Consider the following 57,671-nt stretch of genomic DNA (forward strand, 5'->3'; position numbering starts at 1 on the left):
AGCGCTAAAGCAGTTCGATGACTATTTACCAACTATACTAGAAAAACTTGGTACCAATGACTTGTTGATAATTACAGCTGACCATGGTTGTGATCCAACGGCACCAGGCACTGATCATACTCGCGAATATGTGCCAGTATTGGCTTATGCTAAAGGTATGAATAATACTCCGTTAGGAGAAAGACAAAGTTTTGCAGACATAGGTCAAACACTTGCCCAGTGGTTTAATTTATCTGCGCTTGAGTATGGTGATGGCTTTATGGCCTCACTTAACAAAGCATAAAGAAGGAAATAGGTGATGAGCACTCCTCATATTAACGCAAATAGTGGTGATTTTGCTGAAACGGTATTAATGCCAGGTGATCCACTTCGCGCTAAGTACATTGCAGAGCACTTTTTAGAAGATGCGCGCCAGGTGACTGGTGTTCGTAACATGTTTGGTTTTACAGGGACATATAATGGTAAACCTGTGAGCATCATGGGCTCAGGCATGGGGATCCCGTCGATGTCAATTTATGCGCGTGAGCTTATTGTGAGTTACGGTGTAAAAAACCTTATTAGAATAGGTACTTGTGGCGGAATTAGTCAGGATATAAAAATCCGTGATGTGATATTTGCACAAGGTGCTAGCACGGATTCTAACGTAAACCGTACTCGTGTACGAGGTTATGATTTTGCTGCAATTGCTGACTTTGGATTACTGGAAAATGGTATTAATTCAGCTCGAAAATTGGGTATTGAAGCGAAAGTTGGTAACGTCTTTACGACTGACACGTTTTATCAGGCTGATGACTCATTTTATCAAGAGTTAGATAAGCTTGGTATTATGGCTGTCGATATGGAAACGGCTGGTATGTATGGTGTAGCAGCTGAATATGGTGCTAAAGCGATGGCTTTATTTACGGTAAGTGACCATGTCATTACTGGTGAAGCAACGCCAGCCGAAGAGCGTCAAAGTACTTTCAATGAAATGGTAAAAATCGCTTTAGAATCTGTATAAAAAAATTTAGCTTAGTAAGATAACTTATTAAGCAAAACCGTTCCTTGGTAACGTAATCGCAGAGTTTTGGAGACACGCCTAAAACAAAGCGAATCACACCCAAAAGCCGCACCTAGTGCGGTTTTTTTTCGACTAAATATCATTTGTCACACTTTATGAATAATAATGTAAAAGGGTATATTCATATTGTATTCATTCGAGTCTATTATTGTCTGACCACCATAATACTCAGGTGTAGGCATGACAATTACGTCAGTGGCTTTGTCAACATTGTTGATGCTGCCCATTTCAATTACTGAACTTAATGATTTCAAACGCCTAGCGGTTAATAACCCCAAACATGCATTGGTTGAATTTCCCCGTTTGCTGATGCACTATCAAGGTGAAACGAGTAATCGGATAGCTTTGTTATACTATAGTGCGTTAACCGCAGCGACTCGCGCTGACGACTGGCCTATGTTCTTAAACATTATTGAAAAAATGCGTGCGCCAGCTTTAAGAGCTTACTCAGATGGGAATAAGTTACAATTACTTTCTAGTATTGGCGTTGCATATCGCCTCAATGGACAGCTAGAACAAGCCAAAATACATTATCAATGTGCTTTTAAATTTGCATCTAATGATATTGAACTTGCGCAATTAAAAGTGAATCAGTCGATTGTATATCGTTTATCATATCAGCCTGCTTTGGCTTTTCAGCTTATCGAGAGCGTTAACAGTAACCAATTGTCAGACAAAGTAAAAGCGGGATACAGTGTTGTTCATGGCAACATTCAGCAATCGATAGGTAATTTTCAAACTGCTTTACATAGTTATGAGCAAGCCCATGAACTGTATATTAAAATGGGAGATAAAGTATCTAAAACGGGTGTCACAGGTAACATATTAGGTGCTGCGTTAGCGGTAAAAAATCTCACTGTTTTCAATCGTTATAGAGGTGATTTAGACAAGGCGGCTCGTATATATTACCCACGAATTTTGGATTATTTACAGTGGCTTGACATTATCGCACATACCTTGGAATCTCAGACATTAATTACTGAGCACCAGCAATGGATAGAAAACCATGTAGTCAAGTTTGTTGAACTAGGGTTTGAAGACGTGATAAAAGCCCATCTACTTTTGATTAAGGCAAGAGATCTTTATCCGAAAGGCACAAGCATGAAGTTTAAATCGTATAGCTTACCAGAGAAGCTTGGTAAACCTTGGTGTGGATCGTTTTGACTTTGATTTTATTTATGCCATGGTTATGAATGTAAATATGATATGTGGGGATGACAATGGCACAATGGGTTACGGGGAAAATAGTTGAGTTTAACTGGTGGACACCGAGTCTTTTTAGCATCAAGGTAGCAGCAGGCATAAAGCCATTTATTGCGGGCCAATTTACAAAGTTGGCATTAAATGTTGAGGGGAGACGTGTTGCTAGGGCCTATTCATTTGTAAACTCCCCCAACGACCCTTTATTAGAGTTTTACTTAATAGAAGTACCTGATGGTCGATTATCATCACATTTAGCGACGTTAGATATTGGTGACACAGTTGAAGTTGAAGCGGTTGCTCATGGGTTTTTTACGTTAGAAGAGACGCCAAAAGCAGAGGTTTTATGGATGCTTAGTACAGGTACAGCTATTGGACCATTCCTATCTATCATTGCAGATGGAAAATTGTGGGAGCGGTACGAACGTGTGATTTTGGTACATGGGGTCAGGCATAATACCGACTTAACTTACCAAGACAGTATTTTAGCCACTGCGTCATTGTTTAAACAGTTTACTTACGTACCGGCAATTACACGAGAAAAGCCAGAGCATGGTTTACAAGGACGCGTAACTGATTTACTTAGTTCTGGTGCGTTAATAAAGCATTGCGGAATGAATCAACTCAATAAGAACAGCCATTTTATGATTTGTGGGAACCCTCAAATGGTCAAAGATACGACTCAATTGTTGCTTGATAAAGGCTTCAAACGACATCGTAGAGCAGAATCTGGACATATAACAGTCGAACAGTATTGGTAGGCTTTAAAATTTTTTATATGTCTGTTATGTTAACAAAAGTTTGTACCTTACTTGATTATCATGAAATACATTATTAGTCTCTTTTTTGTTCTATTTACGTTTTTATGTAGTGCTAATCCCGCATTAGAAAATGATACGAGGCCTCTTCAGTCAGTCATGACAGAGCAAGAGCGCGGAGCATCACAAGTTGTTGATAAATTGATCTTGGCCTACAATGATAGGAATATTGAAGCCTTCCTTGATTTGTACGCAGAGGATGTTGCGTTTTATATGTATCCACAAACGTTAATGTTTACTGGAAAAAAGAAATTGATTGAACGCTACGGTCTTATGTTTAAAAAAACGAAATGCCTCAAATCTACATCACTTAAGCGTATCATCCACGGAAATATTGTTATTGACCATGAATCGTCCCAGGTATGTTTTAATGATGCAGGAAAGGTTGATAAGTATTCAGAGTTTGTAACCAGTTATCAGATTGACGATGGAAAAATACGTAAAGTCGTATTTTTTAAATAGCAAGTAATATGATTATGCAAGGTATGTTGTTATGAGTCAGGATAAAAGATTAAGTTTATTGTATCGGGTGGAACCAGGGTGTTTGGGGCCAACTGGTATCGACTTTGTGGAAGGCTTTTGTGAGTTTGCACAAAAAAAAATAAAGGCACCGGTTTATGCACAGTTTGGCTTTGTCCCTCGGTATGACAAAGCACTACCGGAAAGAGAATATAAAATTGGTAATAAAAATTTATCGGATGCGCAAGTAATGGCTTTTCTTGATAAGTTTGATAAAGATAAAAGTGATTTTGAAGAACAGATTGATGAGTTATTGTCACATGCTATTGATGCTTATCTAGACCGGTTATGATAACGACTCGGCTAGCAGCGTCTTGTACTAGCCGATTTAGATATACTGTGTAGCTCAGAGAGAATTAACCCTTTCCTTAGTATCGCTTAATCATTATTTATACACGTCTTTTATATACTCAAATTTTTGAAGTCATCATTATCATGTAGGCTGGTGAAAGCAGCTTCATTTGATAGCTCATTCTTTAGGTTTGGTGCATACTCTAAAGCCATACGTATATCGGCTAGGGCATCACTATGTTGATGTAGCATTGCATAAGCACACGCACGTTGCCAAAATGCATATCCGTAGTCATTATCTAACTCTAATGCTTGATTACATAGTTGAATTGCAACACCCGTCTGGCCAAGTTCTAATAGCGCATCAGCCTTATAAGCGATCGCTTCTACTTCATCAGGTTTTCTTTTTAGTATTTCGTCATATATTTCTATTTTGGAACTCATATCACTTTCAAGATTGGCTCTCATCCATAAAGAGTGAACCTCATTGGTTATGGTAATCTTCTTGTGGTTACTCAGTATTTCTTCTGAACGTGCTTTTAACTTATCTTCAAGTACTTGTAAGCGTTGCTCATATTCATCGGTGATATCGCCAACACGTCGATTGACGATGTCTTCCACTTTACTTTTTATGTCTCTTAAAGAGTTCCAACCAACCAACATCAAAATAGATGCCGTGGCAGTTATAATAAATAAAATATTGTTTACTGTGTCAGTTGTGTATGTAAGCGCTCTGTCTGCGGCATCTAATTGTGAATGCGTCACTTGTTTTGTGACATCTTCTCGTAATTGCTGTTGATCTTGGCGTACTGATTTGAGTTCGTCTAAGATATAACGCTCAATTAGGGGTTGATACATGGGCTGTTGAACTTGTTTAAGGTTATTGTCATGCGATGCCCTATTTGTATCTTGTTGTGCTAAACAGAGGTTACAAAATAAAAGTAAAGTGGCAAAGATATATTTCATCATAAAGTTAGCCAGAGTATGCAAGGTTTGTGTATGGTGCATGACTTATATGTAAATTGCAAAGAAGTGAATTAGCGAGATATGCTCTTTGCATTAATGGTTATTAAAGCCCATAATTAGTAAGAACTTTGTGTGAGTATCGGTGTAATGCTAAGAATAGTATTGATTGGGTTATGTTGTTTTTTTGCCAATGCAAATGAAGTTCAATTACAGGTCGTTACTGAAGAGTGGGTTCCGTATAATTTCACCAACGCAAAAGGCGAAATAGATGGACGTGCCACACACAAAGTACGTGAAATCTTAGCAGATGCAAATATAAGTTACGAAATAAGAAGTTACCCATGGGCCCGGTCCATGAAGCTGGCAAAAACGAAAAAAAACACCATGATTTACTCTATATACCGGACACCGGAAAGGGAACCGTCTTTTTTATGGGCATGCCCACTATTACAGCCAGTGAAAGAGTATCTCTTCAAACTCAAAACTCGTAAAGATATTCAGTTAAACTCATTGGATGATGCGAAAAAACACCTAATTTCTGTGGTAAGGGGCAGTGTATCTAATGAGTTTTTAATAAAAAATGGGTTTGAAAATGGCAAGAATATTGATATTACTGCGGACCCAAGTTCAAGCCCAAGAAAGTTATTAGCGGGTTACACAGACTTAATTATGACGACGGAGTATACGGCTTTTGAAAGCATGAAAAAATTGGGGGTGTCATTTGATCAAATAGAGATTGCTTTGGAAGTGACAAACACAAATAATAATCGAGCATGCCTCGCGTTTAGCCCAAGTTCTGATATGGAATTAGTTGATCAAATAAGGGCCGCACTGGCGCGACACAATTTACGCAGTATTGGGCCATAAGACTCCATTAACTAGTTGATTGTGGTGCAGTTATTATTATAGTTTGGCCGCTTGCTCTATCACAATGGCGTGACGTTTAGCTAACCTAAGATGATCTCTGTCGTAGCCTCCACCGATAACTGTACTGACAGGGATCCCTGCTTGTTGGCATGTTTTCAAAACTAAGGCATCACGTTTTTCCAGTCCTTGCCAGCTAATATCTAATTTTCCTAGTCCATCATGCTCCCATACATCAACACCGGCATCATATAATACGATATCTGGGTTGATATCGGTAATTAGTCCATCCAAGGTCTCTTTAACAATGTTTAAGTAAGCGCTATCAGTTAAGTTATTGACGAGCCCGACATCTAGGTCGCTGGGATGTTTGCGAAATGGAAAGTTTTTTTCACAGTGGATAGAGCAGGTAAATACATATGGGTTATGTTTTAGCAATGCTGCTGTACCATCTCCTTGATGTACATCTAAATCGAAAATCAGTACATTATTGACCTGCTTATTATTGATAAGGGTAGTTGCTGTGAAAGCGAGGTCATTCACCATACAAAATCCAGAACCGAAATCATAATGTGCGTGATGTGTCCCCCCAGCCAAATGACACGCGATGCCACTTTCAAGCGCAAGTTCTGCTGCTTTTAATGTGCCTAAAGGTGCAGTGAATGTTCTGTTCATTAATGCCTCAGACCAGGGTAACCCAATTCGGCGCATCGACTTTTCGCATAGTTGATTGTGCCAGAGATCCCAAAGATATAATTCGCAATGAACTAATTCTAATGCACTGGGGGTACCAATATCAGGCTTATATAGATTATTGTTAATTAAGCCTTGCTGATAAATATATTGATATAAGTTAGCAAATTTGCTCATAACAAAGCGGTGCTTTGGATCGAAACTGAATGAATAGTTTGGATGATAAACCAAAGGTAAGTTGGGATTTAAGGTCATGGTATTTTGAGCTAAGAAGCCGTTATTTCAATAAAAATAATAAACAAATATTAGGGGCTGTTGACCTTTGCTGTTCTATTTTTGTTCTCTTTGAGCATGCTTTTATCGCGGCGCTTAATATGTGGCCTAGTAATCTAAGCGAATATTAAGCAACAAAGAGAAAGGAGTACTTAACAGAACCGGTAGGCAGCGCTTGATTGGCTTTTCTACTGTGTTATCGGCTGACTCACATGGAATAACCATGCTACGCAGCCTCTGCCTTGTGCGAAATCCAATCAAACTGCTGCAAAAATGAACCTGAAAGATCAACAGCCCCTAACCAGTGCCGTTATCATAACGTTTTTTCAAAAGAAGCACGAGAATATCCTTATTCAAACCCTCATTACGTGAGGTCCCGCCATTTGTGTTAGTGATACGAGCATTTTGTATTTAGGGAAAATGCTATTTTTAACTCGGTAAATGGCCGGTTTTAACAAAAATCACTGTGTCTTCTTCAACAAAAGGTTGGTGTTGAGAAAAGTGTGGGTTTCTTATCCAGGTACCTATAGGGTAACTGCCGTGTTCATCTTTTAATTGCCCGCTTAATACCAGTATTTCTTCACCACCATAGTGTTTATGAAGTACAAACATTTCATTCGCTGGCCATTTAACTAACGCGGTATGTGAGGTCTCAAAAGAGTGTAAAGGCAGTACTTGTAAATTCCCTTGTCCAGGGTGCCATCGTTTAGCGTTGCTATTTATACGCAATGATTGGGTATCGTGTTTGCAAAATTGATTTAACTTAACAAAAAGAGTACAGCCGTTTTTACTAAATGGTGTATGTTTACTGCCTGGTGGGTTGCGAAGGTAGCTGCCAGCGGGGTAATCACCATGTTCATCAGAAAAGGTCCCTTCAAGTACCAATATTTCTTCACCAAAAGGGTGCACATGTTCTGTAAATGACGCACCTGCCTTGTAGCGTACAATACTGGTGATATGGCCTGACTCTGCATGTTCTCTTGCTAACGGTTTTCGTTCAACACCGTTTAAAGGACTTGGAAGCCAAGGTTGCTGTGCAGTATTAATGGTAACTCGTTTTGAAAAGTCGAGGTTTAAGTTGCTCGTATTTGGATACATGGTACTTCCTAATTTCTGCCGGCCATAACTCCGCCATCTATGTTGAGTATAGTGCCTGTTACCCAGTCACTTTGTTGTGAAAGAAGGTACGTGACACTATTGGCGATATCTTCAGGTGTACCAATTCGACCTAATGGATGGAAGTTATCAAAGCTGGCAAGCGTGGTGCTTAATTGTTCAGGTTTAATAAAATGATTATAAATAGGGGTTTTCACAACAGCAGGTGCGACTGCATTGACGCGTATATTATGTTCAGCAAGTTCGATGGCTAGATGCTGTGTTAGGGAATGAAGCCCTGCTTTTGCCATGGAATAAGCGGAAGAAGGGGTTGCTTTTATGGCTTGATGTGCCCACATTGAACCAATATTAACGATGGCACCTCTGCGTGCCTGTTTCATTCGAGAGACCGCAGCTTGAGTGATAAAAAATATGCTTTTATTGAGTGTCATATAGTGCTCATAATCTTCTTCTGAATGCTCAACAAATGGTTTGGGGTTAAAGTAACCCGCCGAATTGACGAGGTATGATACGGCGTCTTCATGGTTGTTAATATATTTTTCAACTCTGTTCCTATCTGCTTTTTTGCAAAGGTCTGCGACGAGCCCCTCGGCTTTTGGTGAGTTGAGTAATGCAATAGCATCGTTCACCTTCTCTGCGTTTTTACCTATGATAACCACCCGAACATGGTTGTTAATAAGCTGCTGCGCTGTTGCTAGTCCAATTCCACTGCTTCCACCCACAATCATTGCGAAACCTGATTTTGAAAATAACATATCAACTCCGATTAAAATATCTGCGCGACAATCGCGCCGTTTCAACGATAGAATACGGGGGCATGATATTTGAAAACAGTAAGCACATTTAGGTGACCTAGGCACTTGTTGGTACATATTTATGATTAATAAAGAGAAAAAAATTGAACGAATTATTGGGCCGCAGCAATCTGCACGTATGGTTGAAACGATTGTTGGTTGTAAGTGGTCCTTGACGGTATATCAATTACTGGCTTTGGGTGTTAATCGCCCTGGAGAAATGGTGAGAGTGACTGATGGGCTTTCAACCAAAGTACTGAATCAATGTCTCAAGCGCAATATTGAGTTTGGGTTGTTGCAGAAAATAAGTTATCCCGAGATCCCGCCTAGGGTTGAGTATAAGGTGACTGAACTAGGGCATAAGTTTTTACCTATACTCGATTCGTTAACCCAGTTGCAAGGGGAGATCGATAAATTAGGATAGTGTATTTAATCTATTGCATACGTATTCAATAGGATATATGTAGTTCTTGCTCTACATTGTTATCGGTTTGTAAATAAATAAACGACAACAAAAGAGCCTATTATGACAACATTACTAAAAACGGTCTTACCTAATAGTATTCGATTAAAAGCCGCGCAGTGGTTACTTATCAGTGGTGCAACACTGATGAGTTTGACCGCTACTGTGAATGCCCAACCAACAACCTTTGTTCATTTATTTGAATGGTCATGGCCAGACATAGCTCAGGAGTGTGAAACATTTTTAGGCCCGAAAGGGTTTGCCGCCGTACAAGTTTCTCCACCGAATGAGCATATAATTGGTGAACAATGGTGGACGCGTTATCAACCCGTGAGCTATCAGCTACAGAGCCGAGGAGGAAGCGAACAACAATTTAAAGACATGGTGCAACGTTGTAAACAAGCTGGCGTTGATATTTATGTGGACACTGTGATCAATCATATGGCCGCAGGAAGTGGGCAGGGCGTTGCGGGTTCAACATTCTCTTATAAGAACTTTCCAACTTACAGTCCGCAAGATTTCCATACTACCTGTGCAATTAATGGAGAGGATTATGCTAATAATGCATGGCGAGTGCAAAACTGTGAATTGGTCAGTTTGACTGACTTGGATACTGACTCGTCTTATGTACAGTCACAATTGTCTGGTTATCTGAATAGCCTCGTTGAGGCGGGTGTCGCTGGGTTTAGATTAGATGCAAGTAAACATATGCCGGCACAAGACATTGCAACTATATTAGCCCAAGTTACGGGCGAACCGCTTGTTTTCCAAGAAGTGATTGATCAAGAAGGGGAAGCGGTCAGTGCCAGTGAGTACTTTAACAATGGACTTGTTACAGAGTTTAAATATTCGACTAAATTGGGAGATACTTTCAGAAATGGCAAATTGGCATGGCTGAGTAACTTTGGCGAAGCGTGGGGGATGATGCCAAGTTATAAAGCCGTGGTATTCGTCGACAATCATGACAATCAACGCGGTCATGGTGGAGCCGGAAATGTTGTCACATTTGCAGATGGTAAGTTATATGAGTTGGCAAATGTGTTTATGCTTACATACCCCTACGGGTACCCAAAAGTTATGTCGAGTTTCGAATTTTATGGAGACACTGATGCAGGCGGTCCTAATGTACCAGTGCATCAAGGTACGCAGTTGAATTGTTTCGCGCAGCAATGGCAGTGTGAGCACAGAAAAACATTGATTTCTGGAGCCGTAAATTTTAGAAACAATACAACAGGTGCATGGCAAGTTAATAACTGGTGGGATAACGGTAACAATCAAATTGCTTTCTCACGAGGTGCTGAAGGGTTTGTTGCGATTAACAAAGAGACAAATTTATTACAGCAAACATTACAAACAGGTTTAAGTAAAGGTGTTTATTGTGATGTATTAACGGGTATGCTCAGCGCTGATAAAAGCAGCTGTACCGGTAAGTCTCTGGTGGTTAACGAACAAGGTATGAGCGTTATTTCAGTCTCATCTATGGATGCAGTTGCAGTGCATCATCATAGTAAAATTGTTAATGGACCTACCTCTTCACCAATGCAACGCACTGTTGTTTTTATTAAAGCACAGACCACCACAGGTCAAGATGTATTTATTCGAGGCGGTATTGACCATACGTATGGCAAGAGTATTGGGCGAGACTGTGATGTTGAGCCATTTAAGTGTGCATTGCCAATGACACATAATAATTTACGTAATACCACCACACAAATCTGGAAGGTTGGTGATAGTTACTTGGATTGGCATGGTGCGCAATCAGGGCAAAATACCAGTGCTGCGGGGACCGCTTTAGATTGGACAACCAATAAATGGCCAAATAATTGGGGTGTTAAGCGTACAGTTGAAGTAGATGGGTACGGTGAAAGTGTGTTGAATGGCTATGGCCCGCATTATTGGATGTTGGATGTTCAAATGGACTGCTCGTTTTCGGTAAATGGTTGGTTTGAAGTGAAAGCATACATAAATAATGGGCAAGGTTGGGAGGGAGACATTAACCAAGCAGGCGCTCCTTATATGAGTAATAATCACTTTGCTCAGTGTGGTCAAATAAATGTGTTCGAGTTTGGCAATAGTTCAGCTATCCACGCCGATTTTTAAAAGATTAGACATGGTGTATTAGATTATGACTCACAGGATATATGTAAGTAACCTCAGCTTTGGATAAGCGAATTTGCCTAATAAAGCTATTTTTCTCACTCTCAGCGTTGCTTTTATGCAGTAATAGCCCGCTATTACTGCATAAAAGCGCCTTGATATTGAAAAAAATATCATCATTGGATTGTACGTAAGTTTGTTTTCAAAACATTTTCTATTCCAAAACCCTTATCCAAACCTGAGGTTAAGTAGACTGGTGATCGCTTACTTGCATATATTTTTGCGTGACATGACTGCGCTAAAACACCTCTTTAACGCAACCCAAGTAAAGAAGGTTAATGCTTACATAGCTGGTCCAGTAAACTATCAGGGACCGGCTTTAATTTTACTGCATTGAGATCCATTTTCGCATAAGGTGCAACGTGTTCTGTAACCCAAGGTACATCGATAATTTCCAAATACTTTTGTAACGAGTCTTTTAAACCATATGGATATAAGAAAATGGCTCTCTCTAGCGCATAAGCCACGCGTGAAAATTGCACTTCACTGGGGAGCATTTTGGCGGTAACGACCGCCTCCATGATTAAGTAATGGTAGAAATAGTGAAAGTTCTCTTTTTTTAAGTCAAAAATAGCTTGTTTTACCGAGTTATGGTAGCGCCAAAATTGCTGATACTTCCTTTGTAAAACAAGGCTATCAAGCAGGTTCAGGCCAGCTCTAACAGCATTTTCTGGTGTGCCTCTTAAGCTGTCGTCTCTAAATAGTTGAATAAAATAGCGTTGCGCTAATTCATACTGACCTGCATCTAAATGTAAACTGGCTTTTTTTTGCTTGATACGTTGTTTATCGCGGTGTGCACTGGCCATTGACTCAGCCTGTTTAAGTGATGATAGAGCTTCGTCATGCATGCCGAGTTTTAACTGAGATGAATACATGTTGAGCAGTATTTTAACTTGTTCATTTGGGTTATTTACAGCGAAATCTAAACCGCATTGATAAGCGAGTAGTGCTTTGCTGTAGAAGCGATTTTTTCTGTATAAAATCCCTAAATTGTTGAGTAAGTGGTATGGCTTATTTTCGGGAAATTCTTGCCATTCAGGTTGACTTAAACGCTTGCTAACCTTCACTGCGATGTCTGGAACGTTGTGTTTCACAGCGGCAATTAATATATTTTTATAGAATGTAAATGCACCTAGACTGGGGGGCAAGGCGTTGTATTTAGCAAATTGAGTTGAGATATAAAGTGGGTCTTTGTCGGTACGTTCTTTAAACCCGTTGATGTTGGGTAAATCGGAAGCGGTATTCAAAGCAGCAACAAAAAACAAAGATGAAATGAGTACCACGACAAGCTCCTAAAGCGCTGCATTTCGCTATATTGTGCAATAGTATTCTATAACTGGCAAGTAAAGGAATATATTAAATACCTTTAATAAACAATATATAATATTGATAATATATATTTACTGAAAGTATATCCTAAAGAGGGCGAGTATAGAATATGTGGATAAAAAACCAACCACTAGAAGGCACGTATGTACAATTAGTTCCAATTGAGTTGCAACATTGCGAGGCGTTAAAGCAAGCAGTAAGGGACGGTGAGCATTGGCGGCTTTGGTATGCGAACGTACCGCATCCAGATGATATGGGAAAGTATGTAATGGATGCGCTGGAGCAGGCTAAGCAGGGAAATATAGCTTATGTGGTGGTAGATAAACGAACAAATATAATTGTAGGAACTACCCGTTATTATGAGGTGGATAAAAATAATAAGCGGGCTGCTATCGGATATACTTGGTATGCAGATTCAGCCAGGCGCAGTCCCGTAAATACAGAAACTAAGTTGTTATTATTGAAAAATTTATTTGAACAACATAATGCCATTGCAATTGAATTTAAAACCCACTTTTTGAATCACCGTTCACGTACTGCGATTGAGCGTTTAGGCGCGAAATTGGATGGTGTGTTACGTGCTCATAAAATAATGAAAGATGGCTCACTCAGAGACACCGCAGTGTACTCCGTTATTGCCAGTGAATGGCCTGCTGTGCGAAATAACCTTGAATATAAGCTGGCTAGCCAACCAATCAATTTATTTAGCAAATTATAACGATTGCTCCACAGACAGGTAGGCTCAATGCAGCCCCTGAAATGATGGAAATCAGTGGGCAGAGTGATGATAAAAAGTAAACGTATATCTGGGCCTGATTGAGCGCGTTATTTGGTATGATTTTAGGGAACTATAAGAGGGCTGTACATGCTGAAACAGGCAATAGATGATTGTTGGCCTCGGGTGTATTTTGTGTGTTTATTGTTGTAATGACGCTTGAGTAGACGAAGTATTCTAAAGTTGACCCTTTTGACGTTTTTTAGAAAATAACATCTTAACTTTATGGGAACTAAACCGAATATTGGTCAGTCTATGTTTGCTCTGTATGAAGGATAATGAGCATAGAGGTTATATGAAGTATTTTGTAGTTCCCGTGATGTTGTTGATACAAATAATATCTACATCTGCTATTGCCAGTGCAGTGGATAAGCATCAATTGGTTAATGAACTGAAAAAGCACATAGAAGAGTTTTACGTTTTGCAGCAGAATATTCCCGCAATAATGAGTCATTTAACACACTTTACACAGTCGGAGGACTTTACAAAGGCAAAGAGTGCATCAGAATTGCTGCCGATACTTAATACTCGATTGCAAGCGTTTGATAAACATCTTGGTGTGTCTTATAAACCGAATACACAGGATGCCATGGAAGCAAAAAAAGCGCCATATGAGTCTTGGTTTACGCAATTAGAACGCAAAAATTTTGGATTCAATCGGATTGAAATTCTACCAGGGAATGTCGGTGTTATGGCATTTTGGGGCTTTGCAAATGTAACGCAGGAAAGTAAACGAAAAGTACATGCCATTATGACACTGTTGAGTGATGTAGATAGTTTGATAATTGATTTACGTGAAAATGGTGGCGGAGATGCTGCAATGGTTCAACAAATAAGTAGTTATTTTCTTGATAAAAAAACGCATTTAAACAGCTTTTACTCTCGTGACACAGACCAAACTAGTGAATATTGGACGGTTGCTATTGAAGGAAAAAAACGCCCTTCTTTGCCTATTTATATCTTAACGAGCAATGCGACATTTTCTGCTGCTGAGGAGTTTGCATACAATTTCAAACATTTAGGGCGTGCCATAATCATTGGCGAGAGTACGAAGGGCGGTGCAAATCCATGGCGATTTGTTGATATTGGCGATGATATACGTGTAGCTATGCCCGTTGCTATGGCAATTAACCCAATAACAAATACAAACTGGGAAGGTAAAGGGGTGCAGCCAGATCACAGTATAACTGCTGATAAGGCGTTAGAGTATGCATATAAAAAAGCGCTAGAACAACTCGCGTTGACACAAAAAAATCCACATGAAATGAGTGATATTAAGTCTGCACTTAAGCAAACAAGTTTTAAAATAACAGGAGAGAATGATGTTTCCAGTTGAGATTGTGTCAGCTTATTCCATCGCTTGTTTGTTGCTTGTTTGCTCACCTGGGCCTGATAATTTATTAGCAATAGGACGGGGGCTCAGTCAAGGAAAGCGGGCTGCCGTTGTCTCTGGTATTGCGTCGGGTACTGGCATACTTTTTCATGTCTGTACGGCCACATTAGGATTAACGCTGCTACTGCAAACGTCTATCGTGGCTTTTTATATCGTGAAATTGGTAGGTGCGAGCTATCTTATTTGGTTGGGTGTAAAAGTGTTACGTCATCGACATTTATTTAACTTTGACCCTGTAGCCAAACAATCCTTGCGCTCGATATTCTGGACTGGGTTCTTATCGGCTGCACTGAACCCAAAACCAGGATTATTTGTGCTGGCTTTTATACCTCAATTTGTCAACCCAGATTTGGGGTCTGTAACAGGCCAAATGATGGGATATGGGCTTTGGTTTGCGCTATTGACTACGGTTGGATTTAGTCTTATGGGTATGAGTGCATCGCGATTGCGTTATTGGTTACAGAAAAGTCCCACTATTATGTCAGGACTAAATATGGGGGCTGGGGTGGTATTTTTGGTGTCAGGGCTAGCTGTTGCATTGATGCGTCAAAGGTAGAGAGCAGACGTTTACTTGAATTTGTAAAATTTGCCACTATTAATAGGGTCTATGCTTTGATGCACTTGGCTTACAAAAAAAATGGATAGTGAGCTTTGGCCCGATAACTCTATTTAATTAAGGTAGTTTAATGAACCCAATTATTGCGATTTTGAAAGAACACAATATTAGTGATGAAAAAATAAGCGAACTATTTCAAACCCTGACAGAAAATCCGTTGATGGCGATGGGGGTTGTATCACAGCTTGGGATCCCACCGGAAAAGCTGCAGCAGCTCATGGGGTTGGTTATGCAAAATCCAGCGCTTATCAAAGAAGCGGTTGATGAACTCGGTTTAGATTTTTCGAAAGTTGAAGAAGCAAAAGCAAAGCTTAATCAATAAGTTAACTAAATTTAAGAGCGGTGGAAAAATCCATCGCTCGTTTACCTATTCGCGTTACTGTTGCCCTTACACATAAAGCTGCTCACGTTACTTTTCTCAGCCTCCGTATTGTATTTAATCGTATGTTATTCGCGATTCAACGTTAACCATAAACGTACATCACGCTACTTAATACAATTGTGTTGGCGTGATTGTGCAGCTTTTTTAGTGGTACAGCTAGTAGATTAACGTAACAGACTCCGTGCGTTTCTGGTTGTTCATGAATTGAGAACATTTAGAGGTTAACGAATAGCTGTGCTGATAAGTGATAAAAAAGCCAGCAATTGAGCTGGCTTTTAACGCATCTATAAGATGTGTATGTATTAAAAGAGGTGTTTATTGCGCCTCATAATTAGGCTCAGTAATATGAGTAATAATAGGTTAAATGAGCCTGATGACTTTTTTGCCTTCTCAGGCTGTGCATCGGGTGTTGGTTTTGTCGGTGTCTCAGTGGGGCTGAGTGTGACGGTCACAATAACGTCCCCGTTGGCTGTGGCACCGGCGTTATCAGAAATTGTATATAAGATCGTGGCATTTCCCGCAAAACCTTTGGTAGGCACAAAACTCAGTGTATTACCTGAGGTTATACGCACAGAGCCTTCATCAACACTTGCCGCTGTGACTGTTAGAGTATCTCCGTCAACATCATGGTCATTGGCGAGTACATCAATTTCCAGTGTTTGATTGTCTTTGGTGCTCGCTGTGTCTCGCGTTGCTATCGGTGCACTGTTCATCACGATGGTGATACTGGCATGACCGGTTGCAGACCCTCCTTGCGTGTCTCCAATCATGTACGTTAGTTGTGCAAGCCCTGCAAAGTTATTGGGTGGCGTAAAGTATATGTCGTTGCCATTGAGCTCAACCGTACCAATATCGCTAGTGACATTAACAATAGATAATACATCACCATCAGCATCGTTATCATTGCTGAGTACATCTAGCTGAGTGCGCTTACCTGCAGTGATTGTGAAGGTGTCTTCGGTGGTAACGGGCAATGAATTGCCATTGAGTACGATAGCCATGCCGCTTGGATCAACCACTGATTTATTCGCGAGGCCATCATCATCGTTAGGACCACCATCGACAATTTGTAGTTTAATACACCAGTGACCAGGGTTAAGTCCTTCATGCCATTGGCTACTGCTTGCTGCAGGACAATAGCCTGATTCGCCTTGAGCTGACATCACCGTGTTTCCGTCACCGAGCGTGAAGTTGACCCATTCGCCATTTTTGTATTTGCGATAGATAGCATTTAAAGGCACCTGCTCATATTGAGGCAGCACAATGGTAAATACATCACCAGCATTCATTAGACCAGAGGCAATAAAGTCATATAAACCACCGACATTTTGTGCCGTATCGTCACTGGGTAATTCTGAGCTTAATAGTTGCGCGCCACCGGAACTATTTTGCGCAACAGATGTGCCTTTACGCAAAGATGTACCAGGTTGAGCTTCAATCAAATGGGCAGTTGAATTACCAGCACTGCCTTGTAACACATTCGGTTGTGAAATCGCATCTAGATAATCAGGGATCCCGTCGCCATCAGAATCGGCATAGCCTTCTTCGTTATCTGGGATCATATCACCATCGCTGTCTTGCGATGTTAGCGCAGCCAGTTGTGCAATGATTTCAAAATAGACATCTTGAGAAGTTGTCAGTGCTGGCGTTGCGTTATCTGTCACGCTTGCAGTAATAGTATAATTACCCGCAGGTAGCTTTGCTGGCGAGAAGGTAAACTCTTTATCTGTCCCACTGGTATTGTGAAGACGAGGGTCTGTACTTGCCCATGATATTTGTAATACATCATCGGCATTAGCATCAGACACAGTTGCTAAGAGTGAGACTTCACCCTGATCAGCTGCGACGAGGGTACGGTTTTCGCCTTGTTGCGAGATTTTTGTGGTGATTTGCGGGGCGATATTTCCTTCTTCGATAGATATAGTGGCTGTATTACTTGATGAATTCGCATTCACTTCATTACCTAACGTAATAATAATTGCTTCGCCTTTTTCTTGCAGATCGTCCTGAATAACATCGAATGTGATTATGCCTGAGCGTCCAGAAGCAATAACGATTTCACCATTTTCTAAGGTGTGATCTGCGGCAGATGCAGAGCCTGAGACTGTATACGGTATGGTGACTGGGTAGCTAGGGGCATCACCATTTAGCTGAACACTTATGGTATTACTGCTGCCTTCACTGACGGTAAAACCCTGATCAATAGATACAATTGGGTTTACCATGACGGTATGAGATGCCATAGCCATGCGTGCTTGGCTATCTTGGGTTTGCCAATAAACAAGGTGTTTACCTGGGGTAAATATGCGCTTATTAGTGACCAATGACACTGCAAGTGTATTGCCTTGACTGTCGGTCGCGGTAGCTACGCCGAGTTCAACTTTTGTGAATAAGCCTGTTGCATTCACAGAAATATCAGCCGGGGCGGTGATTACAGGTAAGCCCGTTTGCTGTGAGGTAATGTTTAACGTTGCACTTGATGCACTACGTGCTTGCTCAGGGTCCACAATCACATAGTGAATAGTCACAGTGGTTGAAGCTTGGGTTGGTGCTTGATATACCAATTGATTGTTTTCAACCACAACACTGCCGATCGATGTCTGTGCACCAACGATAGTGAGTGGCTGCTCATCGAGATCAGTATCGTTACTTAACACATCAAGTACGTAGCGGTTGGCATCGTTGCCGTCAAATGTGAATGTGTCAGGGTTTGCTTGTGGCATATCGTTCACAGAAACAACATTAATAGCAATACGCGCTTCTGATGATTTGTCGGTGCCATCATCAACAATATAGGTGAGTGTATCTTCTCCATTGTAGTTGGTATTAGGTGTATATGTGAGTGTATTGCCTTGCACAGATGCAATACCAGCGTTTGGTTGAGTAACAATTTCTATACTTAACGTATCACCATCGATATCGTTAATCGTGGGAATAAAGCTCGTTGTCCCATCTTCTTGTACCGATATGGTTTGTGCTTGTGCGCGTGGTGGTGTATTGGTAAAACTCACCTCAATGGCAAAGGCTGGCAAAGAAGCGGTGAGCTCTTGATCACTGACTGTGATAACTATGTTGTTACTAGTACCGACATCGCCGCGAGCTGGAGTGCCTGATAAAGTACCCGTTGTACGATCAAAATTAGCCCATGTGGGTTTATTGGCTATTGTGTAGCTGAACTGCGTGCTATCAATATCGGTTACACTTGGTGTAAAGGTATAAGTATTGCCCTGACGTACAGTGGTCGCAGGTGTACCTGCGATACTTGGCGCATCATTGACGTTATTCACTTGAATATCAGCAACAGCCGTTTGTGATGTGAGCGAACCATCATTTGCTTGATAACTAAAACTATCTGTACCAGTAAAGTCATCATTTGGTGTGTAGTTTACTTGTCCACCAGACAGTGTTGCAGTGCCATTGCTTGGTTGATTGATAATAATAAAGCTAAGGTTGTCACCATCAATATCACTGCCATTGAGTGTTATCGAAATTGGGGTTTCTTCATCCGTAGTTGCTGATACATTTTGCGCGTTGGGTGCATCGTTTATCGCTGTGATCGTGATTGCTATTTGTGCCGGCGCAGAATCTAGCTCCCCGTCATTGGCGATAAATGCAATGCTGTCAGTGCCATTAAAGTTTGCTGTTGGCGTATATGACCATACTGCACCGCTTACTGGTGTGAGTACCCCGTTACTAGGCGGTGTGCTAATTTTGTAAGTTAGCGCAGACTTTTCAATGTCTGTTCCTGTTAGTGTAATGTCGATACGACCGTCTTCGGCCACTGTCATCGCACTTGGTGTTGCTACTGGTGCATCATTTACCGCTTCAACTGTTACCAATACTTCTGCTTTATTTGAAATAGCACCAGCAATGTCTTTGATTGTATAGGTAAAGCTATCAGAACCTGAGAAGTTTTCATTAGGTGTGTAGGTCGCGGTGCCAGTAGCTGATATAACCACTGTACCAGAACTGGCTGCATCAGTTAAAGTTACACTTGCTACATCTAACTTATCATTCGCATCTACGTCAGTATCATTACCTAAAATGTTAATTTCAAATGACCCATCTTCTTGAACGGTTGCTGTGTTGTTTTCAGCCACTGGTGCGTCATTAACAGGCTTAATGGTCACTTTCACAGTAGCTGGTACTGATGCCAATGCTTCACTATCTGTTAGCACATAGGTAAAGGTCAGTTCTCCAACGGCATCTTTAGCGGGTGCTATATGTAGCTGCCCATCTGCATTCACGGTAACAGTGGCAAGGTCAAACAAGCCTTCCCCTTTGCCTTGGTCTTCTAGGGTAATGTTTGCCCCGTTAAAGCCTTGGTCTTCAACATCAGAGTCATTATGTAATATGTCTAATGTTAATGGGGTATCCTCATCGGTTTGTACACTGTCATTTTCAACAACGGGTCTGTCATTAATTGCGCCAATATTGATGCTAATTGTCGCTTCATTAGACACTTCTTCGTTGCTGTCGGCAATAGTGTACTTAAAGGTGTCGGTAGCTACCACATTGAGATTAGGTATGTAAGTTAATGTGCCATCAGCTTGGCTCAGAGTCACTACACCATGTGTCGGCTCAGAGGTAAGCTTAATGCCACCTGTTGGATTAGTGTCTTCGATGTCGCTTGCTTGGCTGCGAATATCGTCTACTAAGATGACTAAATTTGTGTCTTCATCCGTTGTTTTGGCGATATTAGTAGCTTTTGGCGCATCGTTCACAGCGGCAACTGCAATATTGACCGTGGCAGGTTCAGAGGTTAATGGGGTTGAATCAGACACGGTGTAAGTAAATGAATCAGGCCCATTAGCGTGTTCATTTGGCGTGTAGGTGGCAATACCATTGGTGATAGACACTGAGCCAAATTTAGGCTCTGTCACAAGTACGGCAGAAGCCGCAACAAGCTTTTGTTCTGCATCAGTATCATTGTCAATAAGAGAGAAGGTAACGGGCGTATCTTCTTGTGTGCTCGCCTCATCATTTTTAGCTATTGGCGCATCATCAACAGGGTTAATCGTGAGTGTCACGGTTTGAGTTGTTGATACAAGATCTGTACTGTCTTTCACACGATAAGTAAATGTATCTTCAAGTGTTTCAGACCCATCATGTTCATAGGTAAATGCACCACTCTCATTGAGAGTAAGCGTACCGTATTTTACAGTGTCTCTTAATATTGCAATAAGTGTATCGCCAGAGTCTAAATCTACATCAGTGGCAGTACTAAGCAAGCCGTTTACTTTCCCAATGCTCAGTGCTTCGCCTTCATTCAATGTAAATTGAAAAGGTTCAGCTGAGGGAATATCAGGGCTGTTAATGACTGTAATACTAAACGGTGCCAAGCTCACTGATAGGCTATCTGCTACATTATCTTTGACACTGATGATGATGTTTTCGGTGAGTCCAACGTGTTGATCTAATGGTGTGCCTGTAAGAGCTCCGTTAGAGGTGTCGAAGTCAGCCCACTCAGGTTTATTGATGATTGAAAACGTATGATCGTCTCCAACATCTGGGTCAGTTAATGTTGGTATAAAGTGGTACACATTGCCTTCTGTGACTTCTGTCCTTGGAGTACCAGTAAGCGTTGCAGCATCGTTGGCGTTAATAACTTCTATTGAAAATGTGGGTAGTGTTGCTGTTGCCCCTGCTTTGTCTGTCACACTGATAATAATATTTGTATTGTAATCGACATGTTCATTAAGCGGCGTGCCACTTAATGTGCCTGACTCAGTATTAAAGGTCGCCCATTCAGGTCTGTTTTGAATAGCAAACGTGTGTGAGTCATCAACATCAATATCGCTAAGTGTGGGTGTAAAAGTATATGGACTGTCTTGCGCCACAGTTGCTGACGGAGTACCTGTTAACTGTGGTGCATCATTGATGTTTGATACTGTAATACTAAAGGTGAGTAAAGTCGCTTTTTCACCGGCTTTATCTGTCACGCTAATGATAACATTGTCAGTGCTACCAACGTGTTTATTGAGTGGAGTACCCGTTAACGTACCTGACTCAGAATTAAAGCTCGCCCATTCGGGTTTATTTAAAATAGCAAACGTGTGTGAGTCACTTTTATCAACATCAATGAGCGTTGGTGTGAAAGTATATACGCTGTCTTGTGCCACATTCGATGATGGCGTACCTGTTAATTGTGGCGCATCGTTGACGTTTTCGACTGTAATATCAAAGGCGGGTAATGTTGCTTTTTCACCGGCTTTATCTGTCACACTGATGATAATATTTTCAGTGAAACCAACGTGTTTATTGAGAGGGGTACCACTTACTGTACCTGACTCACTGTTAAAGCGGGCCCATTCAGGTCTGTTTTGAATAGCAAACGTGTGTGAGTCATTGATATCAATATCGGTGAGTGTTGGTGTGAAAGTATATAGACTACCTTGGGCCACACTTGATGACGGCGTACCTGTTAATTGTGGCGCATCGTTGACGTTTTTCACTGTAATATTAAAGGCGGGTAAAGTCGCTTTTTCACCGGCTTTATCTGTCACGCTAATGAGAATATTGTCAGTGCTACCTATATGCTTGTTTGTTGGTGTGCCGCTAAGCACGCCTGATGTGGTATTAAAGGTTGCCCACACAGGCGAGTTTTCAATAGAAAAAGTGTGTGAGTCATCCAAATCTACATCAGTAAGTGACGGTGTGAAGCTATATAGCACATCTTCATTGATTGAGGTTGCTGGAGTGCCTGTTAATACAGGGGCATCATTGACATTAGTTACTTGTATGACAAAGGCGGGCAGTGTTGCTTTTTCAACGGCTTTATCTGTCACACTGATGATAATATTTTCAGTGAAACCAACGTGTTCATTGAGTGGAGTGCCACTTAATGTGCCTGACACAGAGTTAAAGCTCGCCCATTCGGGTTTGTTTTGAATAGCAAAAGTGTGTGAGTCGTCAACATCAATATCACTAAGAATGGGCGTAAAAGTATATGGACTGTCTTGAGCCACATTTGATTGCGGCGTACCAGTTAACTGTGGTTTATCGTTGGTGTTTTCGACAGTAATAATGAAGGGAGTTAATGCTGCCTTTTCACCCGCTTTGTCGGTTACTGTTAGTGTAATGCTTTCAGTATTGCCCACATATTCATTTGTTGGTGTACCTGATAAGTTACCCGTTTCATTGCTGAAGACTGCCCAATCAGGTTTGTTCTGAATAGATACGGTGTAAGTATCATCTACATCAATATCATTGATTACTGGGGTGAATGAATATGCCTGATCTTGTGGTATCAGTTTGTTTGGCTCGCCGGTAATTGTTGGTGCATCGTTTATATTATTCACGGTGATGCTAAAGCTAGGTAAAAGGCTTCTCGCCAATGATTTGTCCAGAACGGATATTTCTATGTTGCTGTACTCGCCAACATGGCTATTATCTGGCTTCCCACTTAAAGTACCATTATTTGAGTTGAAATTAGCCCAACTTGGCTTGTTTTCTATGGTAAAAGAGTGTTTCTCATCTTTATCAGGATCTATCACCTCTGGGGTAAATACATATTGTTCATCTTGATCAATTTCAGCCAGTGGTGAACCCGTCAGAGTTGGCTCGTCATTTACATTGATAACGGTGATACGAAATGCGGGCAATGATGCCTTTAAACCTTCCTTATCAGTCACTGATAATAGTATATTGTTGTATTCACCAATATCATTATCATCAGGGTAACCACGCAGCTCTCCCGTACTTTGGTTTAGGCTGACCCATTTAGGCTTGTTTACAATACTAAAACTATGGCTGTCATCTTTGTCAATGTCACGCAATGTTGGATTGAAGCTATACAGTTTCTCTTCTGTTGCTTCACTGTTTGCTGCACCGGTCAATTCAGGTGCGTTATTTACATTATTTACAGTGATTGAGAACGGTGTTAAAGAATCACTTAGTCCGGCAAAATCTACAACTGAAATTTTTATGTTTTGATATATACCAACATCATCATTATTAGGTGTGCCTGTAAGTTCACCAGAGGTGTTATTAAAACTCGCCCAAGAGGGTTTGTTTAAGATACTAAATGAATGGGAATCACCGTGATCTTCATCAATTAGAGTGGGCTTAAAGCTATATTGAGTATCTTCATCTATGCTTCTAAGGGCAACGCCAGAAAGGTTCGGTGCATCATTTTCGTTTAGTACTGTTACGTTAAAAAAAGATGAGTTTGCAGATGTTTGACCATCACTTACGTAATAAATCAAATTGTAATATTGGCCAATATTGTTTTGTTTTGGTGTACCTGATAATTCACCAGTCATGGTGTTGAAGCTCATCCAACTGGGTTTGTTTGATATATGAATTGATAAGGCATCATCATCAACATCAGTGATAGTTGGAGTAAATCTAAAAAACTGATCTTCTAATATAGAGACTCTTGTAGAGGAAATCGAAATTGACGGTCTATCATTAATTGGCCTAATTGTTATATTTACAATTGCATCAGAAAAAAGACCTTCGTTATCGGTGGCTCTAAAAGTAAAACTGTCAGAACCATGGTAGTTTCTGTTTGCAGTATAAGTACCTTCACTTCCATTTAATGTTATTTCACCATTCTGAGGTGATTTAATTATTTTGTATGTTAAATGCGTACTATCAATGTCTTCTGCATTTAACATAAAAAGAGTCATTTGGTCTTCATTTAAATATATATGCTGTTCCCGCGCGATTGGCGGGTCATTCTTACCAATTACGTTAATGGAGAATGACGAAAGAGCGTCAGTTAAAAGTCCGTCTGATACTCTAATAGTGATATTATTATACTGGCCAACATCGGAGTCCTGTGGTATACCTGAAATCGTGCCTGTTGCAGGGTCAAAATCAGCCCAGTGAGGCATATTTTCAATTGAATAGGATAGATTCTCTGGTGTTTCATTATCACTGGCTTGCGGCGTAAAAGTATATTGCTGGTGTTCGTTAACGGCGGTACTTGGGCTCCCTGATATGGTAGGTGCGGTACTTTTTTTTATCGTTACATGAAGTGGAGCAATAGTTGTGTATTGACCATTAGCACTGGTTATATGCAGTGCCGCACTCACTAATTCAGTACGGTTTGATGTCGGTATTCCTGAAATATCACCGTACTGATTGACTTTTATCCAATCAGCTTTGTCATTGCCTGACCATATTCGATGCATCGAATAACTTACCGGGCCAACCGGACTATCATACCTGTTGGATTTCCTGCCTGATAGGGAGAGTTGCTGACCGGCAAATACCTCTGCAGCTGGATATTCAAAGGTTTTTATAGGAGCGATTTTGACATCTTCGGAAATAATAATGGTTATAGGTGGAAATTCAATCGTATTGTGATCATTGGTCGCGATAATTGAAATGTTGTTGTAAACCCCTGCATTGTTTGTTTTACCTGAAAGGGAACGTGTATATGGGTTGATTACTAACCAATCTGGGTTGTTGTGTATTGAGTATGTATATGAATCAGCGTCTTCAATCGTAATTCGTTCAAGAAGAAACTTATCGACCTTACCATACACAATAGGATCTAAGCGCGGGGATGGAGTTAGGTTATCGACTATATCGATCTTAAAATCTCTAGTGATAGAGTGAATTGAATTGTAGGCTGTAAGCCTTATTGTATATGTTCCAATATTGTTGCTTGGCTTTGAGGTTATCGTCTGGGTATGGTGGTGAAACATAAACTTGTCATTATCTACTGCTCCTTCTTCTAAGCGATAGTGGTAGCTAGCGGCATAGTTAGGGCTATCGTATTGCAAAAATATACGAAGTGGTTCACTACCAGAGACTTTAAACTTATTACCATTAAGTAACATTTTTTTAGGGGGGTGTTCATTATTATAAATTGCCGTTGGGGCAATCCAACCTGTGGAGCTAAATAGTGCACTAAAGGTTTTTTTTGGTGTTGAAGTAGAAGACGCAATAGTAAATTTGTTGTAGTAAAAATAACCAACACTTGTGGGAGGGTAATCAACATTATCTGCGTCAATGAATTGCTTTTCGAACCGACTATCTAGTTGTATTTTATAAGTAACGGAAGATACTACTTTGTCTGCTTGGTTCTCATCAATACATTGAAGTGTACTTGCATTATTTTCAGTGACGACATGAAACTTCGTACATTCATCGGCATATGAGCTTAGGCTACAAAATGCCAGTAAAATATAGGCAAATACCTGATATAGGTTATTGCCTTTCCAAGTAACCTTGAGATGGTTGTTACACTGGCTCAAGGTTTTGTGTTTAGCTGATGAGAGGAATATCCACTCTCGTCGTTTTATAGTCATAATAGTCCTTTCTATTACTTCACTGCGTACTGGGTGATTAAATCAGTACTCCATGGTGTTAAATCAAAAATGGTGAGTGCAATACGCTAAATTCGTTACACTTTTTATTATTTAGTTGCAAAAAGGCATAACAACTTGAATGAAGTAAGTTGCCATGCCTAGCATGCTTTGTAAGCGTTCGCTCGATTGGTTTTAGTGTTACTGATCCGCTGTAATGTTTAAAAAGGCTGACTGTGCGAGCAAGTCACTTATTTCATTGCTTGATAGCGGTTCGGTTCTTAGCCTTTGTAGTGTGGCAAAATCACCGTTAAATTGGTGAGCGGCGAGTGTCACGCTCAGTGACGGGTTACTGAGTTGTGCGGTATTTTCATTGAGGTAGTTACCAAATGATAAATCGGCAGCAATGTTTGCTTGCGTCTTGCCCCTGACTGCCCAGCTGACATTACCATTAAATTGGTCTTGCCACCTCAGGGTAACCGTGACTTCATTTATTCTTTGATCAGCATTACCAAAGTCATATGTTACAGATTGTGAGGCGTCATTAAATGAGTTACCAAATTCAGTAAATGCTGCGGCCAGCTCATAAGAGCCTTGAATGTGGGAAAGTGTGTTATAGGTGCCAGTATCATCAATTGTATTGGTGACAAATGATGCAATCGTCACGGATATGCCCGCTTGAGATGAGGTTTGCTCTAAATATGAGGTGATGTAATTTTGTTCAACAATATCCGGGAAAATATAGAGTGGGGTATCAGAAAATCGTGCATATCTAGATTGCTCTCGCGTAACAAGATCGGCAGGGTTGGTTGATATTAAAACGTATTCGTTGGCTTGTGTGTGTTGTGTCGTATTGACTACGACGCCTGTTGAGGTGAAGTCGGCATCGCTTAGTACAATGTGATTACCGTCAGTGAGTGAAAACACCCCGCCACGTACATCACCTGTATTAGCATTTTTAATAAACAGGAGTTTCTCTTGTAGTGAGTTTGCACAAAGTGTTAATTCCGCTGGACTATTTGCTAAAATGATATTGTCGGAAAACCCAGTTAATGTGTAGTCTGAATTGGTTACGGCTAATTCACTAACATCAAAATTCACAGCGTCACAGTCACAGCTTTGATACCCTTTAAAGGTCACTGTGCCCAATGCTAAGTCACTCGCGATATCGTCCACATTATTGATAGTAATGATTTCAGTTTGCTTTTCATTATTGCTATCAGTTTGCGTTGCAATGATAGAAATATAATGGGTATCAGCAGGTCTACTATAGTGAAACAGACCGTCTGGTTTTATCACTGGTGTTTCAATGGCTTGACCTTGCTCGTTATGAAAAACTAAGCTACTAGCAATAGGCGCAATGCCACAGTCATTTTCAATTACTGTATTAAAACTGATGCTGTATTTAGAAATCGGGGTTGGTGGTGGAGTCGCGTTTACAGGTATTGTTGTATTAGCAGACGAGTTAGTAACATTGATATTACTCTTCGACGAGCCGCCACAAGCAGTTAATAAACAGGCAGCAGTTACCGCGCACACGAGTGTGAGTCGTTTCATCTCATATCCTTTGAAAAATTAAATTCCATAATAACGGTACGGATTGTACCGCAAATGTTTTGCTTAATTCAATAGTATAAATTTTTGTTTTATATGAATTAATAGAAACTGATTAAGGCAGTATATGAGGAATAAAAATGAAAAAGTTCATAAATGTGTTTATTTATTTCACTAAACACACGTGATTTATCAAAAGGTCACGCGCAAACTTCATTCGCCTGTTTTAGTCCATAGTTATTCCACATTTACATTTTATGATAGAGAAAAATCATCAGAGTAACAGGCTATGACACAGCATACATTCGACATATTAACAGGCGATGAGATTACGAATGCAATTGATGAAATTGCGCGGCTCAGGATCGACATTTTTGCTGAATATCCATACTTATATGGCGGATGTGTAAGTTATGAAGTTGAGTACCTTCGTAAATTTGCGAATACCAAGCAAAGTTTTATGGTGGTAATGAAAGACCAAGGGAAAATTGTTGGAGGATTAACAGGATTACCTTTGGCCCATGAACAACCGGCTGTGCGACGTCCGTTTGTTAATAGCATGTACCCATTGGCCTCGACATTCTATTTTAGCGAGGTTTTAATGTATCCACGTTATCGTGGCAATGGTTATGCAACGACAATGTTTAAATTGGCAGAGCAGTTTGTTAGCCAATTGTGTTCTTACAATTATATTGCGCTAGCGACTGTTGTACGTGAAGCAAATCATTTGAAAAGACCTCATTCATATCAACCACTAGATGGCATGTGGCAGCACTTTGGTTATAAACCACTGGCAAATCATATTTGTATTATGGATTGGCGAGAGCATGGTGATGAACAAGAAACTGCCAAGCCATTGATGTTTTGGATTAAATCTATGACTAATATGGGGAGTAGTAAAGGTTTATTTCCTGCTGCTACACTGCTAATGAGTGTGGTAGGTTAATCGTCAAATGACATTTTAAGTATTAATTTGAGACTAAATTAATAACTATTGAATAGTAATTATCACAATCTCGGTCTTTTGGTTATTAATTAGATGCCGAGGTCGATGATGACGAACAATCAAACCAGTAATATAGTGCGTATTACATTATTAATTAGCTTTACCCTATTGGGGTTTTCATTCTTTTTGGGTAGCAATGCGAATGCCATTACACATACATTTAACTTTTATTTGTTGACTGAGTGGGTTGATACGCCATTGTTAAGCATTTTGACCGGAATTGTGTTTCTAGTCAGTGCACTATTAGTTATTTTTGCTGCGAGAGAGCCCGCTTTACGCAGTGTATTGCTCACCATTGTTGCTATTCTTGCGTTAGTCCCTTTATTCACACTATTTAGCGAAACACGCTGGATAGCGAGCCTTGGTGGCTTTCCTATTATTGGTTCTGGCCAGGGAATAATAAAATATGCGGCGTTGCTCCCGCTTGCTGTGTACCTATGCAAATATGATGCAATGAGTCTTCGTCAACATGCATTGTTGAATTTTTTACCTGTCGCGTTAGTTTTGTACTGGATAGGAGCGATGAAGTTTTTTGAATTTGAAGCAAATGGCATTGTTTCATTGGTTGAAACATCACCCTTTATGTCTTGGTTATATGCCATATTTACTGTGCAAGGTGCGTCAAATGCAATAGGGGCTTATGATGTGTTGTTTGCCACTGTTTTGGGTTTTGCGATCTGGATGAAAGCCCCTCGAGTTGTATTTATAGCGGTGGTTGGGGCCGGTGCGGTGTTTGTTATGACGCAAACCTTCTTATTAACGGCAGGAGGTGCGTTCAGTTCTGCAACACTTTTAAGCGGTTTAGGGCAATTTGTGATTAAGGATTTATGGTTTATTGGCAACCTTGCTGTTATCACACAATACAGTATCAGCTTGGATAAATCGATATTTGTGCCACAGCAAGTTGAGGCGTAACAATGAAGACAAACTTAATATTGATAGTATTGATCGGTTTAAATTTTTTTACCGGAGCAGTATTTGCAAAGAGTGATCCGATAGCGATTGGCGGCGTTAATCATGTAGGGTTAACGGTGTCTGACCTTGAGTTGTCTAAAGCGTTTTTTGTCGACCAGTTAGGTTTTAAGGTCAATGGACATGACACAACTTACCCTGCTTATTTTTTATCTAATGAGCATGTTATGGTTACACTTTGGCAAGTAGTAGCACCTTTATCAATGCAACCGTTTAACCGCAAAAATAATGTAGGGCTGCATCATCTAGCATTTAATGTAGGCTCAGTTGCCCAATTAAATGCGCTACATGAACGTTTTAAAACATTAAAAAATATGAAAATAGAATTTGCGCCAGAGCTTTTAGGTAAAGGGCCAACCCAACATATGATGATCCGTGAACCCAGTGGAAATAGGCTTGAGTTTATTGTTCGTAGTGGCAAATAACGCTTTATTAGCGCTGCGACATATGCACGGTTATCTTTATTATTGAATATGCATAATGGTTACTACATACTTGTAAGCATTATGCTTGTTTCACTATTTAATACTCCTTCCAACTCCCGTACTTGCCGCAGTATTCTATCGAATTCTGTTAGGTTAGGTGTATTCATTTCAGCAATCAGATCCCAAGCCCCGTTCGTTGTATGTATTTTAACAAGTGCGGGGATCCCTTTAAGTTGCTGAACAACCTGGCTCGTAGACTTGCCTACGACTTCTATCATCATAATGGCTTTAATTGAATCTGTTTCAAGTTGTTCATGCATGCGAATCGTAAAGCCTAAAATCGCACCACTGCCAATTAGTCTATCTAAGCGGTTTTGTATAGTGCCCCTCGACACTTTTAGCTGGCTTGCCAGCTCAGATATGCTTGCTCTGCCATTATTTCTTAAGGCAATGATCAATTGTTTATCAAGAGAGTCGTAAATATATGGCGTCATGATTCGTCGCTATATTTTATGTGAGTAGGTGATCAAATTAGCACTTTTTGTATTTATATCTAGCAATTTGTATAAAAATATTATTATTTGTGCATTTTATTGCCATTTCTTATAGCAATTGATCACGCTAAGATAATCACTCTAGCGTGACGAAGAGTCACTGCATTGTCTGAAAGTGTGATAATGCAGCTTAAGTTTCAAAGAGTTAATAATGGTGTTCTACATCAGTATACGAAAGTTAACGATTTGGTCGGAACAGGAGTTTTAATATGAATAAAGTACATGCACCGAATGCAGTAGTGATGATGAGACCTCATCATTTTACGTCAAACCCTCAAACCATGATGGATAATACTTTCCAAATATGTATAAAGGGTCGTGATGTGGCTAAACAAGCCTATCTTGAGGTTACACGTGTTGCTGAACAGTTAATGGTTGCGGGCGTGATGGTACATTTGTTTGAAGACGAATCGGATAAAACACCAGACTCAGTGTTCCCTAATAATTGGTTTTCGACCCATAGTAATGGTTCAGTGGTTGTGTATCCTATGTATGCAGAAAACCGCCGCTTAGAGATCCGTCAAGATGTTTTAGATTACCTTTCAGAACACTATGAAGTAAAGCAAACGATTGACTATAGTAATAGAGTCAACCGAGAGGTGTTTTTAGAAGGCACGGGTTCGATGGTACTAGATCATAATAATAGTGCTGCTTATGTGGTTGAATCAAAAAGAAGTAACCGAGAACTCGTTGAACAGGTATGTACGGAGTTAGCGGTTGAGCCTGTCATTTTTAATGCATATGACGCAAATAAAGTACCCGTTTATCATACTAATGTGGTGATGTGTGTTGCGGATCAGTTCGTGATGGTTGGACTAGATATGGTACCAAAGCACCAGCAACCAAGGCTACTCGCGCATTTTCGTAATAATAACTTAAAAGTGATTAAATTAAGTAATACGCAAGTCAATCAGTTCTGTGGAAACGCCATAGAGCTACAAGGGCGAAACAATAAGATATTAGCATTATCACAAACGGCATTTTCAGCATTGAGCTTAGAACAAATCGAAGTACTTGAAGAGTTTGTGGAATTATTACCAATTGATATCTCAACGGTAGAATCTGCAGGTGGCTCTGTTAGGTGTATGGTTGCTGGTGTGCATTTACCAAGAAAGAAATTTAATTAGGGTGGATGTAAAATTTTGTTAGCCGCTCTCTCATTGTTAATTGTTGCATGTATATTTCAATTTGACCTGAGTATGAGCGCATGTGATATAACAATAATAAGGTGAAGATAGAACTTTAATTCAGAAATGCGGAACCTTGGGATAACTATTATAACACGTATGAAATAGCGTTAACAAAGAGGGCATTATGTTTGAACAATTTGTAGGTACAGTGAATGGTGTTTTGTGGGGACACGGTCAAGTATTGATTTATGTCTTACTCTTTGCCGGTGTCTGGTTTTCATACAAGCTAAACGTGATACAAATTCGCCAGTTTCGTCATATGTTTTCTTTGCTACGAGGCAGTAATAAGGCTGAAAAAGAAGGTATAAGTTCATTTCAAGCGCTTTGTACAGGGCTTTCAGCTCGGGTTGGCACTGGTAATTTAGCTGGGGTTGCCGTTGCAATATCATTGGGTGGCAGTGGTGCCATTTTTTGGATGTGGGTGATTGCGATATTGGGTATGGCCACCGGGTTTGCGGAAAGCGTACTCGGGCAAGTGTATAAGGTCAGAGATAGTCAAGGTGAGTTTAGAGGGGGACCTGCTTATTATATTCAACTGGGATTGAACAAGCGCTGGTTAGCCGTGAGCTTTGCTGTGTGTTTATTTTTAGGTTATGGCTTTAGTTTTAGTGCGATGCAGACGAATACAATTACGGATGCGCTGCGTTTCGCATTTGATATACCCGAACTATATTCAGGTATAGTGATCACCATACTGGCTGGATCTATTATTCTAGGCGGGCTGAAAGCAATCGCAAGGTTTGCCGAGCGAGTAGTACCAATTATGGGCATTCTATTCGTTTCTATGGCTGTGATTATTACCGCGGTGAATATCAGCGACGTGCCTGCGATGCTCAAAGAGATAATACTCTCGGCGTTCGGCTTACAAGAGGCTGGTGCAGGCGCAATGGGCGCTGCGATAAAAAATGGCATACAGAGAGGGTTATATTCAAACGAAGCCGGAGCAGGCAGTGTTCCCCATGCATCTGGTAGCGCTAGTCCAGTGCCGAATCACCCTGTAACCCAAGGCTATATTCAAATGTTAGGGGTTTTTTTAGATACTATTGTGTTGTGTAGTTGTACAGCGGTGATCATTTTATTGGCCGATATTAACATCAGTGGAGAAATGGAAGGGATCCGTTTGACACAAAGCGCCATGACCGCACATCTTGCTACAGGTGGTGTGTATTTTGTTGCCGCAGCCATTACATTATTTGCATTTACGTCTGTTGTGGCTAATTTTGCTTACGCAGAAAGTAACTTACACCTGTTTAAGTTAGATAATAGAGTGGGTCGTGGGCTGTATACATCGTTGTATTTATTAATGATGCTCTGGGGCGCAACCGCAACGTTAAAAGAAGTGTGGAGCTTAGCTGATATGGCTTTGGGCTTAATGACGTTAGTGAATATTTTTGCCATTGTTCAATTGACCCCAACCGTGATTGCGGTCAATAAGGATTATCATAAACAGCGAGCGCAAGGAAAAGAGCCCAAATTCAGTGACGCGGAGGTTAACGTGCAAGGAAAGTGTGAACTAGGAGTTTGGTCAAAAGAGTAAAGAGGGAATGTGGATATCGAATCTGAAATAAGACGGGTTATAGATTTTAGCTTGGAAGTTTAATGAGCATATATACAGCATACTTTTACTTTTAACGAGCACGCTTGTGAAATAGTCGCATATTTTATGTCATTGCTCTTCAAGTTATGTTATCAAATGGTTACTCTTCGAGCGTTTCAGTTGATTATTGATGAAAAAAACAAAAAGAAGTAAACATACTATTAAGCACTTACTCACCGCCAGTGTGTTAATTGTGTCAAGTTGTGTTAATGCGAACGTTGACACCATTATTTATGCTGGGCAAGCGCTTATTGACCCATTAGAGCCTTCACGTTCGAAGCAAACTCTGGTGATCGACAGTGGTAAAGTTGCTGCTGTATACGATGGTTACCGCACGCCCCAGTCACTCAATGCGCCAAATGCAAAAGTATATGACTTAAAAGACAAATATGTCATGCCTGGACTAATAGATATGCATGTACATCTGGCTTTTGAACGCAACCCCGCAGCAAACCCACACCAGTGGGTCACTGAATATGCGACCGATCAAGCACTTCGTGCTATTCCTAACTTGTCGAAAACACTGGAAGCGGGTTTTACATCGGTACGGGATTTAGGTGGGCCGCATAAAGTGATATTCGCATTAAAACGTGCGGTAGATAATCACCGAATAATTGGTCCACGAATTTTTGCTGCTGGGGATTTTATATCAGCTACGGGTGGTCATGGTGATTTACATGGCTATCGTCATGACATCAACCAACTGGTGACTGGCGGGTTAGGTATATGTAATGGTGCGGACGATTGTCGTCGGGCGGTACGTTCGGTTGTAAAAAGTGGTGCTGATGTTATTAAAGTTACAGCGACGGGGGGAGTCTTAAGTAATACAGCAGCAGGTGTTAAACAGCAATTAACAGATGATGAACTTGCTGCGATTGTGACAACGGCACATAGTTTAGGCCGCAAAGTAACTGCTCATGCGCATGGCACCGAGGGGATCAATGCCGCAATTAAGGCGGGCGTTAACTCCATTGAACATGGCTCTTATCTCAACAAAGCGTCAATTGAATTGTTTAAACAACATGGTACCTATTTAGTGCCCACTTTATTGGCTGGAGCGACCGTGACCGAAGAAGCTAAAAGTAACCCGAAAATGCCTGCAGCCATTGTTGATAAAGTAAAGCAAGTAGCACCTGTGATGAAAGAAGCTTTTCAGAAAGCTTTAAAACACAAAATTAATATTGCCTTTGGTACAGATTCGGGTGTATCACGTCACGGAACTAATGCTAAAGAAGCGGAGCTCATGGTTGCATATGGTATGTCTGAAAAGCAAGTGCTGGTGAGTGCAACCGTGTCGGCTGCAAAGTTATTGGGTCAAGAGCATAATTTAGGTCGCTTAAATACGGGGATGAATGCAGATATTATTGCTCTGAATAAAAACCCGGAGCACGATATTCGGGCATTACAGCAAGTGCCATTTGTTATGAAGGCGGGTATTGTATATAAAGAATAGTGCCTGATTAAAGCGATTGTTGCTGTATGGCAAAAGTGCTTTGCGCTTAACCTGTATTATCGACACTGTTTTTTCGTCTACACTTGCTAGCAAGCCGCTATTTAAATGATTAACGAGAACAAACAATGAAAAAAGTAATGATATTTGTCACGAACCACGCAACACTTGGTAGTACAGCACAAGCTAATGGGACATACGCACCAGAGTTAACTCATGTTGTGAGCGCGCTATTGGCTGCAGGTATTGAATATGACATAGCCTCAATTAAGGGCGGGAGTGCGCCTTTGTATGGTGTCGAACCAGATGGTGATGAAGTAAACCAGCAGATTTTAAATAATAACCAGTTTAATAGCAAAGTCGACAATACATTGACGGCAAGTGAAATTGATATCAACGCATACGATGCTATTTTCTACCCAGGTGGGTTTGGGTTATTAAGTGATTTATTTGAAGATAAAACGGTTGCTGCAATAAGTGCCCAACATTATGAAAGTGGCGGAATAATAGCCTCGGTTTGTCATGGGCCAGCAGGCTTATTACCTATTACTTTGAGCAATGGAGAGTCATTGCTTTCGTCAGTGTCTGTGACTGGGTTTACGCGCGAAGAAGAAGTGGATTTTGGCACAATTGATGATATTCCATTTTTACTCGAGGATGCGCTAGCACGTAATGCGGTGCAGTATAGTAAAAAGCAGCCGTGGCAGTCATTTGTTGTTGAAGATAAGCGGGTTATAACGGGGCAAAACCCAGCGAGTGCGCATGCAGTGGGTGAAGTGCTCGTGAAGTATTTATCGTAAGCTGCTTGTTATTATGAGCCAGAATAGCCGTACTCTGGCTCTTGTTTCTGTTCTTGCATTCGACGGAACAGTTAATCGCTATTTCGTTCATTGGGTAAATCACTGCTATATTCGACGAACTCTATTTCAAAACCATCAGGGTCGATAAAGTAGGCATTTTTTCTGTAAGGGTGAGTATTGCTGCCTGAGTCGACATTAAACCCAGCAGCATTCATCCGTGTTACCAAGTGATCTAAGTTATTTACGACATAGGCAAAATGAGCTAACCCCACTTGATATCCGCTTAAGTCTCGTCCTTTAGTGGCGCCATGGTCGCTGAGTGCAATGTAATTATTATCGTCACCCAAATGTAGCCAATTTCTGGGTTGACCGTTCCAGTCACCAGACCCAGAACATCTGACTCTCCAATGTGGAAAGGCGGCTTGGTAAAAGGCCAAAGCACGGGGTAAATCACTGACAACTAAATTGATATGTTCTAAATGCATGGGTTGTCCTTATTTATTTTTCATTGTTGAAACAATGAGGTGTTGTAGCTTTTGCATAAAGCTCGATGTATTGTCGTTTAGTCGCTTGATGTTATTCATTGATTTTTCCTTGGGTTGATTTAATGCTTAGGGTTACTTTAATACCTCAAGTTAACTTAAGGTAAAGTGCTAATTTTGTGTGTAGACGGTGAAAAGTGAAATAAGGTAGGGATATGCTGATTTTTGTGGGTCTAGTACTAATAGTTGCTTGGTGTATTGCAATGATAGATACAGTCGGTGCTTTATTTGGTCAGTGGAGTGTGGTTGGTGATGGTCGACACTTAGTATTTGGCTTTGAAATAACGACGTTAATGTTATTGCTGTTTGTAAGTGTGATGATAAGGCGTTGGGTTTATTTGCAGTCGGATAGTAAAAAACTGCGTAAAATTGCAAACTTTAGCTTAGCCTCGTTGAGTTTATGTATGGTAGGAGATGTGATTAACTTTAACCTTCGAGAGCAGTTTTATCGTCATGGTGAAATCATTAAGCACGATTACCTTGCTGATTCTGTTTGGTTTTTTGCACCTGGGTACGTATTGTTAATAATGGCAGTTTTTTCCGCGATAAATCATTTCGAAGCATTAAGTAGAAAAAAAGCTCAAGAAAGTGTAATCCATAGCCATTCTGGTTTATATCATATAGGCCATCAGTTTAAATTGTATATATTGGCTATTGTTGCAATCGTGATAGGTGGAAGCGCTTTTATGTCTATGTATTTACCCGAAACAGGTTTATATATTTCGGTGCTAACGGCTTTACATTCGATTGTTATTACAGCTGTGGCGGTCAGTGCAACGATGATGATTTATTCAGTCGGTGTAAAAAACATGTCGACTGGTTTATGGTGTGTGGTGTGTGGCTTATTGCTCGCGGCATTAGCAGATGCAATTATTGGTCAATATTGGATTTATGGTGCACAGGGAGAGGGCTTTTTTCCACAAGTTAGATATATCAATTGGGCAGTTTACATTACCTCGCAGTGTTTCGTCATATTACTTCCCTATTATGTAGTTCAGCATACAAAAAAAGCGATAAATACGGTGTAAAATTTCAGCTGAAAGCGGGAAAAGAATGGCTGGTATGAAGCTAGCAACTTGTAATTCGTTGATGTTAAACATACATTGAACAATGAAAACACGGACTCGGGTGCGGGCAGTACATCATTGAGGAAGTCCGCAATCGTTGAGGGTATTGTGGCTTTTAGAAAGGCTGAGTGTGTAACTGCGGAGTGAATTTTTGATATTTAAGTGCGGCTTAATAAACCGGTTACGCATAGTGAACAAACGCTAGCAAAGCCAAAACAGTTGGCCGAAGCATAGATTCGCGCAGTGGATATTGTTTTGGGTTACTGGTTAGAAACAGCTATTGTCAGAGCTGAATTCGGTGACCGATATTCACGTATAAAGCGCGATATGGATGATATACCAAAGGGTTTGATATCAGCGGGCATTCGGAAAAGGCTCTTTTGCACCAATAGTCTGTTAAAACCCATAAGAAAAGTATAACGAATTATTAGATATTAATAGATTGAGTTTTTTGAGAACTCGTTTGGAAAAATACGGGGAATGATTGTGAATATAGATTTTCGCTCAGATACAGTGACAAGACCATGTAAAGCAATGAAAAAAGCCATGTTTGACGCAGAGCTGGGGGATGATGTTTATGGAGATGACCCTACTGTTAATGCGTTAGAGGCATACGCCGCTAAACGTCACGGCTTTGAGGCTGCATTGTTTTCTAGCTCTGGTACACAAGCTAATCTTTTGGCACTGATGGCTCATTGTGAGCGAGGTGATGAGTATTTATGTGGGCAAAATGCGCACAATTACAAATATGAGGCCGGTGGTGCCGCCGTATTAGGCTCTATTCAGCCGCAACCGATTGAAAATGAAGCGGATGGCAGCCTATGTTTTAATAAGTTATCCAGCGCGATTAAGGCTGACGATTTTCATTTTGCACGAACAAAGGTGTTGAGTTTGGAAAATACCATTGGCGGTAAAGTTTTAAGCCTTGATTATTTGAAACAAGCACAAGAGTTTTGTCAACAAAACCAGCTCATCCTACATTTAGATGGGGCGCGAGTGTACAATGCAGCGACTGCTTTAAAAGTTGATATTAAAGAAATTAGTCAGCATTTTGATTCAATGACCGTGTGTTTATCAAAAGGACTAGGTGCACCAATAGGGTCCGTGTTATTGGGTAATAAAACATTTATTGCTAAAGCTCGACGAATTAGAAAGATGCTTGGGGGCGGTATGCGCCAGGCTGGTATCTTGGCGGCTGCGGGTCAGTTTGCATTGATGAATAACGTTGAGCGGTTGATTGAAGATCACGACAATGCAGGGTATTTGGCACGTGAAATTAATGGTATTTCGGGTTTAAGCACTGAAGCTTATAAAGTAGAAACAAATATTGTTTATGTTGATGTTGCAGCGCATGTTGACATGAATTTTGTAACGCAGTCGCTCGCTGACCAAGGGATTTTGATAACTTCAGCATACATAGGCATGCGACTTGTTACGCATAAGGACATTACACGAGAAGATATTGATACATTGATAACACATCTTAAAAAATATCTAACTTGATTTAGACATAATACGCAGGGTTGTGTTAATTCGATATGAGTTGTGATAGCCGCACGAGTTGGGAGCAAATCCCCAAAGCGTGCGACTCAGTTGTATTTTCCGTCGTTAGACGGCACACCGACTGCCGCATACATAGCGGTCGAAAACTTACATCATTGAAATATTATTGGTGTTTGTTCACCTGCCAATCATTGTGTGTTAAATATGTTTTCCCTGCTGAAATAGCGCCTGTCTCTAAGGTAGTCGCCATGGTATCATTCCAGCGGTTTAAATAACCAAAGAGTGAAATAACACCTAAAATTTCAACAATTTCGCCTTCATCCCAGTACTTTTTCAATTCAGCTTCAATAATATTATCAACAGCATTAGGCACACTGGATGCGGCGAGTGCGAATTCAAAAGCGGCTTTCTCTGCACTTGTATACAGCTCACTTTCTCGGAATTGCCAAATATTATTTAGTCGCTCTTCTGAACCACCGTAGCGCTTTGCGGCTAATATTGTGTGTGCCTCACAGTATCTACAACCTGTATTGGCACTGGTGATATAGCCAATAAGTCGTTTTTGTTCAGCAGTGACTCTGCCGCCGTTTTCCATTACGGCCATATTCAAGGTGATAAATGCTTTTGCAATAGCGGGGCGAATTTGCATGGTTAAAACACTGTTTGGGCAAAACCCTAGCGTTTCATTAAAAAACTTAGCTAACTCACGCACTTCTTGGTTTTCATCTTGTGAAAGGGGGGTAACTAACGCCATAATAAGATCCTGTTTTGTTTTTATGTTGCATATGCAACATAAATAGTAAGGTGTCTTGGTGATTTTGTCTAGCAAAGTTACAGTGTGAGTAATTTTGGTGTAAAAGGGTTTTAAATGAGCAATAAAATGCGAAAAGCGGCATTTACATTAAATGCAGGTATTACAAAGCCATATGATTTATATAATCACTTACCGTATCGAGTTGCAGTGGCAAGTAATTTGTTGGCCATTGATAGAGATGCTGCTATTAAACAGTTTACTGAATTAGAAACGCGAGAGATAAGAGTACTTTTGAATATTGGCTCTTATGGACCGATTAATGCTGCAGATATTGCCTATCAATCTAGGTTAGATCCTTACTCGGTTAATCGAGCAATTAATTGCTTATTAAAATTACACTATTTAGATGAAGAGAAAAAAACGGAAAATCAACGGTCTAAATTGGTTAAATTAAGCGACTTAGGCACTGATGTTTATAAAAAAATCACTTGTCACCTTGAACAAAGAACAACCCGTTTAACAGCCAATTTAACCAGCGAAGAGCAAATGACGCTATTACTGCTATTAGAAAAACTGGAGCTGCAAGCAGAACAAGTTTTGGCTGACACTGCAAAAGACATCGAAGCACAAGGAAAAACCATTACCAGAGATCAAAAAGAGGTGATCCGTTGGCACAAAAGAACCACCTCATGATGTGTAGTGATTAAAGGGTATCAACCCGATCTATTAGCACGTTTCTTCGTTGTATATAGCATTGACCTGACTTTATAACTAATTGGTCTTCATAACGGCCGTTAAAGACCTTCATAGGCTGAGTGTGGTCTTCAAGGCTAGTGAGATATAAAATAAAATGAGACTGAGCAGTGAGACTATTTTTTGAACTAGGTGTGATATTCATACTGGTGATCATATGAATACTTTTCTTTGTGATAAGGGCGCTTCTGACACGGTTAGCAATGGCGTCACTTCCTTGTAATGAGATATTTAATTTTGGTACCGAAAAGGTCGCATCCTCTGTGAACAGTGCTTGATAATCACGCACCGGGCCTTTATCTCTGTGCTGGGGGTACTTCATGAGTACGTCTTCACAGAGTGTGACACTTCTGTCTTTTTGACTAATTTGGCATCCACCCAGCACTATGGCTAAGGAACATATGAATAAAGTTCTAAGCATGACTTTCCTTACAGTTAAATATGGAATATCAACGAATTATATCGCCAATACAGATCAGAATATCGTAAAAGAATAGATGAAATGTGAAATATCATCATATTTTAAAATGGAATAAGGCTATCGTTTCTAAGTCGATGAGATAGGGAACATCATATTTTAGATTGCTGGCAGGACATATGGTTAAGTCTACGGTATATTACTAATCTATCTAATTTATAATAAAAAGAGTAAAGGAATATGAAAAAGCTTATTCTTACCAGCTTTATATCGTCAAGTATCGTATTAGCGCTTACGGGCTGTGAGAGTTCTACCGTTTCTCACACTGTATCAAAAGCAAATGATAGCGTGACTGCGGTTGCACCTCCTATTGCGAAAAAAATAGCACATGAGACTAAAATTCATGGCTATGTGATGCAAGATAATTACCATTGGTTACGAGATGATTCTCGCAGTGATCCAAAAGTACTTGCTCATTTAGAGCGTGAGAATACTTATAGTGATTCAATCTTAAATTCGACACAAGCGCTACAAAATACACTATTCAATGAAATAAAAAGCCGCATGGTTAAGGATAAGCGTTCAGTACCGGTGAAAGATGGTAAATTCTTCTATTTTACAGAAACACTCGGTGAGCAAGAGTACCCATCACTCTATAGAAGTGACAACGTGTCGGGTAAGGATGCGAAGTTACTGTTTGATATGAACATACATGCGCAAGGTCATAATTATTATAATATAGCGGACTTTTCAATCAGCACAAATGGTGACCTATTGGCCTATTCAGAAGATACGTTAAGTCGGCGTATCTATACGATTCGGGTAAAAAACTTGGTGACTGGTAATACACTTAGCGATGAACTTACCGGTGTCCAAGGTGGGGTTGTGTGGAGCAATGATGATAAAACGCTCTACTATGTGAAAAAAGATCCCGTTTCGTTACTTGGTACTCAGGTATTCAGGCATACACTCGGTACACCGCAAAGCGCAGATGAGTTGGTATATAATGAAAAAGACAATACTTATTATACGTATATAAGTAAAAGTAAGGGTGGGGAGTATGTATACATTCACCATTCAAGCACTGAATCTAAAGGTGTATCAATTATTGATGCGAATAATGCCAAAGCACAGCCTCAGCGCTTCATTGAGAGAGAGAAAGGGCTTGAGTATAGTATTGCAAAATTAAAAGACTGGTTTTATATATCGACGAACTTAAATGCAGTTAATTTTAAGTTAATGAAGGTACATGAGAGTCAGTATTCAAATAAAGCGAATTGGCAAACCGTTATTCAACATGATAGCAAAGAAAAATTTGAAGACTTTGCGCTTTTCGATTCCCACTTAGTATATAAAACCCGAAAAATGGGCCAAGCCTATATTACTATTCGGGATTTGGCGTCAGGCAAAGAACATCCGTTAGAATTTAATGATCCTGCCTATTTAGTTAATTTAACGGGTAACAAAGAACTGGGTAACGGTGCTGTGCGGATCAGTTACTCTAGTATGACTACCCCCAAAACGACGTTTGAAATAGACCTGAATACTTATACGAAAGCGATACTCAAAGAAGCAAAAATTTTAGGTGACTTTAATGCCGATAATTATGCATCGGAGCGAATATTTGTTACCGCTCGCGATGGTAAAAAAGTACCTGTTTCTCTGGTGTATAGGAAAGAGTTGTTTAAAAAAGATGGTACCAATCCGATATTACAGTACGCTTATGGATCATATGGCTATACGCGTGACGCAAGTTTTTCTAACTCTAAACTGAGTTTGCTCGACCGTGGTTTTGTCTATGCCATTGCCCATATCAGAGGGTCGCAAATGCTCGGTAGACAGTGGTATGAGGATGGCAAAAAGTTAAATAAAAAGAATACCTTTAACGATTTTATTGATGTAACTCGTGCGTTAGTTAAGCAAGGTTATGCAGATAAAGATAGAGTATATGCCCAAGGTGGAAGCGCTGGAGGGTTACTCATGGGGGCGGTGGTCAACCAAGCACCAGAGCTTTATCATGGGGTACATGCTGCGGTACCGTTTGTAGATGTCATTAATACAATGTTAGACGAAACCTTACCGCTAACGACGAATGAGTATGATGAATGGGGGAATCCAAATGAGAAAGTATACTTTGATTATATGCGGAGTTATTCTCCATATGATCAAGTGAAAACTCAGGACTATCCAAATATGCTCGTTACTACGGGTCTACACGACTCACAGGTACAATACTTCGAGCCGGCTAAATGGGTTGCGAAATTACGAGAGAAGAAAACAGATAGCAATAAATTACTGTTTAAAGTTGATATGCAAGCAGGCCATGGTGGGGCGTCAGGTCGTTATAAAAGCATTAAGGACCGCGCATTGCATTATGCCTTCTTTGTAGAGTTGGCAAACGGTCGGTTATAACTTGGGTATGAAGAGCTTAGCGCTGTGTGCCTAAGCTCTTCATTAAATAATTCATATCAGCCGATAGCTTAAAAATATGTGCGATATCTATTACATGTACCTTAGTGGTATGAACAAATTCATGTTTGGAGACACTATAACCAATAATAAATGATGAATATTTAAGTTTTATATTTAATGCATTTGTACTATATCTAGCAAAGAAAGCACTCTGGTTGAGCGATTAACAGACCTACACTTTTTTCGGTCAAGTCTTACAGACCTCCCGAGTCAACTACAGTATGTTAGTATGAGTGCGTTACCTTAAGTTTTTTAATAGATATGGATGTCTGGATTTAATATGAGATGGATAGTGTTTTTTGTACTGAGTGTGATAACTGCGCACCAGGCCTTTGCTTCTAATGCGCGCTTCACACCATCAACGTGTGAAAAGCTCGCCTATAAAAGAGCGATTTTAATCACACAAATCGACAAAAGTAGCCCGCAAAGTAAGCAATTCTCAGTGCAAGAGCAACGTATTTTTGTGCTTCTACAGCGTCATTGTAGTCATAGTAATGCCAACAGTGAATTGCGTCTGGCTTTGCCAGATGATGAATTACTCGCTTCACCAATTGATGGAATGACCTATGCGGGAAAAATGTTTTCAAACGATAAAAAACAGCGCCAGTGGCAAAAGTTTTATTCAATACCCAGTCGGTGCAAAGTGAAGAACTCGAGTTTGGATGACTTTGTTTGGTGTAGTAACAATAAAGGCAAACAAAAAAGGTTATTTGAATTGTATTTGCTTAACGATGAAGATCTGGCGGTAAGTACAAATGGTTATTCTTTAGTTGCAGCAAAGATAAGTAACCAATGATATCATTGAGTTCCATCCATATGTGCTTTGTCGCAATTTATTTGTATTGTCATAGATTTAGCGTAAAACCTCATATCATAATTAATGTTTAAAGTGTGAGAGCCTTACATGTGGTACTTGACTAGATTCATACTATGTATGAGTTTGTTTTTGTCATTTATATTATCAGCACAGCAGCAATCTGTTGTTCTTATATCTTTAGACGGGTTTCGTTGGGATTATATTGAACAGTACGATGCCAAAGGACTGCAAAAAATAGCGCAACAAGGTGTCCAGGTAAACAAAATGTGGCCTGTGTATCCAAGTAAAACATTTCCTAATCATATTTCGATTATTACAGGGTTGCGGCCGGTCAATCATGGCATTATCGACAACAAGTTTTGCGATAAAAATCGTAACGAGTGTTATAAAATGGGATCAGGAAAGGACGACAGTACCTGGTTTAATGGCATCCCACTTTGGAATTTAGCGCGCATGCAGGGGTTAAAATCAGCCACTTACTTTTGGCCTGAATCGGACGCTAGATTTAATGGCATGGTGCCAAACTACTATTATCACTATTCACAACAAAGCGACTATCAGGCACGCATTGATCAAATCATTCAATGGCTTTCTCTAGAGGAAGGTGTACGACCACACTTTGTGGCAGGTTATTTTTCGTTGGTAGATTCTATCGGTCATGACTTTGGCCCAAATAGTACGCAAGTCTATGATGCTGTTCAACAAGTTGATAAGTTAATCACAGATTTACAGTTACGTCTTTCTCAGCTCGCTCACCCCGTAAATCTAGTCATAGTATCTGATCATGGTATGACGGAGGTTGATGTCAGCCAACAAATAGATTTAGCACATCTTAGTATCCCTAAAGAGTGGGTGGTTAAAAATACGGGACCTAGAGCGTTAATCTATGCAAAACAAGCGTCCGCAAAAGATGTGCAAAATATTAAAAAGTTGCTCACGATAGAATCTAAAGGGCGCTTTTCTATATTGGATAAACACACTCTCATGAAACGCCATTATGTGGGCTCACCAAGGATACCTGATATTATTTTAGAAACATCGCCACCAAAGGTGTTTAGTGAACATAACAATGTAACTTATAAAGGTACGCATGGATATGTTGATACTGATGACATGGCAGCTATTTTTATTGCACAAGGGCCAGCTTTTAAATCCGGAATGAAAATTAGTGAAATGGAAAATTTGGAAGTCTACCCAATCATAGCTGAAATATTGGGTTTAAAGTTGATGAATAAAATAGACAGTAATGGAGATGTACTTCGTAAAGCAGTGAAGTGAGTTATTTTTTCTTAGGCTTTCGGGGCATTACTCGCGAGCCGAGTGCATAAACGATGTAAACAAGGATCAATGAGTTTCCTAAAACTAGCAAGTCTTTTTCGTCTACAAAAATCCACAATGCGGCGAGTAAAATAAAGGCGATGGTAAAGTGTGAAACTAGGGGGTTAACCTTTTTATCTTTCATTTAAATAAGCACTCCTTTACATAAACTCTTTTACCGAGATTATACATTGGACGACTATATTAAGCGACTATTCCCATGTGTTTCCATGAGCATAGTGAGATTAATCCTTGCCTTTAGTAATAAATCAACCCTTTAGTATGAGGGTGTTGCACTGTTGTTTTGATACGGAATAAAATGATAGACGAAAAAGTTAGATAAAGTGCTGGTGACAAGTGGTATTAATTGCTGTTATTAACAAGGAAAGGATATGTTGGGCAGTTTCAATTTAACAAAACAAATTGATTTAAAAAGGTTAATTTTTTTATTGGCTTTCTTTAGTATGGTGGTTTCGTTAGGTAATTCTCTATACGCCACATTTAAAGTACAAAAGTCATTACTTATTAATGATACTTTGGAATCAAACCGTGTCTATGCGGCGAAGCTAGCCGAAATCACAGAGTTATTTTTACAATCGGTCATTACGCAACTACAGTTCAGTGCTCAACAAATAGGGACTAATTTTTCTAGCGCATCGCTGCGGCAAAATGAGTTGTACCGATTGCACCGGCAAACATCAAGTTTTAATTCTGTTGTGGTGGTTGATAGCACAGGAAAAGTATTATCTTCAGAGCCTAGCACTCTTAATGTAAAAGGCTTTGTGGTAAAGGAGGGGCAAGGTGCTATGCCATTAACGACACAAGAAGTTTATATTTCTAAGCCGTTTATTTCTCCTGCGGGTAATTTAATCATTAGTGTGTCTTATCCTATAACAGCGAGCGACGGGGGTTATTTAGGATTCATTGCAGCAAGCATTTATTTGCAGGGTGACAATATTCTTAATCGATTGCTTGGCGAACACCACTATAACGATGGGTCATATTTATATGTTGTCGATCAAAATAGGCAGTTAATTTATCATGTAGATTCAAGTCAAGTGGGTAATACGATAGCGAGTAATGCGGTCATAGAACATGTGATGTCTGGATATTCAGGCGTTATGGCATTGCGTAATAGTGAGAATAGAGAGGTGTTGAGTGGTTATGCATCTGTGCCTGTATCGGGGTGGGGTATTGTGGCGCAAAGATCAACGGACGCAACGCTTTCTCAACTAAATAGTACATTACTGAATGTGGTAAAAAGCACCTTGCCAATCACGGTTATTATGTTAATGCTAATCTTGTTACTGGGTTCAAAAATAGCAAAGCCGTTGTGGCAATTGGCGGTGGGTGTGAAGGCTATGGACAGATATGCGAAATCTGATGTTCAAGCAATTAACGCGTGGTACTTTGAGGCTGAGCACTTAAAGCAAGCGATTGTTTCAGGTACGGAGTTAGTTGGAAAAACAATTCAAGAATATGATTTGGATAGACAAAAAGATCCGTTAACGCAACTTTTAAACCGCCGTGGTATGCTAGCAAAAATTGAGCATTGTAAAGACTCAGGAGTGCCTTTTTCAATGATTGCGCTAGATATCGATCATTTTAAGCGCATTAATGACCATTTTGGTCATGATGTAGGCGATCATGTAATACGTAGTATTGCAGAACTTATGCTGATAGGTGCGAGAGAAGAAGACATTATTTGTAGAACCGGAGGTGAAGAATTTTCGATTTTTTTACCTGATGTCAATCTTAATCAAGCTTACTCTATTGCTGAAAGGTTAAGGTTACAGGTTCATCATCATACATTTATGCCTGTAGAGCAGGTTAACATTTCACTTGGCGTAGCGCATTGGCCAAGTTCTGCAAGTGAGCTATCTCAAGTCATAAAGCAAGCGGATAAAGCGTTGTATAAAGCAAAACACACAGGCAGAAATAAAACTGAAGTTGATGATATTGACGGTTTTAGCAGAACGCCCAAAGCGAGTTAATATTGGGCGTCTAGAGAAAGGAGTTAGCTCCCACAACGAAAACTGAGGTTGATGAGGTAAGGCTTCCCTAATGAATGCTCTGCACTGGCACCGGCAATAGACGCAATGGCGCCAGCATCATCAACATAACCATCCCCTAATACCCATAACCAAGTTCCAGCATTGGTGATTATTTCAGCCGTAGATTTATCACTCAAAAACTCATGCTCTGTTTTCTCACCTTGATATGTTACTGATTCATTGAGGACAAACATCGATTGTTTATCTTGTTTACAAAAATGCGTTGCTTGATCAAGCGCTTCTTTTACACCTTGACCTCGCTCAGATGATTTAATAATGACGTAGTGCTGATTATCAGAACTAGGACGAACGTCATCATGATGTGCACACGCTGATAATAAAGATATTAGGCCAACAGCTAATAATAGGTTTTTCATTGTTTATTCCCCTTGAATTTATGATGTCATTATTGTGCTTATCTTGTATCTACACCAGTAAGAAACTGTTAAAAACTGCGAAGAACATTGAGTAGAGTTTAACAATATAGACTCTGTGTGGCGCAAATATACGTATGTTTAACGAGAGTAAGTGAAAACAGTTTTTAAAGTGGGTATTATGTTGCTATTAAGGGGTCGCATAGTGCGGTGTCAAAAATTTAGGAGTACATATGGGTCGAACGCTCAAAGTCCCTCATACCTTGATCCTGTTGTTAGGTATGATGGTAATTGCTTTAATGGCTACGTGGATAGTGCCGCAAGGTTTCTTTGAAACGAGTTTGTCAGAATCTGGACGACAAATGGTTGTCGCTGGGACTTACCAGGTCATTGAGAATAAAACCTACTTAACGCCATGGGATTTGTTGACTGCAATTCCTCGAGCATTTGCTGCTGCGCAAGATGTTATTTTTTTCGTTTTGATAGTGGGTGGCGTTTTAGCTATTGCTAGAGCGACTGGTACGGTAGATGCACTGATCGGTCGACTCTTAGAAAAGTATGGTTCACGCCCCCAAAAGCTGATTTTTATGGTGGTGTTTTGTTTTGCGATGGCCTCAAGTAGCATCGGAACCGCGGGAGAATATATTCCTTTTGTGCTGATACTGGTTGCCCTGTGTAAAGCAATGAGATTAGATGCCATGACGGCTGTAGGTATGATTGTTGCTGGGTATGGTATTGGCTATGGCGTTTCCGCTTTTAATCCGTTTACTGTACTTATTGCGCAACAGATTGCTGAGATCCCAGTCTACTCGGGGATTTGGCTTAGGCTCGCTATTTTTATTCCTTTTGTATTAATTGGTTTTCATCATGTGTGGCAATATGCGCAAAAAGTGAAGCAGGATCCAAGTAATTCAATGATGATAGGGGTTGCATGTCCATTAGATGGGCAAGTACAACCAAGTTACCCTAAATTAGAGACTAGGCACCAAGTCATTTTAGGGAGCTTTTTAATTACTCTGACAGTTGCAGTGTGGGGTATTGCTACCAAAGGTTGGTATTTGTATGAGCTCGGTGGTGTCTTTATTGCTTGGGGGGCGGTGATAGCAATATTAGGCAAGCTATCAGCAGATGAAACTGCAGAACGCTTTATTGAAGGGGTATCAGATTTAGTTACTACCGCCATTTTAATCGGCGTGGCTCGAGGTATTGCGCTTATTTTAGAAGATGGGCAAATCCTTCATACATTAGTGCATAGTATGTCACTACCGCTGTCCTATGTAAGCGCAGAAATTTCCGCAGTGGGTATGCTGGTTATTCAAACAATATTGAATACTTTCATACCATCAGGTTCAGGTCAGGCGTATGTAACTATGCCACTGATGGTTCCATTGGGTGATTTAGTGGGAGTTCCACGCCAAGTTGCTGTTTTGGCTTATCAGTTTGGTGATGGTTTCTCAAATATGATTATTCCGACTAATGCGGTATTAATGGGGATCATCGGTATGGCCGGCGTGCCATATGCACATTGGTTCAGATTCTGTTTGCCATTATTGCTTAAACTGATGGTTGCCGCTTCTGTGGTATTGGTACTTGCGGTTTATTTTGGCTATGGGTTAGATGTACAGCCAATGATCGAACCTTAAAAGTAAACAGTAAAAAGCCACATATGGGCCATGTGTCCTTATGTGGCTTTTTTGTGTCTGTTAGGTCAATCCATTGTATATTTTATTGATCTACATTGATGTTAGAGGTAGTTTATTGAATTACTATGCCAATAATTTTTTGTATTTGCTTAAAAACAATAAAGTTGTGATGAAATGGTGAATGTGTCTTTTAGTCAGTTTTATAATTTAGCGAGCAGCGAAGCAAGATATGAACTTGCTTTGAGTATGCTTTATCAACGGTTTGGGGCCGCACATTGTTTCATTGGCAAGTTTGTGAGCAGTGATACACAGGTTAAAACGGTGTTTTATACCATTGATGGATGCCAAGCAGAAAATATTGTTTACGACTTAGAAGGCACGCCGTGTAAAGACGCTAAAGGTAGTGATTCTATTTGTGCGATTAACTGTAATTTACAAAGCCTTTATCGTCATGATGACATACTAAAAGTACTGAATATTGATAGTTATTTGGGCATTACGTTGCGTGCTTTAGACCATACTCCTATAGGCATAATGGTGTGTATGTTTAATTCGCCGACGCAAGTTAGTCATGCTGAGCAAGCATGGTTTAAAGAGCTTAGCCATATCGTCGGGGCGGAACTTAATCACAATTTAGCATTATCTTCACGAGACTTACTTTTGAAGCAATTAGCGAAAGGCGAGCGAATTGCTAAGTTGAGTTCTTGGACATGGCGTATTCATCAAAACAAACATTGGTTTAGCGCAGAGATGACGCGTTTGCTCAAGCACCATAACCCAGATATCACCTTGAATGTCTTTTTATCTGACTTGGAAATACTCGATGAGCAAAAGTTACGTCATTTGTTGGTTAAAATTGGTGATAATAAATTAGATACATTTGATATCAATGTGTCCCACAAAAAGCGTTCAGAATTGAAAGGGTTATTGAGAATTATTGGCCGTGTTGAATGGGATGAAGACAGCCAAGAACGCGTATTTAGCGCAACAGTACAAGATGTGTCGTATATTTCAGCATTAAACCGTCAGCTTGAGTTAACAAATGTGGTATTTGAGCATGCGACGGAAGCCATTATGATCACTGATAAAAACAACAAAATCATTATGGTGAATCGAGCATTTGAGCGCTTAACGGGTTATACCGGACATGAGTTGTTAGGGAGAGATCCGGTTGTTTTATCATCAGGACAACAAGATAAGCGGTTTTATCAATTGATGTGGAACCAACTGAGTAAGGAAGGTATGTGGAAAGGGGAGATCTATAACCGTAGGAAAAACGGTCAAATTTTTCCTGAAGAGCTCACGTTAAGTGTTGTGAAAGATGAAGAAGGGTTTGTATGCAACTATGTTGCAATTTTTAGAGACATCACACAATGGAAACGTAACGAAGCTCAGCTTACTTTTTATGCCAATCATGAACCCTTGACGGGTTTGCAAAATAGACGCAGTTTTATGGGGACGCTCGAAGCTAAGATTTCGGACTCTCGGGCACAACAAACAAGCTGTGCTTTATTGTTTATAGGATTAGATCGTTTCAAAGAGGTTAATGACGTGTTTGGTCCTGAAACAGGCGATAAAGTGTTGCTTTCTGTCGCTAAAAGGTTGAAGAATGCGCTGCGTAGTCAAGACACAATCAGTCGATATGGTGGAGATGAATTTGCGATTTTATTAGACAGCGGTGACGATGACAGCACCATGCTGATAGCCGAAAAGTTGAGTAAAAAATTGAGTTTGCCCTATGTATTTAATGATTTAACTATAGAAATTACAGCAAGTACCGGCGTAGCAATATTACCTAACGATAAGCAAATTACGGCGGCAAATTTACTTCGAAACGCAGCTCATGCATTAGGTAGTGCCAAAAAACACCGAGTAGGAAGTATTGCGCTGCATAATGCGGCTATTCAAAATGCCTACCTAAATAAAATTAAGTTAAGAGATAAACTTAAAGATGCGTTGAAGCATAAATTGTTGACTGTGCATTATCAGCCTATTGTTGATGCGAGAACGGGAAACATCCGAAAATTTGAAGCACTTATTCGTTGGTTTGATGATGAGTATGGCATTGTCTCTCCTGGGCGTTTTATTCCGATTGCGGAAGAGTTTGGTATGATCCATAACATTGGCCAATTTGTTTTGGAACAAAGTTGTCATGATTTATCTTTAATGCATCATGCGGGTTTTACAGATGTATCAATTTCAATTAACCGCTCAGTGAATGAATTTAAAAGCACGAATAATCAAGTGGCGTTAATTAGTGAGGCGATAGAAAAAGCCAAGTTACCCTATCATGCCATTACAATTGAAGTAACAGAATCTATGGCAACGAATAAATATACTTGGCATGTACTGAGTGAACTCAGAGCAAAGGGGGTAAAAGTTGCGTTAGATGATTTTTGTACGGGCTATTCTTCGTTAAGTAACTTAATTGAAAACCAAGTTGATTATGTCAAAATTGATAAGTCTTTCGTTGATAGCTTAGTTGCAGATACTTCAAAACAAGCAATGATTAAATGCCTTATCGAATTGAGCACGCAGTTAGATATCCGAGTGATTGCAGAAGGTGTGGAGCAAGCGGTACAGCTTAAAATGTTACAGCAGTTTGGGTGCCATAATATTCAAGGCTTTTACTATAGTCCTGCAAAACCAATGAATGAGTGTTTAGAGATGTTAGAAACACCCGCAGACACGGCTATTTACGCAGAAAAAGTCAGTATATTTTAATCGGTCTTAGGGCGTTTTTGCGCGTCAACGATTGACGCGCAAAAACATTTAAAGCATCGGCTTTATCACATCAAAGAGTGCATCGATATGATCATCTCGGTCGTTTAAAGCAGGAATGTATCGATAGCTTTTCCCACCAGCATGCTCAAAAATCTCTCGGTTTTCTTCTTCTAACTCTTCCAATGTTTCCAAACAATCAGCACTAAATGCAGGGCTGACAATAGCAATATCGTGTATGCCTTGCGCAGGGAAGTTGGTGAGGGTCTCATCAGTATAAGGCTTTAACCACTCAGCTTTACCAAAACGACTTTGAAAGGTGGTCATAACGAGATCTTTATCTAGCCCTAACGCTTTTACAACCAGACTGGTCGTTTGGTGACATAGGCAATGATATGGGTCGCCATTGTTAAGAAATTGCTTAGGCATTCCATGATAAGAAAATACGAGCTTTTGCGGCGTACCGTGTTTTTCGAGATCTTCCGCTATCGATGCGGCCAATGCGGAAATATATTTTGGTGTTTTATGATACCCATTAATAAAATGTAATTCTGGTACCCAGCGCCACTTTTTTAATACCGCGGCTACGGCGTCAAACGTTGATCCAGTCGTGGGGCTAGAGTATTGCGGGTATAGCGGTAAAACAATGATCCGTGTTAACCCCTTATCTCGCAATAGTTCAAGGCCTGACTCAATGGAAGGGTTGCCATAACGCATCGCCATCACTACTTCAGTGTTTTCGTAGCCCTGTTGTTTTATCAAAAGTGACAATTTTTCAGTTTGTTGGGCTGAAATATGAATAAGGGGAGAGCCATTTTCCGTCCAAATAGACTCATAAGCTTTTGCTGATTTTTTCGGGCGAACACGCAAAATAATACCATGCAGAATCATCAGCCAGATTAGGCGAGGTATTTCTACAATACGGGGGTCTGATAAAAACTCAGCTAAATAGACCCGTAAAGCTTTCGCTGTAGGGGCATCAGGGCTACCCAAATTCGTAACTAAGATCCCTGTTTTTTGATTAAATCTTTGATCGTGTGGATTGTCAGTAACGGCTGAAAAACGGGACACATAGAGCTCCTTGAGCATATTATTAATGCAGATTTGAGAGTGTAATAGATAGGTACTTAAGTTAGAAACTTATCTGGTTATAATTTTACAAGATATTTGATACGTACGTAACTGAAAACTCGATCTATTCTAATACAAAATAAAAAGCGATAATATATTATTCATTCTTTTGTCTTATTTTCAAAACAATTCAGCTTTTCTCGCTTGCAAGCCTGCCTTGATACACGTAATTTCTCGACACTTTTTGTATTTGATAATGATCACTTTCCCTTATGTGAGGAGGGATCAGCTAAGCATCAAGTGCACTGTTGAAATTTTAGCCTAAAGGGGATTTATGCGTCTGAATCAACCTGTCACAAATAATGAGAAAACATTTGCAAACAATACCAAGCTTATTTCTGTTACAGACTTACAAGGGAATATCGTTGACTGTAATGATGCGTTTGTTTCTGTCAGTGGCTTTACTCGGCAGGAATTAATTGGGCAGCCCCATAATTTAGTAAGGCACCCAGATATGCCTGAACTTGCATTTCAAACGATGTGGCAGCAGTTGAAATCAGGCAAGCCCTGGATGGGAGTGGTTAAAAACAGGTGCAAAAATGGGGATTTTTATTGGGTTGATGCTTATGTAACTCCGGTAACCGAAAATGGTCAAGTTGTTGGCTATGAATCGGTCAGGACCTTGCCCGACAGAGCGATGATCCAGCGTGCTGAGCAGTTATATCGCACAATTAATAATGGAAATAACACGTCACTAAAGCTGCCTAAACTAAGGGCTATTTGGCCCCTATTTATGGTCATATCAGCAGTATTGATCTGGTTCTTTTTATCTGAAACAGTGGCGTTTACATGGCTTATTGTTAATGCGCTAGGGTTGAGTTTTTACAACTTATGGCGTGATAATGAGCAGCTATCTCGATTGGAGCAAACGCTTGCACATAGTTTCTGTGATGACGTCGCTACACGAATATATTCTACCTGGGAAGGTCAAATGGCAAAGATCCAGGTCCGTTTGTTGAGCGAGAAAGCACACTTGAATACAGTCATTACGCGGATAGAGTATTCGGCAAAGGATGTATCAAATGGAGCAAATAGTGCATTGTACGGCGCCACTGAGTCATATGAGAAATTGCAGCAGCAGCAGTTGGAAACTGAACAAGTTGCAACAGCAATGAATGAGATGAGCACGACAATTAATGACGTTTCTAGCCATGTTCAATCTACGGCTCATGAAGCGCAACGCTCTTTATTATTGGCCAATGATAGTGCAAAGCTGAGTGTGGCTACCAAGCAAGCAATTATTGAGCTGGGAAATACCGTATGTTTGATTCGTGATTCGGTGCTGGGTGTGTCAAAGCAAACTGCACGTATTGCAGATGTTGCGCAAATCATTGACCAGATCGCAGAGCAGACTAATCTTCTGGCATTAAATGCTGCGATAGAAGCAGCGCGTGCTGGTGAGCAAGGTCGCGGATTTGCAGTAGTGGCAGATGAAGTGAGACATTTAGCTCAACGCACACAGCAGTCAACTCAGGAAATTCATACAATAATTCAACAGTTAACTGATAGTACGCAAAATTCCGTAGATATTGCGGAGCGAGGTCAGAAGGAGTCCCAATTTGGTATCGAGCAATTAGAAGAAAGTACGTTAATGCTGGAAAGGATCAATGGTGCCATTGAGAAAATAAATGATATGTCTATGCAAATAGCAACGTCAGTTGAGGAGCAAGCCGCGGTATCAGATGACATAAACCAACAGGTTGTCAACATTGCGTCACTTGCGAATGTAAGCTTAGACAGCGCAGAGCATGTGAAAGCCGTGAGTAAAAATTTAACGGTAGTCGCAAACGATATGTATGAGCTTGTTGTACGCTTTAAACGTTAATCATCTTTTATCATGATTCTAAAAGGTGTGGGCTTTTGCGTTTCCAGTTGCTGTAGCTTATTTATTGATTTTTCAGTAAATTGATGGCCTTTAGGTAACAACATGATGCCCTTGTGGCTATGAATGGCAAGTCCGAGGATCATACCTGGTTTTAATTGTTTTGAGGTAAGAATATCCATAGATTTGACGGTGTCAGATTGGGTATTCTTTTTATCTTTTAGTGTGGCTTCTAGTGCCGAAACCACTTTTGGATGATAAAAATTACCACTATACATTTTGATTAACTCTAGTGCGTCGGTATATCGTTGTTCCTGTGGCTTTTGACTGAGATTGATATTTTGCCAATAATCACGAGCAACGGATAAAATATGAGCACATATAGGAATGTCGCTGCCTTTAAGACCTTTGGGGATACCGTTACCATTGTATTTTTCAAACTGGTGGTATATTGCTTCCGCAACCTCACTTAAATGTTGGGCTGGCATTAGCATGAGCTGTGCTGTGGCTGGGTGAGTATAAAATAACTTTCTCTGTTTTTCATTGAGCTCGGTCGGGGGCACCTTATATAAAGCAGGATCCATTGCGAGTAGCCCAACCTGTGCTAGGTAACCCGCCATATTGGCCATTTCTATTAATTTATCACTTAATTTGAGAAATTGAGCGATATGTAAGCATGTTGTGGCAATGTTTTTGGCAAGTTGTGCATCTAAATTTGGATTTGCGTTGATGAAATTGTACAAGAGCTCAACGGTGGCTTTATGGTCGGTTCGTTCATGTTCATTGGCTACTTCGAGTTGTTTTAACACCTGCCGAATTTGTTTTGTTCTTTTATCTACCAATAGCTCAAGAGAGTCATTTAACTCTTTAAGCTTACTGTTTTGTTCAACAATCTGTTTTTGTAACGTTAGGTTGTGTTTTTTGAGTCTGTATTTCTCAATCGCTTGTTCGATAAGATAGATCAACCTTTGGTTTTGCCAGGGCTTTTTCACGTAAGCATGTATTTCTCCCTGATTAACGGCGTTGACTGTTGATATGAGATCTGAGTACCCAGTTAATAGAATACGCTGGGTATCGGGGGCGATGACTTTTGCTTTTTCTAAAAATTCAGCCCCATTCATATTTGGCATACGCATATCGCTAATGATCAGTGCGAAATCTTGTTTTTCGAGGGCAGCCAGTGCCTCAGCACCTTCGGTAAAAGGCACGGCTTGTAATTTGTGATGGCGAAGTAGGCGAACGAGTGCACGCAAAACGCTCGGCTCATCGTCAAGGCACATTATTTGTACAGGGTACTTAGTTATTTTTTCAAAATCTTCCATTTAAAAACAGCGCATTAGATGAGTATGTATGTTGATAAATTTAGACTAAGCTGTAGGTATAAACAAATACTTTATCGCTGTGGATGACATGAATGGCTGATAATTCGCTGAATATACTGCTAATTGATGATGATGAACTTCTGTTAAGGGCGTTGTCTCGGACGCTACGACGCCTGTATAAGGAGGCAACTGTCAGTTGCTTGCAGTTTCCAGAAGAGTTTATTAATTGTATCGAAAGTAATGGCACACCAGATGTCATATTTTGTGATTCAATGATGCCTATTCTGTGTGGAGCGCAGGTATTAGAGCGTGCAAAAGAAGTTTGTCCAGCCGCCATTAGATGTTTACTGAGTGGTGATTTGAATGACAATTACAAATGGCAAATAAACAATACGATACATTTTCATTTGGTTAAACCGTTCACACAAACTCACTTAACGGAGGTGTTAGACAGTGCCGTAATATTACAGGGACTCCCCATTACATCCTCGACACGGGCAATACTAGGGCAATTGTCTGATTTACCATATTTGAGTACGGTGGCTCATAGTATGTTGACAGAGCTGCAAAATAACGAGCCCAATTTTGATGTGTTAGCTAAACACGTCAGTCATGACCCTATTATGTCTGGTAAAGTGCTACAAGTCGCTAACTCGGCTTTTATAGGCTTTAATAATCATACCACCGACTTTAGGCAAGCCATTATTCGTATTGGTTTAAATGGGTTGAAAGCAATAGTTGTATGTTGTGAGTTATCACAGCAATTATTGAATAGTACAGGGCAAGAAGCATTAAATCAGTTGGTTAATAAGGCTTTTCAAAAAGCGAATATGGCACAATTACTTGCAAAAATGTTGCACCAAGATACACAAACACAGCTATTGTCATTTGCTGTGGCGCTTTTAAGTGGTGTCGGTGAATTGACCTATTTTTGCGTAGTTCAGTATTCAAAAGATAAAAGCAGAGTGTCTAAATACACATTAGCCGCTTATCTGTTAGCATTATGGGGATTTGAAGAAGCCATAGTGAGGGCGCAACTAATTGATGAACTCCCTGCAGAGCAAGAGGTATCATTGACTTTAATACATAGAGTGGTTGAGCAAGTATATAGTAAGCAGGCATTTGACTTAAATAAAACTGAATATGATTTACTTGATGAACTTGGGTTATTACAAACGACTCAGAACTGGTTTTTTGAGTGGCAAAAAACTCATAAGGAGGCTTTGTGAAAGGCGTTATTTTTAGAGGGTTAGAGTCGTTAGTGATAGAAAAGTGTGGCATGGCTGCGTGGGAAAGTTTACTCGAAAAAAATGCGCCTGATGATAGGGTGTATATTTCTGCAAAAAGTTACCCGGATGAAGAGCTTGTCGGGCTAGCGCAAGATGTGGCTGTGGCTTTGTCATTGCCATTACAGGATGTATTAAAAGCGTTTGGCGAGTATT

At 40.2% G+C, this 57,671-nt stretch carries 47 protein-coding genes (2 of these 47 only partly in view); 32 read left to right on the top strand and 15 right to left on the bottom strand.

What is annotated here, in order from left to right; translation table 11 throughout:
* The 6 genes from J8L98_RS02810 to J8L98_RS02835 all read left to right on the top strand — a co-directional run.
* A protein-coding gene (locus J8L98_RS02810; protein WP_192509740.1) for a phosphopentomutase crosses the window boundary here: on the top strand, positions 1–283 show its final stretch. 932 nt of this gene lie to the left of the window's left edge; only the last 283 of its 1,215 coding nucleotides appear in the window; its start codon lies off the left edge, out of view; its stop codon occupies positions 281–283.
* A 15-nt stretch (positions 284–298) separates the two neighbouring features.
* Positions 299–1,000 (top strand): purine-nucleoside phosphorylase, encoded by a 702-nt coding sequence (gene deoD / locus J8L98_RS02815; protein WP_192509741.1) that lies wholly within the window; start codon positions 299–301, stop codon positions 998–1,000.
* Positions 1,001–1,240: 240 nt separating this feature from the next.
* Entirely contained in the window at positions 1,241–2,224 is a 984-nt protein-coding gene (locus J8L98_RS02820; protein ID WP_210995194.1) for a hypothetical protein, read from the top strand.
* A 56-nt stretch (positions 2,225–2,280) separates the two neighbouring features.
* Positions 2,281–3,021, top strand: coding sequence for a ferredoxin--NADP reductase (locus J8L98_RS02825; RefSeq protein ID WP_210995195.1), 741 nt, complete (start codon positions 2,281–2,283; stop codon positions 3,019–3,021).
* A gap of 156 nt (positions 3,022–3,177) precedes the next feature.
* Positions 3,178–3,540 carry a nuclear transport factor 2 family protein gene (locus tag J8L98_RS02830; RefSeq protein WP_225738541.1) on the top strand — a complete coding sequence of 121 codons (363 nt, stop codon included), beginning with the start codon at positions 3,178–3,180 and terminating at the stop codon, positions 3,538–3,540.
* 31 nt (positions 3,541–3,571) lie between these two features.
* Positions 3,572–3,889 carry a hypothetical protein gene (locus tag J8L98_RS02835; protein WP_192509745.1) on the top strand — a complete coding sequence of 106 codons (318 nt, stop codon included), beginning with the start codon at positions 3,572–3,574 and terminating at the stop codon, positions 3,887–3,889.
* Positions 3,890–3,999: 110 nt separating this feature from the next.
* Here J8L98_RS02835 and J8L98_RS02840 read toward each other — a convergent pair whose 3' ends face one another.
* On the bottom strand, positions 4,000–4,857 hold the full coding sequence (locus tag J8L98_RS02840; RefSeq protein WP_210995197.1) for a tetratricopeptide repeat protein: 858 nt from the start codon (positions 4,855–4,857) through the stop codon (positions 4,000–4,002).
* Between the two features lie 129 nt (positions 4,858–4,986).
* Between J8L98_RS02840 and J8L98_RS02845 the strand changes: the two genes are divergently transcribed.
* Complete coding sequence (locus J8L98_RS02845; RefSeq protein WP_348771883.1) at positions 4,987–5,721, top strand: transporter substrate-binding domain-containing protein; 735 nt, start codon at positions 4,987–4,989, stop codon at positions 5,719–5,721.
* Positions 5,722–5,757: 36 nt separating this feature from the next.
* Here the strand turns inward: J8L98_RS02845 and J8L98_RS02850 are convergent, their stop codons facing one another.
* The 3 genes from J8L98_RS02850 to J8L98_RS02860 form a co-directional block, all read right to left on the bottom strand.
* Positions 5,758–6,666, bottom strand: a complete 909-nt coding sequence (locus J8L98_RS02850; protein ID WP_192509748.1) for a histone deacetylase — start codon at positions 6,664–6,666, stop codon at positions 5,758–5,760.
* Positions 6,667–7,113: 447 nt separating this feature from the next.
* Entirely contained in the window at positions 7,114–7,782 is a 669-nt protein-coding gene (locus J8L98_RS02855; protein WP_210995198.1) for a cupin domain-containing protein, read from the bottom strand.
* 8 nt (positions 7,783–7,790) lie between these two features.
* Entirely contained in the window at positions 7,791–8,555 is a 765-nt protein-coding gene (locus J8L98_RS02860; RefSeq protein WP_210995199.1) for an SDR family oxidoreductase, read from the bottom strand.
* Between the two features lie 121 nt (positions 8,556–8,676).
* Between J8L98_RS02860 and J8L98_RS02865 the strand changes: the two genes are divergently transcribed.
* Both J8L98_RS02865 and J8L98_RS02870 read left to right on the top strand, forming a co-directional pair.
* Positions 8,677–9,018, top strand: a complete 342-nt coding sequence (locus tag J8L98_RS02865) for a helix-turn-helix domain-containing protein (protein WP_192509751.1) — start codon at positions 8,677–8,679, stop codon at positions 9,016–9,018.
* 186 nt (positions 9,019–9,204) lie between these two features.
* Entirely contained in the window at positions 9,205–11,157 is a 1,953-nt protein-coding gene (locus tag J8L98_RS02870) for an alpha-amylase family protein (RefSeq protein WP_247682418.1), read from the top strand.
* Positions 11,158–11,489: 332 nt separating this feature from the next.
* Here J8L98_RS02870 and J8L98_RS02875 read toward each other — a convergent pair whose 3' ends face one another.
* Positions 11,490–12,497 carry a hypothetical protein gene (locus J8L98_RS02875; protein ID WP_210995201.1) on the bottom strand — a complete coding sequence of 336 codons (1,008 nt, stop codon included), beginning with the start codon at positions 12,495–12,497 and terminating at the stop codon, positions 11,490–11,492.
* 155 nt (positions 12,498–12,652) lie between these two features.
* Here J8L98_RS02875 and J8L98_RS02880 point away from each other — a divergent pair, with 155 nt between their 5' ends.
* The 4 genes from J8L98_RS02880 (at position 12,653) to J8L98_RS02895 (ending at position 15,649) form a co-directional block, all read left to right on the top strand.
* Positions 12,653–13,261, top strand: a complete 609-nt coding sequence (locus J8L98_RS02880; RefSeq protein WP_210995202.1) for a GNAT family protein — start codon at positions 12,653–12,655, stop codon at positions 13,259–13,261.
* A gap of 352 nt (positions 13,262–13,613) precedes the next feature.
* Positions 13,614–14,654, top strand: a complete 1,041-nt coding sequence (locus tag J8L98_RS02885; protein ID WP_210995203.1) for a S41 family peptidase — start codon at positions 13,614–13,616, stop codon at positions 14,652–14,654.
* Positions 14,638–15,267, top strand: coding sequence for a LysE family translocator (locus J8L98_RS02890; RefSeq protein ID WP_247682405.1), 630 nt, complete (start codon positions 14,638–14,640; stop codon positions 15,265–15,267). The genes J8L98_RS02885 and J8L98_RS02890 overlap by 17 nt, the downstream gene beginning before the upstream one ends.
* 130 nt (positions 15,268–15,397) lie before the next feature.
* Complete coding sequence (locus J8L98_RS02895; RefSeq protein WP_192509756.1) at positions 15,398–15,649, top strand: DUF2999 domain-containing protein; 252 nt, start codon at positions 15,398–15,400, stop codon at positions 15,647–15,649.
* A 362-nt stretch (positions 15,650–16,011) separates the two neighbouring features.
* On the opposite strand, the gene J8L98_RS02900 is transcribed toward J8L98_RS02895, so the two are convergent.
* Together J8L98_RS02900 and J8L98_RS02905 are read right to left on the bottom strand one after the other, a co-directional pair.
* Positions 16,012–25,974 (bottom strand): Ig-like domain-containing protein, encoded by a 9,963-nt coding sequence (locus J8L98_RS02900; protein ID WP_210995204.1) that lies wholly within the window; start codon positions 25,972–25,974, stop codon positions 16,012–16,014.
* Between the two features lie 198 nt (positions 25,975–26,172).
* A complete protein-coding gene (locus tag J8L98_RS02905) occupies positions 26,173–27,528 on the bottom strand; it encodes a hypothetical protein (RefSeq protein ID WP_210995205.1) in 1,356 nt (451 codons plus the stop codon).
* A 286-nt stretch (positions 27,529–27,814) separates the two neighbouring features.
* Here J8L98_RS02905 and J8L98_RS02910 point away from each other — a divergent pair, with 286 nt between their 5' ends.
* The 3 genes from J8L98_RS02910 (at position 27,815) to J8L98_RS02920 (ending at position 29,928) form a co-directional block, all read left to right on the top strand.
* Complete coding sequence (locus J8L98_RS02910; RefSeq protein WP_192509759.1) at positions 27,815–28,471, top strand: GNAT family N-acetyltransferase; 657 nt, start codon at positions 27,815–27,817, stop codon at positions 28,469–28,471.
* Between the two features lie 108 nt (positions 28,472–28,579).
* Positions 28,580–29,446, top strand: coding sequence for a DUF417 family protein (locus J8L98_RS02915; RefSeq protein ID WP_210995331.1), 867 nt, complete (start codon positions 28,580–28,582; stop codon positions 29,444–29,446).
* Between the two features lie 2 nt (positions 29,447–29,448).
* On the top strand, positions 29,449–29,928 hold the full coding sequence (locus tag J8L98_RS02920) for a VOC family protein (RefSeq protein WP_210995206.1): 480 nt from the start codon (positions 29,449–29,451) through the stop codon (positions 29,926–29,928).
* Positions 29,929–29,990: 62 nt separating this feature from the next.
* Here J8L98_RS02920 and J8L98_RS02925 read toward each other — a convergent pair whose 3' ends face one another.
* On the bottom strand, positions 29,991–30,422 hold the full coding sequence (locus J8L98_RS02925) for an Lrp/AsnC family transcriptional regulator (RefSeq protein WP_192509761.1): 432 nt from the start codon (positions 30,420–30,422) through the stop codon (positions 29,991–29,993).
* 269 nt (positions 30,423–30,691) lie between these two features.
* Here J8L98_RS02925 and J8L98_RS02930 point away from each other — a divergent pair, with 269 nt between their 5' ends.
* The 4 genes from J8L98_RS02930 (at position 30,692) to J8L98_RS02945 (ending at position 35,519) form a co-directional block, all read left to right on the top strand.
* A complete protein-coding gene (locus J8L98_RS02930) occupies positions 30,692–31,609 on the top strand; it encodes an arginine deiminase-related protein (protein WP_210995207.1) in 918 nt (305 codons plus the stop codon).
* A 187-nt stretch (positions 31,610–31,796) separates the two neighbouring features.
* A complete protein-coding gene (locus J8L98_RS02935; RefSeq protein WP_210995208.1) occupies positions 31,797–33,209 on the top strand; it encodes an alanine/glycine:cation symporter family protein in 1,413 nt (470 codons plus the stop codon).
* Positions 33,210–33,399: 190 nt separating this feature from the next.
* Positions 33,400–34,722, top strand: a complete 1,323-nt coding sequence (locus J8L98_RS02940) for an amidohydrolase family protein (RefSeq protein WP_210995209.1) — start codon at positions 33,400–33,402, stop codon at positions 34,720–34,722.
* 125 nt (positions 34,723–34,847) lie between these two features.
* Positions 34,848–35,519: a type 1 glutamine amidotransferase domain-containing protein gene (locus J8L98_RS02945; protein ID WP_210995210.1), complete on the top strand. Its 672-nt coding sequence runs from the start codon at positions 34,848–34,850 to the stop codon at positions 35,517–35,519.
* 71 nt (positions 35,520–35,590) lie between these two features.
* Here J8L98_RS02945 and J8L98_RS02950 read toward each other — a convergent pair whose 3' ends face one another.
* A complete protein-coding gene (locus J8L98_RS02950) occupies positions 35,591–36,004 on the bottom strand; it encodes a VOC family protein (RefSeq protein WP_210995211.1) in 414 nt (137 codons plus the stop codon).
* A 212-nt stretch (positions 36,005–36,216) separates the two neighbouring features.
* Here J8L98_RS02950 and J8L98_RS02955 point away from each other — a divergent pair, with 212 nt between their 5' ends.
* The gene (locus J8L98_RS02955) at positions 36,217–37,089 is read left to right on the top strand and encodes a hypothetical protein (RefSeq protein WP_210995212.1); all 873 of its coding nucleotides are present in this window, start codon (positions 36,217–36,219) and stop codon (positions 37,087–37,089) included.
* A gap of 531 nt (positions 37,090–37,620) precedes the next feature.
* On the top strand, positions 37,621–38,631 hold the full coding sequence (gene ltaE / locus J8L98_RS02960) for a low-specificity L-threonine aldolase (RefSeq protein WP_348771885.1): 1,011 nt from the start codon (positions 37,621–37,623) through the stop codon (positions 38,629–38,631).
* Positions 38,632–38,794: 163 nt separating this feature from the next.
* On the opposite strand, the gene J8L98_RS02965 is transcribed toward ltaE, so the two are convergent.
* Positions 38,795–39,385, bottom strand: coding sequence for a carboxymuconolactone decarboxylase family protein (locus J8L98_RS02965; RefSeq protein WP_192509770.1), 591 nt, complete (start codon positions 39,383–39,385; stop codon positions 38,795–38,797).
* A 114-nt stretch (positions 39,386–39,499) separates the two neighbouring features.
* Here J8L98_RS02965 and J8L98_RS02970 point away from each other — a divergent pair, with 114 nt between their 5' ends.
* A complete protein-coding gene (locus J8L98_RS02970) occupies positions 39,500–40,078 on the top strand; it encodes a MarR family transcriptional regulator (protein WP_210995214.1) in 579 nt (192 codons plus the stop codon).
* 10 nt (positions 40,079–40,088) lie between these two features.
* On the opposite strand, the gene J8L98_RS02975 is transcribed toward J8L98_RS02970, so the two are convergent.
* On the bottom strand, positions 40,089–40,559 hold the full coding sequence (locus J8L98_RS02975) for a nuclear transport factor 2 family protein (protein WP_210995215.1): 471 nt from the start codon (positions 40,557–40,559) through the stop codon (positions 40,089–40,091).
* Positions 40,560–40,796: 237 nt separating this feature from the next.
* On the opposite strand from J8L98_RS02975, the gene J8L98_RS02980 reads away from it, so the two are divergent.
* The 3 genes from J8L98_RS02980 to J8L98_RS02990 all read left to right on the top strand — a co-directional run bounded on the left by J8L98_RS02980 (position 40,797) and on the right by J8L98_RS02990 (position 45,123).
* Positions 40,797–42,968, top strand: a complete 2,172-nt coding sequence (locus tag J8L98_RS02980; protein WP_210995216.1) for a S9 family peptidase — start codon at positions 40,797–40,799, stop codon at positions 42,966–42,968.
* A gap of 340 nt (positions 42,969–43,308) precedes the next feature.
* Positions 43,309–43,824 (top strand): hypothetical protein, encoded by a 516-nt coding sequence (locus J8L98_RS02985; protein WP_210995217.1) that lies wholly within the window; start codon positions 43,309–43,311, stop codon positions 43,822–43,824.
* A 108-nt stretch (positions 43,825–43,932) separates the two neighbouring features.
* Entirely contained in the window at positions 43,933–45,123 is a 1,191-nt protein-coding gene (locus J8L98_RS02990; RefSeq protein WP_210995218.1) for an ectonucleotide pyrophosphatase/phosphodiesterase, read from the top strand.
* Position 45,124: 1 nt separating this feature from the next.
* Here the strand turns inward: J8L98_RS02990 and J8L98_RS02995 are convergent, their stop codons facing one another.
* Positions 45,125–45,307 carry a hypothetical protein gene (locus J8L98_RS02995; protein ID WP_210995219.1) on the bottom strand — a complete coding sequence of 61 codons (183 nt, stop codon included), beginning with the start codon at positions 45,305–45,307 and terminating at the stop codon, positions 45,125–45,127.
* 247 nt (positions 45,308–45,554) lie between these two features.
* Between J8L98_RS02995 and J8L98_RS03000 the strand changes: the two genes are divergently transcribed.
* On the top strand, positions 45,555–47,156 hold the full coding sequence (locus tag J8L98_RS03000; protein ID WP_210995220.1) for a sensor domain-containing diguanylate cyclase: 1,602 nt from the start codon (positions 45,555–45,557) through the stop codon (positions 47,154–47,156).
* Between the two features lie 23 nt (positions 47,157–47,179).
* Here J8L98_RS03000 and J8L98_RS03005 read toward each other — a convergent pair whose 3' ends face one another.
* Complete coding sequence (locus J8L98_RS03005) at positions 47,180–47,593, bottom strand: hypothetical protein (protein ID WP_210995221.1); 414 nt, start codon at positions 47,591–47,593, stop codon at positions 47,180–47,182.
* A gap of 230 nt (positions 47,594–47,823) precedes the next feature.
* Between J8L98_RS03005 and J8L98_RS03010 the strand changes: the two genes are divergently transcribed.
* Together J8L98_RS03010 and J8L98_RS03015 are read left to right on the top strand one after the other, a co-directional pair.
* The gene (locus tag J8L98_RS03010; protein WP_210995222.1) at positions 47,824–49,233 is read left to right on the top strand and encodes a TIGR00366 family protein; all 1,410 of its coding nucleotides are present in this window, start codon (positions 47,824–47,826) and stop codon (positions 49,231–49,233) included.
* A gap of 174 nt (positions 49,234–49,407) precedes the next feature.
* On the top strand, positions 49,408–51,957 hold the full coding sequence (locus tag J8L98_RS03015) for a GGDEF domain-containing phosphodiesterase (RefSeq protein ID WP_247682406.1): 2,550 nt from the start codon (positions 49,408–49,410) through the stop codon (positions 51,955–51,957).
* Between the two features lie 48 nt (positions 51,958–52,005).
* Here J8L98_RS03015 and hemH read toward each other — a convergent pair whose 3' ends face one another.
* Positions 52,006–53,025, bottom strand: a complete 1,020-nt coding sequence (hemH, locus tag J8L98_RS03020) for a ferrochelatase (protein ID WP_210995223.1) — start codon at positions 53,023–53,025, stop codon at positions 52,006–52,008.
* A 334-nt stretch (positions 53,026–53,359) separates the two neighbouring features.
* On the opposite strand from hemH, the gene J8L98_RS03025 reads away from it, so the two are divergent.
* Positions 53,360–54,910 (top strand): PAS domain-containing methyl-accepting chemotaxis protein, encoded by a 1,551-nt coding sequence (locus J8L98_RS03025; RefSeq protein ID WP_210995224.1) that lies wholly within the window; start codon positions 53,360–53,362, stop codon positions 54,908–54,910.
* Here J8L98_RS03025 and J8L98_RS03030 read toward each other — a convergent pair.
* Positions 54,907–56,229: an HD domain-containing phosphohydrolase gene (locus J8L98_RS03030; RefSeq protein ID WP_210995225.1), complete on the bottom strand. Its 1,323-nt coding sequence runs from the start codon at positions 56,227–56,229 to the stop codon at positions 54,907–54,909. The genes J8L98_RS03025 and J8L98_RS03030 overlap by 4 nt on opposite strands.
* Before the next feature lie 92 nt (positions 56,230–56,321).
* On the opposite strand from J8L98_RS03030, the gene J8L98_RS03035 reads away from it, so the two are divergent.
* Both J8L98_RS03035 and J8L98_RS03040 read left to right on the top strand, forming a co-directional pair.
* Complete coding sequence (locus J8L98_RS03035) at positions 56,322–57,458, top strand: HDOD domain-containing protein (protein WP_210995226.1); 1,137 nt, start codon at positions 56,322–56,324, stop codon at positions 57,456–57,458.
* Positions 57,455–57,671: the beginning of a heme NO-binding domain-containing protein gene (locus J8L98_RS03040; protein WP_210995227.1), read on the top strand. It continues 335 nt past the right edge of the window; only the first 217 of its 552 coding nucleotides appear in the window; its start codon is at positions 57,455–57,457; the stop codon falls past the right edge of the window. Before J8L98_RS03035 ends, J8L98_RS03040 begins: the two co-directional genes overlap by 4 nt.

Source organism: Pseudoalteromonas sp. MMG013 (genome assembly GCF_018100885.1).
In the GTDB taxonomy this organism is placed as follows: domain Bacteria; phylum Pseudomonadota; class Gammaproteobacteria; order Enterobacterales; family Alteromonadaceae; genus Pseudoalteromonas; species Pseudoalteromonas aurantia.

Coding starts and splice junctions, on each gene's coding strand:
- deoD (WP_192509741.1), top strand. CDS start 299: ATGAGCACTCCTCATATTAACGCAAATAGTGGTGATTTTGCTGAAACG.
- J8L98_RS02820 (WP_210995194.1), top strand. CDS start 1,241: ATGACAATTACGTCAGTGGCTTTGTCAACATTGTTGATGCTGCCCATT.
- J8L98_RS02825 (WP_210995195.1), top strand. CDS start 2,281: ATGGCACAATGGGTTACGGGGAAAATAGTTGAGTTTAACTGGTGGACA.
- J8L98_RS02830 (WP_225738541.1), top strand. CDS start 3,178: ATGACAGAGCAAGAGCGCGGAGCATCACAAGTTGTTGATAAATTGATC.
- J8L98_RS02835 (WP_192509745.1), top strand. CDS start 3,572: ATGAGTCAGGATAAAAGATTAAGTTTATTGTATCGGGTGGAACCAGGG.
- J8L98_RS02840 (WP_210995197.1), bottom strand. CDS start 4,857: ATGATGAAATATATCTTTGCCACTTTACTTTTATTTTGTAACCTCTGT.
- J8L98_RS02850 (WP_192509748.1), bottom strand. CDS start 6,666: ATGACCTTAAATCCCAACTTACCTTTGGTTTATCATCCAAACTATTCA.
- J8L98_RS02855 (WP_210995198.1), bottom strand. CDS start 7,782: ATGTATCCAAATACGAGCAACTTAAACCTCGACTTTTCAAAACGAGTT.
- J8L98_RS02860 (WP_210995199.1), bottom strand. CDS start 8,555: ATGTTATTTTCAAAATCAGGTTTCGCAATGATTGTGGGTGGAAGCAGT.
- J8L98_RS02865 (WP_192509751.1), top strand. CDS start 8,677: ATGATTAATAAAGAGAAAAAAATTGAACGAATTATTGGGCCGCAGCAA.
- J8L98_RS02870 (WP_247682418.1), top strand. CDS start 9,205: ATGAGTTTGACCGCTACTGTGAATGCCCAACCAACAACCTTTGTTCAT.
- J8L98_RS02880 (WP_210995202.1), top strand. CDS start 12,653: ATGTGGATAAAAAACCAACCACTAGAAGGCACGTATGTACAATTAGTT.
- J8L98_RS02885 (WP_210995203.1), top strand. CDS start 13,614: ATGAAGTATTTTGTAGTTCCCGTGATGTTGTTGATACAAATAATATCT.
- J8L98_RS02890 (WP_247682405.1), top strand. CDS start 14,638: ATGATGTTTCCAGTTGAGATTGTGTCAGCTTATTCCATCGCTTGTTTG.
- J8L98_RS02895 (WP_192509756.1), top strand. CDS start 15,398: ATGAACCCAATTATTGCGATTTTGAAAGAACACAATATTAGTGATGAA.
- J8L98_RS02900 (WP_210995204.1), bottom strand. CDS start 25,974: ATGACTATAAAACGACGAGAGTGGATATTCCTCTCATCAGCTAAACAC.
- J8L98_RS02905 (WP_210995205.1), bottom strand. CDS start 27,528: ATGAAACGACTCACACTCGTGTGCGCGGTAACTGCTGCCTGTTTATTA.
- J8L98_RS02910 (WP_192509759.1), top strand. CDS start 27,815: ATGACACAGCATACATTCGACATATTAACAGGCGATGAGATTACGAAT.
- J8L98_RS02915 (WP_210995331.1), top strand. CDS start 28,580: ATGACGAACAATCAAACCAGTAATATAGTGCGTATTACATTATTAATT.
- J8L98_RS02920 (WP_210995206.1), top strand. CDS start 29,449: ATGAAGACAAACTTAATATTGATAGTATTGATCGGTTTAAATTTTTTT.
- J8L98_RS02925 (WP_192509761.1), bottom strand. CDS start 30,422: ATGACGCCATATATTTACGACTCTCTTGATAAACAATTGATCATTGCC.
- J8L98_RS02930 (WP_210995207.1), top strand. CDS start 30,692: ATGAATAAAGTACATGCACCGAATGCAGTAGTGATGATGAGACCTCAT.
- J8L98_RS02935 (WP_210995208.1), top strand. CDS start 31,797: ATGTTTGAACAATTTGTAGGTACAGTGAATGGTGTTTTGTGGGGACAC.
- J8L98_RS02940 (WP_210995209.1), top strand. CDS start 33,400: ATGAAAAAAACAAAAAGAAGTAAACATACTATTAAGCACTTACTCACC.
- J8L98_RS02945 (WP_210995210.1), top strand. CDS start 34,848: ATGAAAAAAGTAATGATATTTGTCACGAACCACGCAACACTTGGTAGT.
- J8L98_RS02950 (WP_210995211.1), bottom strand. CDS start 36,004: ATGCATTTAGAACATATCAATTTAGTTGTCAGTGATTTACCCCGTGCT.
- J8L98_RS02955 (WP_210995212.1), top strand. CDS start 36,217: ATGCTGATTTTTGTGGGTCTAGTACTAATAGTTGCTTGGTGTATTGCA.
- J8L98_RS02965 (WP_192509770.1), bottom strand. CDS start 39,385: ATGGCGTTAGTTACCCCCCTTTCACAAGATGAAAACCAAGAAGTGCGT.
- J8L98_RS02970 (WP_210995214.1), top strand. CDS start 39,500: ATGAGCAATAAAATGCGAAAAGCGGCATTTACATTAAATGCAGGTATT.
- J8L98_RS02975 (WP_210995215.1), bottom strand. CDS start 40,559: ATGCTTAGAACTTTATTCATATGTTCCTTAGCCATAGTGCTGGGTGGA.
- J8L98_RS02980 (WP_210995216.1), top strand. CDS start 40,797: ATGAAAAAGCTTATTCTTACCAGCTTTATATCGTCAAGTATCGTATTA.
- J8L98_RS02985 (WP_210995217.1), top strand. CDS start 43,309: ATGAGATGGATAGTGTTTTTTGTACTGAGTGTGATAACTGCGCACCAG.
- J8L98_RS02990 (WP_210995218.1), top strand. CDS start 43,933: ATGTGGTACTTGACTAGATTCATACTATGTATGAGTTTGTTTTTGTCA.
- J8L98_RS02995 (WP_210995219.1), bottom strand. CDS start 45,307: ATGAAAGATAAAAAGGTTAACCCCCTAGTTTCACACTTTACCATCGCC.
- J8L98_RS03000 (WP_210995220.1), top strand. CDS start 45,555: ATGTTGGGCAGTTTCAATTTAACAAAACAAATTGATTTAAAAAGGTTA.
- J8L98_RS03005 (WP_210995221.1), bottom strand. CDS start 47,593: ATGAAAAACCTATTATTAGCTGTTGGCCTAATATCTTTATTATCAGCG.
- J8L98_RS03010 (WP_210995222.1), top strand. CDS start 47,824: ATGGGTCGAACGCTCAAAGTCCCTCATACCTTGATCCTGTTGTTAGGT.
- J8L98_RS03015 (WP_247682406.1), top strand. CDS start 49,408: ATGGTGAATGTGTCTTTTAGTCAGTTTTATAATTTAGCGAGCAGCGAA.
- J8L98_RS03025 (WP_210995224.1), top strand. CDS start 53,360: ATGCGTCTGAATCAACCTGTCACAAATAATGAGAAAACATTTGCAAAC.
- J8L98_RS03030 (WP_210995225.1), bottom strand. CDS start 56,229: ATGGAAGATTTTGAAAAAATAACTAAGTACCCTGTACAAATAATGTGC.
- J8L98_RS03035 (WP_210995226.1), top strand. CDS start 56,322: ATGGCTGATAATTCGCTGAATATACTGCTAATTGATGATGATGAACTT.